Source organism: Arenibacter certesii DSM 19833, from assembly GCF_000429545.1.
Classification (GTDB): Bacteria; Bacteroidota; Bacteroidia; order Flavobacteriales; family Flavobacteriaceae; genus Arenibacter; species Arenibacter certesii.
On record NZ_AUCB01000007.1, the window covers coordinates 57,672 to 115,342 of the forward strand.

A 57,671-nucleotide genomic window follows, 5' to 3' on the forward strand; every position below is an offset into this window, starting at 1 on the left:
ATTTCTAAATACGTATTTCTTTTGGTTGGCATTATACCCTTGATCATTATCCACCTTATAGGTACCGCCTCCAAGCAGATCAAACAAAAATTCACCAAACGGCTCTACTTTTGTAAAGATGATGTTACCCGTTTGGGTGTCTATGGTTATTCCGGGAACAAAGTCAAAAAATCCATCTCCACCAGGTTGAATATCATTGTAATTATTTAACCGGTCTAGATTGAAAACATCTAGCAATATTCGCTCTTCCAGCGCCTTAGGCGTGGCAGGCCAACCACTTCCAGGGCCCGACTCTACAGGAGTAATATAATTCCTAGGTGTTGTTTCGTTATAAAGAATATTAAATTTAAAGTCATCCTGACTCAATTGATATGCACCAGTGGCATAAATATTTTTCATCATAAGGTCCCAGATAGGGTCTACCACATTGGTAATGTTACTTTTCAGCAACTTTAGGATCAGGGTGTTATTATTCACAGGGATTTCCGCCCCTGGGGACACTGTAGTAGCATCTAATCCACCATTGGCAAATTCACCTACCTGATATACTTCCCCGTTATAGGTATACTGAAAAGCCACCCCCAGCACTTCATCATTACTTAAACGTTGATTTAGGGAAATATATCCCAACTGCGCATTATAATTAAAATCCCTTCCCGGCTCTAGCTTTCTTGCATTTTCCAAAATAGCGTAATCAAAACCCTGATTTACCGAATATCCAGGAACAACAAATCCACTCTTTACGGTAGCAATGTCCCTAATATTACTATTTAATGCCCCACCATTCCCAATGAGTGCTGGATTATAATCGTTTGCAGCATTCCTTGGCAGATTGCCTGCAGCTGAAGGATTGAAAAAACCGGCAGGAGCACCATTATTTTGTCCGATCCTTGTTCTATCGTTTACTGCCTCCCCTAAATCCTGAATGGCCACTACATTCCTAATGTTTAAGGTCTGCTGACTTCTATTGGTTACCCAAACTTCTAATCTTGTTATTTGGACCTGACTACGGATATATGGATAATTTTCCAGGGCCTCATCATAATTATCCCTGAAATAATGTGCTAGAAAAAAGTGTTTATCGGCATCGTAATCTTGAGCTCTGAGCTCAAAATCATTAACTGCACCACCACCTTGCGCAACTACTGTATTACTTTGTGAACGTTGTTCGGAAAACACTCCGGTAACAGTGGTTTTTCCAAATTGTAGTTGGGTCTTTACCCCGAACAAACTCTGTGCCCCAGAAATTAAGGAGCTGTTTAGGGGCATACTCACATTCCCCACCTCGATCTTCTGAAGTATATCATCCTCAGAAGGGGTATAGTCCAACTTTACAAGATTTTGAAAATCAAAAGTGGCCTCTGTATCGTAATTAGCGGTCACCTGCAATCTTTCTCCGATCTTGCCCAACATACTTAGGCTAATCCGTTGATCAAAATCAAAGGATAGATTGGTACGGTTTCGTGGAGAAAGGGAGGGGTTGTCATTTTTCTGCCAAATTACACCCAGATCCATAGCTACGGAACCCTGAGGGATTACTTCAATAGTATTGCCCCCAAAAACACTTTCAAAAAAATTGTTGTTAACGTAAAAATTGGGAAGTAAATTTTTCCTTGCTGCTTCACTACCCTCCTTTTTTCCGGAATAGGCATCAATTTTCTCCTTGAAATAGGCCTTCATTCCTTCTCTACGGGCCAATTCCATATACTCCTCTGGAGTTAGAATAATGGGGTAACTAATATCAAAATCACCTACAGTTACCGAATAAATATAACGGTCCATTTGAGGATCATAGGTATATTTTGAAACGATGCTTTCGGGATTCTCCATTACCATCTTCCCCAAGGCAAACCCGGTCTTTACCGAGTCTATCTCTTGGGAAGTATTTTCTTCATCGTCTATATCTTGCGCCAAGACATTGAAGCCCGCTCCCAAAAAAAACACGAATAGAAAAAAACCCTTAAGTAAGGATGTAAGATTAAATTTAGCCCCCTTTTTCAAATTTGTTATAAATTTTTAAGCGCAAATTTTATGATATCTTCAACGCTTAGTCCGGAATCTTGTGCAATAGCCTTGTCCACCACTTTTTCAGCTTGCTTGCGAACAAATCCAAGAACCTCTAATGCTGATAACGCTTCATCTTTATTTGTATTGCTTGGTGGTACGGAAAGTTCATCAATATCATAAATTTTCAGAATCTTGTCTTTTAAGTCTAAAATAACCCTTTGCGATGTTTTGGCACCAATCCCCTTTACTCCTTGTATTGTCTTGGCATCTCCAACAGCAATGGCATCTCTGATCTGAGACGGACTTAAAGAAGACAACATAGTTCTGGCCGTAGCGGCGCCAATACCCGAAACAGTCAATAGCAATCTAAAAATCTCACGTTCCGATTTTTCCCAAAAACCAAACAAGCTATGAGAATCTTCCTTCACTTGCAGATGGGTATACACCTGAACATTTTCAGAATCCCCAATCTTGGAAAACGTATGTAGTGAAATATTAACAAAATAGCCTACTCCTCCACAATCTATAACGATATAGGTCGGATTTTTTTCTACTAATTTTCCTCGTAAATGGGTAATCATTGATCAGTTATTGGTTTAATATTAATTTTTAAACAAGATGCCATTATCAATAAGGCTCTTTAAAAAAATGTACCAAAAAGAGGCTGTTCCCTTTTAGATACATTTATTTTAGAATAGGAAGTTGCGATCAATCAAATTGAAATTATCTTTTGGCTCCCCTTGCAATTCTTCTTTTCTCCCTTTCTTGTGCGTCTATTACCGCTACTGCGGTCATATTCACCATCTCCTCTACACTTGCACCTAATTGCAGAATGTGTATAGACCGTCTTAGGCCAACCATAATTGGTCCTATGGAATCTGCCTGATTTAATTCTTTCAACAGTTTATACGTAATATTCGCCGATTCCAAATTAGGGAATATTAGCGTATTTACCTTTTTACCGGATATTTTGGAGAATGGAAATTTCTCTTGATGTAATTCCTTGTTCAAGGCAAAATCTGTTTGAATTTCTCCATCTACTTGTAGTTCTGGATATTTTTCGTGCAATATTTTTACAGCTTCCCTAACTTTTAAGGCATGTGGATGCGAAGAAGACCCAAAATTAGCATAGGACAACAAGGCCATAACGGGGGTAAAACCAAAAGTACTGGCCACATTAGCCGTCATCTTCGCAATTTCTGCAATTTCTTCGGCATTGGGATCTATATTAATAGAGGTATCTGCCAAGAACATAGGCCCTCTTTCGGTAATCATAATATTTACCGTGGATACCTTCTTCACATTTGCCGCCCTTCCTATCACTTCAAAAACCGGCTTTACTACAGTGGGATAGGCACGGGAATATCCAGAAATCATACCGTCTCCATCACCCTCCAGCACCATCATGGAACCGAAATAATTTCGCTCCCTCATTTTCCTTTTAGCGCCATAGAGGCTCACCCCACTACGTTTTCTATTTTCAAAAAATCTTTCAGCATAGCGATTTCTTTGTTCAGCGGTCTCATCGGACTGCGTATCAATAATTTCTATTTCAGCATCAAATTCAAGCTCCTTCATCAGTTCCTCAATCACCTTTCTATTCCCTAATAATATCGGGATCGCTATTCCATCATCATAAGCGATTTGGGCAGCTTTTAGAACATCTATATGGTCTGCTTCCGCAAAGACAATTTTCTTGGGATCCATTTTGGCGCGATCGTGCAGCAATCGGACCACTTTATTATCATTCCCTGAGCGTTGCCATAATTCTTCCCTATACTTGTCCCAATCTTCAATAGGCACCTTTGCTACCCCGCTATCCATAGCAGCTTTTGCCACTGCTGGCGGAATTTCCAAAATCAGTCTAGGATCAAAGGGTTTTGGAATTATGTAATCCCTACCAAATGTAAGTCGGGTTAAACCGTAGGTAATATTCACCTGCTCTGGCACCGTTTCTTCGGTGAGTTCGGCCAAGGCTTTTACTGCTGCCATTTTCATGGCTTCATTTATCTTTGTCGCCCTCACATCCAAAGCACCCCTAAATATAAATGGGAATCCTAGAACATTGTTTACTTGGTTGGGATGGTCAGATCTACCAGTAGCCATAATAATATCTTTCCTAGTATTTATGGCCAGGTTATAATCAATTTCCGGATTTGGATTAGACATGGCAAACACAATAGGATCCTTCGCCATGGATAATAGCATTTCCGGGCTAAGTATATCTGCTTTGGAGAGCCCAATAAACACTTCTGCATCTATCATAGCCTCTTCCAAAGTATCTATTTGTCTGTCTGTAGCAAATTCTAATTTTTCACCACTAAGGTCAGGTCTATCTCTACGGATAACCCCCTTACTATCTAACATAACTATATTTTCATCTCTTGCACCAAACGCTTTGTACAATCGGGTACATGAAACTGCAGCTGCTCCGGCACCACTCACTACAATACGCACCTCTTCCATCTTTTTGCCGGTGAGCTTTAGCGCATTTAGCAAGGCCGCTGCAGAGATAATTGCGGTTCCGTGCTGATCGTCATGCATTACGGGAATATCCAATTCTTCTTTTAGCCGTCTCTCTATTTCGAATGCTTCTGGGGCTTTAATATCCTCTAAGTTTATTCCACCAAAGGTTGGTGATATAATTTTCACTGTTTCTATAAATTTCTCTACATCCGTAGTATCCATTTCAATATCGATACTATCTATATCCGCGAAAATTTTGAACAATAGGCTCTTCCCTTCCATTACGGGCTTGGAAGCCTCAGGGCCAATATCACCTAGGCCCAATACGGCAGTTCCGTTAGATATTACCGCTACAAGGTTTCCCTTAGCGGTATACTTATATACATTGTCCTTGTCTTTTGCAATTTCCAAACAGGGTTCCGCAACCCCGGGAGAATATGCGAGACCTAGATCACGCTGTGTAGAATAGGGCTTTGTAGGGACTATTTTAATTTTTCCTGGTTGGGGTTTTGCATGATAAACTAAAGCTTCACGCCTGGTCCTTTGCTTACTCATAAGGTTTTGTTTTGAAAAACAAAGTTAACAGTATTCTTTAAACTATAAAGATTAAAAAATGATAAGCTATCGGATCCGTGTACTAATTTAAGAAAGAAGCATGGTAAGCAGTATTGAATTTATATATGCCCAAGCTTATACAAGAAGCAATTCGTGCCCCCTAAATTTATAGTGATCCAAACTGATGTTAGCTTAAGTTCTGTTCTCGGGCCTCACCGCGGGAGGGACACACTACGCTATACTTTTCTTATTTTACTTCTTAAGAAAGTCAATATTCCTGGTAAGTCCAGAAAATTTGGTTCGTTTTACGGCAGACTTTTGGAATACTTTTCTAAAAACCTCCTCTGTAATTTCTTCCCAATCCTTTTTTGTCATGGAGAGCAATTCCGGTTTAGGGTCAAATAAAGGTTCTTGATGGGGTTTGGAGAAGCGGTTCCACGGGCATACGTCTTGGCATACATCACAACCAAACATCCAATCATCAAATTTTCCATGAAATTCTGCTGGAAGCTCATTTTTTAATTCGATGGTAAAATAGGAAATACATTTACTACCGTCCACCACATATGGGGCTACAATAGCCTTGGTTGGACAGGCATCCAAACAAGCAGTACAGGTACCGCAGTGATCTGTAACCCGGGAATCGTACTCCAGTTCCAGATCTATAATCAATTCGGCAATAAAATAAAACGAACCCACTTGTTGGGTCAATAAATTACTGTGCTTTCCAATCCACCCTAGGCCGCTTTTAGCTGCCCAGGCTTTATCCAATACTGGAGCGGAATCTACAAAAGCCCTTCCGTTAACCTCGCCTATTTCTTCAGAAATAAATTCTTGCAGCTGCTTGAGTTTCGTTTTTATTACATAGTGATAATCCTGCCCATAAGCGTATTTGGAAATCTTATAAGTACCATCCAACTGTTTTTCCTCAGGGTAATAATTGAGCAATAAAGAGATGACAGATTTTGACCCTTCAACTAGTTTAGTAGGATCTAAACGTTTGTCAAAATTATTTTCCATATACTGCATTTCCCCATTCATATTGTTTCGAAGCCATTTTTCCAATCTAGGAGCTTCCTCCTCCAGAAATTCAGCTTTAGAAATTCCGCAGGACAAAAAACCGAGGCGTTTTGCTTCGGTTTTTATAAGTTCGGTATTCTTTTGATGGGCAGACATAGTACTATCGCTTTTCTATCCCCACTATATATAACTTTTTAAAAGCGGGAAAAAAGATTGGGTTGCTAAGGTACAATTCTCATTTGAAATTCTATATTACCACCCCACACTTCTTATTAAAACAAAGGTCTTCTAATTATATTTCTACAGGGATAATTTTAACTTTTTACGAATATCGTTCTTGGCCAAACTTACCTTATAAAACTTTTTCACGCCTTTACGTTTTGCATAATTCACAATATACTTGGTTTCGTATGGCACCCACCCTGAGTGATTTCGATAAATTTCGGACATCATTTTAGATGGCATCCTTACATTTTTATAAAATTCGAAAGCATACAAAATATTCCCTTCGTGATCAAAAGTAGCAACTATCCTTCCTTTCTTATCAATAAATCTTACAACGTAGGAATGTAATCCCCCATCATAAAAATCAGATTTCCTAACATCGTATCTAGCAACCTCCTCTTCTAGAACTTGAATACGAACAGGCGTAAACTCGTCCCTAACCTCATCTAGATATACAGAATTTATAATAGGCGACACTGTAACTCCAGTTAGCTCTACTTCTTTCACCTCTTCACCTATTTCTTGGGAGAACCCTAGGCTGGCAAGTCCTAGAAACATAATGCCTACAATTAGCTTTTTCATGATGCTATAATTTTATGGATTTATACTTAAGGAAGATGCTTTAAAATACCGCAGGGTACATAGCAACAATGTTGTAATTTCATTCAATTATATTTTAAAGACTTAAGAACATAATTGAAAGCTAACAAACCCGGTATCAAATAAGAAAAAGTAATTTTTAATGAGCGTTGATGTGATGAAAACGACGCTCTTAATGGACATTATATCCTAAAGTTAATAGATTGAATTTTGAGGACCATAAGTAGCACTTAAATTCATTTTCTTTAGTAGCGCTAAAAATCTGGGTTCAGTGTGGAGATTTCTAAAATAGATATTATGTTTTATTCTGATAATATGTGGAATCCTTAGTTCTAAACTATTCTCTAATAGCTCTAGCGCCTTATCTTTTTCTCCTAAAAATGAATACTTCTGAGCCATAAAAAAGGGAACGTTTACTTCATTTAGGGTTTCATCAAAGTCTATGAGCCATTTAAAGATTTCATCTATCCCATTTTCCTTATACAATTTTGCAATCACCGGACTGTATTGACTTGTTTTAGGATCTAACTCCAGAATACATTGCAAATCCTTATTAGCTAAGTCATAATTTCCCTGAACCATATGTAAATCAAAATTAATCCAATAAGCCGTTATATAACCTTTATTAATTTCTAATGCTTTATTAGTATCCTCACTAGCCTCGGCATAATTCCCCATTTGCACTTTATAAATAGCACTGAAGCTATATACATAATAACACAAAGGGTTTAGCAATTGCGCATGAGAAAGCTGCTCCATAGCTTCTTCAAAACGTTCGGTAACAAATAAAATTCGAGCATATTGCATTCTAGTAAGGTAGTTCCCTGGGTCTAAGCCTATAGCTATCACTAACTCTTTCTCAGCTTCCTTCCAATTATAATTAAACACCCCCTCCAAAGAACCTAAAATACTGTGAGGTTCTGCCAGACCTTCATCTAAAGCGGTCGCAATAAGGGCTAACTGCCTTATATTATTTAGTTTATCTAGAATGGTCCCTTCCGAAAGCCCAGTAAAAAGATGCATAAAATGTAAATCCGCCAAACCCGAATACGCTAAAGCAAATTCTGGGTCTTTATCGATCGCTTCTTGGTAATACTTGTTGCTGTTTTCAAAACTATGTTCCCCTCCATGATCCTTAAAATATTTTCCTTTGAGATATAGGCTATAGGCTTCCAGATCATCGGTAGGCATACGCTCCACTTGTTTTAACTCCTCCAAAGAAAGGTTAGCATTTAATTTTTTTGCTATTTGCTCAGAAATCTCTGTTTGCATTGCAAAAATATCTTTAAGACTTCTATCATAAGTTTCGGACCAAATTTGATGATCCTTTTTGGCTTCTATTAGCCTAACTATAATCCGAATCTTGTCTTCATACTGCTGCACACTTGCTTCTAAAAGGTAAGAAACCCCTAGGTCTTCAGCAATCTCAGAAGCCGTTTTAACGGTTTCCCTGTATTGCTCCATACTAGTACTGGAAATCACTTTAATTCCGGACATTTTATTCAAATTACTTTGAATAGACGCCATAATGCCATCGGCATAATATTGATTCTCTATTTCTTCACTGAGATTTTTAAAAGGGATAATAGCGATGGTCTTGGCCTCTTCCTTTATTGTACCATTTAATAAATTATTTCGATTACTATTAAGATGGTAGAAAAAAAATAAGATTCCAATTGCCACTACAGTTAAGATGCTAATAATCGTAAGCCGAAATCTATACACATTGGAACCTATAAAAGCTGCCCAAGGTTTAATGGCTGTAGTTGCCCCTTCTTCTAAATCCTTCTCTTGTAGACTAATGAAGCTTTTATCTTTAACCTTCCCTGGGGAATACCCGAAATAATCATTAAAACAGGTGTTAAAGTAAGTAGGACTTGCAAAACCCACCTTATAAGCAACTTCGGCTACTGTATAAATGTTTGATTTTAATAATTTGAGAGCTTTTTGCAGTCTATATTCTCTAATAAACTGACTTGCAGATTCCCCCTTAATAGCATGTAGTTTTCTGTGTAGTTGGGAGCGACTTAAACCAATTGAGCTGGCTAATTCTCGCACACCAAAATTTTCATTCTCCAAATTAGCCGAAAGAATATCAGTTAGCTTAGCAATAAACCCATCGTCCTGCGAATGTGATAAAGTCGTCATAACCAAAATTTTCTTTCACTTATGGTTTCTAATTTTGTGAACAGTTTTTATTATCCCCTTATTTTAAGGATAAGTTTTTAGTACTTCTACATTTGAGAAATACCACCTGCAGTCACTGTACTGGAAAACACAAATACAATTATGGTTGACTTACTTAAATTTAATCTTTTTCTATTGAAAAGGATGTTACAAATCGTTCAAATAATAATAAAAGTAATTCAAAACAAATACCTCTTATTTAATCGCTATTTGGGTGATAGATGTTATAATTTTCGCAAGCATGGGGAGCAATGTTATATACTATAGCTCAAAAACCTTGAGAAAATTTAATAAAATGAGGAATTGCTAATTAGCGTAGAATGTTACATGACATAAAAACAAGGCGTTTTGCTTTGCCTTTTACAATTTGGTATTTTGATGATTTTCATCCAAGACAACTTACCTGGCTTTAAATGTTAAAGTTACCTTCTTAGGTTTTAGCGAAATTAGGGGATCTATTTCTACGGTATCCATAGAGGTAGTTATTTTATATTTCCTAATAATCTCTGTTATGGTAATCATCATTTCTACCATAGCAAAATTATTACCCACACACATTCTTGGTCCGGCTCCAAATGGATAATAGAAATCACCATACTCCGACTTATCTAAAGCTTTGAAACGGTATGGATTAAATTGTTCGGGATTTTCCCAAAAACCAGCATATCGGTGCAACTCGTATAAAGACATCAACACTAGAGTATCTTTAGGGATGGATATCCCTTCGTATTTTTCATCCTCTATAGCCACCCTATCAATAACATAGGCTGGCGGATATAATCTAAGTGTTTCCTCCAAACAATATTTTACTAGGGGAAATTTCCTTTCCCATTGTGTAAACTCCAATTGACCAAGAGCTGTTTTTTCTACGGACACCTCTTTATATACCTGCTCCTGAATATCTTGATGTTTTGCCAATAAGTATAGCGCAAAACTCAACGCATTTGCCGTTGTTTCGTGTCCGGCCGTAAAAAGAATCAGTACTTCATCTATCAATTGGGCATCAGACATGAGCGACCCATCTTCATAACGAGCCTTCAATAACATATCTAAAAGATCGTCTACTTCTTGTCCCGCATTGCGTCTTTCTTCAATAATCTCTAAAAGAAGTAATTTGGACTCATCGGAAAGAGATAGGTGTTTTTTGATTTCACCATTTATCTTAAACCACCACTTAAGATAGGGCTGTCTCATTTCCTTAATTAGCATACGCTGATTGGCCTCAGTAATATATTTTAGACGCTGCATTTTATCACGGATATCCGTACTACTAAAAAGCGATTTTGCAACTACCTGGAAAGCTAAATCCCCCATTAACGGAAATATATCTTCTTCAGTTTCCGTAGGAATACGTTCCAATTCATAAAGCACGGCTTGATGCATTACCCTTACTAAATTTTGCAATTTCTTTTTATGAAAAGCAGGCTGCACCATTCTTCGATGAGTCCTCCAATGTTCTCCATTGGAAGTTAAAATCCCATGCCCTACATACTTTGCCAAATCAACGGTTTGTAAGGATGATTTTTGAAATTTTTTGTGTTGTTTTTGTAGAATGTATTTAACAAGCCCCGGATTCCTGGTGAAAAGAACCGGCTTCTTAGTAGTTAAACGAATATTGAAATAATCTCCATAGGCTTCAAAGTTCTTATGATGAAAAGGCAATGGGTTTTTAAGAATAGCCCTCGCATTTTTAATAACCTGAAGTCTGGAAACCAATTTCAAATTGTTCATTAGCTAAGAAAATTCGGTTATAAAAACAGCCTTATATAAATCCTGTAGATTAAAACAATCCCTGTTGGGCATTGCCTTTTATTCTTCCCAAATGCTTGTAGGCTAGTTCTGTTACTTCCCTTCCCCTTGGGGTACGCATAATAAATCCTTGTTGTATTAAGAAGGGTTCGTACACCTCTTCTATTGTTTCGGCACTTTCAGAAACGGCGGTAGCCAAAGTAGTAATACCTACTGGTCCTCCCTTAAACTTATCAATTATGGTAGTCAGAATTTTATTATCCATTTCGTCCAATCCATGGGCATCAACATGTAATGCCTTTAGGCCAAACCTAGCAATTTCGATATCTATGCGTCCATTTCCTTTTATCTGCGCAAAATCCCTCACCCTTCTTAATAAGGCGTTACAAATTCTAGGGGTTCCCCTACTTCTGCCCGCAATTTCTATAGCGGCCTCAATACTTATAGGGACATTTAAAATTTCTGCACTTCGCTCCACAATAGTAGACAACAATTCCGTGGAATAGTATTGTAACCTACTTTGGATTCCAAATCTGGCCCTCATGGGAGACGTCAATAATCCGGATCGGGTGGTGGCACCTATGAGGGTAAACGGGTTTAGGTTAATCTGTACGGACCTAGCATTTGGTCCAGATTCAATCATAATATCTATTTTATAATCCTCCATAGCAGAATATAAATATTCTTCCACAATAGGGCTCAATCTGTGGATCTCATCAATAAAGAGTACATCCCGCTCATTAAGATTGGTCAATAATCCTGCTAGATCTCCAGGTTTATCCAATACTGGTCCAGATGTAATTTTAATTCCCACTCCCAGCTCATTTGCCAAAATATGGGCAAGTGTTGTTTTACCTAGTCCAGGAGGGCCGTGAAACAGCGTGTGATCCAAGGCTTCGTCACGTTGGTTGGCTGCCTCAACAAACACCTTTAAATTCTCCAATACTTGCTCCTGGCCCGTAAAGTCATCAAAAGTTATAGGCCGCAAAGCTCTATCAATATCCAATTCCTCAGGGCTAAATCCTTCCGTTGTGGGATCCAAATTCTCATTCATACTTCAAAGATAATGGAAATCGTGTTTCAATTACTTTAATATAGATCAATTCTCTTGCTTCCTTAAAAAATCCATATTTAATGAGATTATTTTTGGCAGCTAAAGAATATAATATTGACTCAGAATAGCGCTAGAGATTATAAAACAAAAATAATTGGTAAATTCAGAGTATGGAAAGAATTAATTATACTGCGAACATCATTCAATACATCCCCTTCTTTTTTGTTATTTGGTCAGATGATTTGCTCTCTGTCTCCGAAGTAACGGTGGTGAGACGTATTATTGAAAGTGATCCCACCCTTTCGGAGGAGGAAAAGAAATTGCTTTATTCATGGCTCAACAAGGAGCAGCCACCAAAAACGAAGGTCATTAAAAGTTGGGCCGAACTGATTTCACTCTCTGGCATCAAGTTAATTGAAAGCGACACCTACCCCCTAAGCTCATTCAGCAGAAAACTAGCCGCCATAAACAATGGAAATAGTCCTATAAATGAGAATTTAGCGGAAATTGAAATCAACCTCGGGATTCAGCCAAATCATTATCATCATTTATTTGAGGTAGAAGTGGTAACAGAAAAAACATCTGACTATTACATCGCCAACGAAATAAGTAACTTACTTAGGGGAGAACATGCACAACAATTAGAAGAATTAGGAGAGCTCCTTTCTCATCCGCTCTTCAATTGGGAGGTTAATAGGGATTTAGATGATTTTAGGATAAACGTACTTAACCAGGTTCAATTTTTGGGAAAGAAAGGAATTGGGGCAATAGCATATCCCAAGGCATATGGCGGAAGAGACAATATGGAATTATATGCTAGTATCTTTGAACAACTGATGTTTGTAGACGGTAGCCTTACCATAAAATTTGGGGTACAATTTGGTCTATTTGGTGGTAGCGTTCAAAAATTAGGCACTAAAAAACACCACGACCGGTATTTGAAAGACATTGGGAATGCTCGTTTATTGGGATGTTTTGCTATGACGGAAACCGGACATGGATCTAACGTAAGAGGGATTAAAACCACAGCAACTTACAACCCGGAGAATGATACGATTACCATTCACACTCCAGGCAAGAATGATAATAAGGAATACATTGGAAATGCCCTCCATGGCACTATGGCTACCGTCTTCGCTCAATTGATCGTTAATGGAAAGAATCGCGGGGTGCATGCCATCCTAGTACCCTTAAGGGATAATAAAAACAACACACTTCCTGGAATTACAATAGTAGATAGTGGCTATAAACTAGGTTTAAATGGAGTGGACAATGGAAAGATATGGTTTAACCAAGTGGAGGTACCGCGAGAAAATCTCTTAAATAAGTATGGAGACATACAAGCTGATGGAAGTTATCACTCCGACATTAAGAATCCGAACAAACGTTTTTTTACTATGTTAGGCACCTTGGTTGGCGGTAGGATATGCGTTGCAAAAGGCGCTTTGGGTGGTGCTAAAATGGCCCTTGCCATTGCTGTGAAATATGCATTAAATAGGCGACAGTTTAATGACAATATAAAAATCCAAGAAGATCTCATCATGGATTATCCGTCACATCAATTAAGGCTTACCCCTGCCATTGCAAAATGCTATGTTTACCATGCCACTTTGGAAGAAGTAATGCGGCAGTATAGTGACGATACGATATCGGACAAACGAAAAATAGAATCACAAGTCGCGGCTCTAAAATCAACCATTACCTGGTTTTCCAATGAGACCATACAAGAGTGTAGGGAAGCCTGTGGCGGCAAAGGTTACCTTCTAGAAAATAGAATTCCGGATCTAAAAAACGATGTAGACATTTTCACCACCTTTGAAGGTGACAATACCGTATTACTACAATTGGCAGCAAAAGGGATACTGTCCGACTTTAATAGCGAACTTAACAGTGGCGGTTTTACAGCCGTATTAAAGTTAATAAGCGCCCAAATTAAAGATAAAATGGTAGCAATAAATCCCGCCTATTCCAATAAAGTAGATAAAGATCATCTTTACAATCCAAAGTTCCACCAACATGCCTTTAAATTCAGAACGAGAAGACTCACATATTCCCTAGCCATGCGGATAAAGGATTATATTAAAAAGGGAGTACCAAGTTATCAAGCATTTTTAAAGGTACAGACCCATTTACTAGCATTGGGAAAAGCATACAGTTGCGAGCTGGCATACAGCACTTTTGTCAATTCTACAGATAGTATAGAAGATCTAAAATACCAGGAACTATTTAGAAAGCTCGGGATTTTGTTTGCACTTCATGAAATAAGGGAAGATGCTTCTTGGTTTCTAGAGCAAGGATATATAGGGGGCACAAAATCTAAAGCCATTCGTCAAAGGGTTGAACGATTAAGTACTGAATTACGACCACACATTGAGGTGTTAGTGGATGGATTTGGTATTCCAGACCATTGTATGACAGCAACGATTGCTAGTTAATCTATAATTTAGGAATGGTAAGAAAAACCATTTTAAAAGTATAACCCCATCTATAAATTGTTGTTATTATTTACGTCTATATAACTCTGAGGTATCTAGAAACTCTTGAAGATCTATTTTACCGTCCCCATACACATGGGTTTTAGATGAACCAGAAGCAAAAAGCTCTAAAACATTGGTCACATTTACCTCGGCAGAAGCATTGCCATCCAAAGAAGCTACAATATGATCTACTTCTAGTTTATTGGCTTTTAGGCTAGCATTGTCCATCAAATTAAATTGAACTTGAGCCGATGCGCCCTCAAGAAAAGCACTAGCATTTTTCACCAACTCAATATTTGTGGCGCGGGCTACGGCATAGAGCTTTAATTTAGCTTTATCCTTAAGGTTTATATTTAAAGTATCACCCTCCATTCTAAAGTCTCCACTACTCTTCTCGTCCATATGTATATCTAAATACGCTGTATTTACAGATAAATCTGCTTTTGCATTAGCATTCATATCTACCCTAAGCGCATCCGTAAAGAAGGTGTCTTTGGTTAAAATCTTCCCATTGTTAATGGTTATATGGTGTAACTGGTCAAAAATCACCGTTATGTTAAGTTTTTTCTTCCTTGTAATATTGTAGAAAGAGCTTATTCTGAGGGTTTCATTCTCCACAGTGAATCTCAACACATCTACTAAATTATCATCAGCTTCTATTTCATAGCCATGAATTTGACCAGATTTAAGATTTACGTCTAAATCATCCTCCAGAATAATAGCATTAAAGAAAGGCAGGTCTTCCTTAACTTCAATAACATTTCTATTGCCTTTAATTTTGGGCTGTCTCTGGCCGTAGGCTGCAACATTTACAAGTAACAGCAGTACGATAACAATTTTCTTCAATACGTTGGATTTAAAATGATGAAATTCTATTCTATGCATTGTCAACTTTTTTTATCCTTCCTAAAATGCTTATCACCTCCTAGGACGTGCTATCTCAACATCTAGATTACTTACACTTAAGATTACAAAAGTGTAGCAGGGATGATCTTATTTAGGCTAGCACGACACTTAGTGATAGCGCTGATTTAAGAACCATTACTTTGAAGATACAAAAAAAGTCCATCATAGGATGGACTTTTTTATCACTTAAAGTTATTTATTTAATGCTGCAGTTCATCTTCATCCTCGAATAGAGGCACATCTTGTGGCACAAAATCCTGAGTTGGTATTATATATTCACCATTCTCATGGGTTTTACTATAATCGTAGGGCCATCTGTGAACTACTGGTAGTGCTCCAGGCCAGTTTCCGTGAACGTGCTTTACCGGAGTAGTCCACTCCAAGGTAGTGGCTTTCCATGGATTCTGGCTTGCCTTAACACCATAGAATATACTTTTAATAAAATTATAAACGAAGACTAATTGTACCAAGGCAGCAACAATAGCGAACACCGTCATTAATACTTGTACATCAGCTAAGTCATCGAACATTGGGAATGCTGTATTCTCATAGTACCTACGTGGCACGCCTGCCATACCCACAAAGTGCATTGGGAAGAATACCCCATAGGAACAAACCGCGGTAACCCAAAAATGGACATATCCCATATTTTTATTCATCATCCTTCCGAACATTTTCGGGAACCAGTGATAAATACCGGCAAACATACCATACAGTGCAGATATACCCATTACCAAGTGGAAGTGAGCAATAACAAAATAGGTATCGTGTACGTTAATATCCAAAGTACTATCCCCTAATATAATTCCAGTAAGTCCACCAGATATAAAAGTAGAAACCATACCAATAGAGAACAGCATAGCAGGGTTAAACTGAATATTACCTTTCCATAGAGTGGTAATCCAGTTAAATGCTTTTACTGCGGAAGGAATCGCAATTAATAAAGTAGTAAAGGTAAATACCGATCCTAGGAATGGGTTCATCCCTGAAACGAACATATGGTGACCCCATACAATGGTAGACAAGAATGCAATTGCCAAAATGGAAGCAATCATCGCACGGTAACCGAAAATAGGTTTACGAGCGTTTACCGCCATCACTTCTGATACAATGCCCATTGCTGGTAGAATTACAATATAAACCTCTGGATGTCCTAAAAACCAGAACAAGTGTTCATATAATACTGGAGATCCTCCTTGGTAGTGTAGCACTTCGCCTTGGATAAAAATATCCGACAAAAAGAAAGAAGTACCAAAACTTCTATCCATAATCAGCAACAAGGCAGCAGATAAAAGAACTGGGAAAGAAACTACTCCAATAATAGCAGTAACAAAAAATGCCCAGATAGTCAATGGTAATCTAGTCATAGACATACCCTCGGTCCTTAGATTGATTACGGTAACAATATAATTTAGTGATCCCAATAGTGATTGTACAATAAAGAAGAACATAGATACCAACCAAAGGGTCATACCTAGACCAGAACCTGGTTGCGCCATAGGCAGAGCACTTAATGGAGGATATACAGTCCAACCGGCTGCTGCAGGCCCTGCCTCCAAGAACAGAGAAGCCAACATTATAATACAGGCAACAAAGAATATCCAAAAGGACAACATATTCAAGAAACCAGAAGCCATATCTCTGGCACCAATTTGCAATGGAATTAGTAAGTTACTAAAGGTCCCACTAAGTCCGGCTGTTAGCAGGAAGAAAACCATTAGCGTACCATGGATGGTCACCAATGCAAGATAAACATCGGCATCCATTACACCTCCCGGGGCCCACTTTCCCAATATAGCTTCAAAAATAGCAAAAGACTCCCCTGGCCATGCCAACTGCATCCTAAACAATACTGACATAAGGATACCTAAAGCACCCATGATCAACCCAGTAATAAGATATTGCTTTGCAATCATCTTATGATCCTGACTAAAAATATATTTGGTCACAAAGGTTTCCTTGTGATGGTGTCCGTGATCACCTGAATGATCTTCTACATGTGCGTTAGCTGTTACAGACATAGTTGTAAGTTTATATTTTTTTAATGTTATTAATTAAATTCGAATTATTGTTGAGCGGCAATTGACTTTCCGAAAGTCTGCTGACTTTCAATCCACTTGTTATACTCCTCCTCAGTTTCAACAATAATTTTCATCTGCATATTATAGTGTGATTTTCCACAAATCTTATTACATAACAACACATAGTCAAATTCCCATGGGTCACTATTATCCTCTCCATTGGCTGCCCTTTCTGCACGGAGCTTGTTGATCCCATTTACTTTATCGATAACATCAGGCTTTTGCCTCATCTCAGCAGTAGTAATTGTAGGGGTAAAGGAGAATTGAGTAACCATTCCAGGCACACAGTTCATTTGCATTCTAAAGTGTGGCATATATGCGGAGTGAAGAACATCTTGCGATCTAATTTTAAAATTCACCTTTCTACCCACTGGCAAGTGAACTTCTTTCACAACAATGTCATCCATTGCGTTAGGGTCAGAGTTATCAATACCAAGCACGTTAGCCTTATCAATATCGATCATTCTTACGTTAGCATCCCCAAGCACGTTATCATCACCTGCATATCTAGCTGTCCAACTAAACTGCTGTGCATACAGCTCTATAGTTAATGGATCGTCTTCATCATTGATATCCATAATATTGGTCCATGCATAAAGACCCCATAAGATAAGTCCAGACAATACTATAACCGGTATAATGGTCCAAATAAACTCTAACCGATCATTATCTGCATAGAACAATGCTTTTTTACCTTTTTCACCCCTGTACTTATATGCGAAAAAATGCAATAGAAATTGGGTAATAGTTTGTACAAAAAAGATAACCAACATAGAAGCTAGCATCAACGCATCATATTCACTTCCGTGCTCAGATGCCGCCTCAGGCAATAGTGTTTTGGTGTATTTAACAAAACTAAAAATGGTAATTCCATATAGAAAGATCAAAAACGCCACCATTAAATACCCATTGTACTTATTATCGGAGTCGTTAGCAATTTGTGTATTGCTAGTTCCGATCTGGGACAATTCGAATATCTTGGTCATTTGCCATATGGCAATTCCAACTAATATTATAACAATTATGGTTAATAATGCAGTCATCGTATGATTTGAAATTATACTTTAATTAAAAACTAATAGTGAAAATGTTTACTTTCCTCAATAAAAGGATTGCGTTTTGGCTGTAGAGGTGCTTTTGTAAGCGACCTAAACACCACAAATATAAACAAGCCTGAAAAGAATAATACTGAAGAAATTTCTGGAATACCTATAGACCATTGATCACCAACCGTAGCAGGCATAATAGCCACATAAACATTCATATAATGTCCTACTAAAATAACGATACCTGTCATTATAACGAACCAGTTGATTCTTTTAAAATCGCTGTTCATCAACAATAGAAGAGGGAAAACAAAGTTTAATACTAACATTCCTAAAAATGGAACTTTATAATCTGCAATCCTAGTAACGAAATAAGTTACTTCTTCTGGAATATTCGCATACCAAATCAGCATAAATTGAGAGAACCAGAGATACGCCCAAAAAATACTAATACCGAACATAAATTTAGCCAAATCATGAATATGGCTATTATTCACATCCTTTAAATACCCTTTAGACTTCAAATAAATGGTAACCATGGCTATTACAGTAATTCCTGTAACAAACATACCAGCAAAAATATACCATCCAAAAAGGGTACTAAACCAGTGTGGGTCAACACTCATAATCCAATCCCAAGACATTATGGATTCAGTAATAAGATAGAATACCAAGAAACCGGCTGAAATTCTAAAGTTTAACTTAAAGTTACTATCGTCATTGGATTCATCTTGTGCAAGGGATAATTTTCTTGAATATTCCCTATATAGGATCCAACCCGCTAAGAAAATAGCTGCTCTAATTAAGAAGAAAGGCCCATTAAGATAACCCGATTTTGCTTGTATCAATGCATCATTCGCAACTACTTCAGGATCCATCCAAACAAATAGGTGGTTAAGGTGCGCAACGGATAATACTAAAATTATAAACACTATTATTCCTCCAGGAACCAGGTAGGCGGAAATCCCTTCCATTACTCTAAATAACAAGGGAGACCAACCTGCTTGCGCTGCACGTTGTATGGCATAAAATGCTAATGTCCCAAGTGCAATCATCATAAAGAAAAGTGCAGCTACGTATAATGCGGCCCAGGGCTTGTTCTGTAATTGATGTAACAAATGCTCATAATGGGAAGCATCATGATCTTGGGCTACCACATGCGCATCTCCGTGCCCATCGTTATGGGATGCAACCATTGCTTTTGCATCTTCCACTGTACTTGGTGCAGTCATGAAACCGATGCCAATTCCCAAAACGCCTACAGCCATTAGGATGAAGGAAGCAATTTTTAATCTATTTGAAAAAGTATACATATTGCTAATATCTAGATCTTATTTTGTTAAATCTTCTTTCAAGGTCATTACGTATTCCGCTACTTGCCAGCGCTCTTTGGTATCTAATTGCCCAGCATAGGAACCCATGGAGTTTAACCCATAATAAATAACATGATAGGTAGATCCTACCGTTATATTCCTAGCTACATCGGCATAACTTGGTACTCCAAGAATTTTTTCCCTTTTCACTAAATTACCTTGTCCATCACCTTTATCTCCATGACAAAGGGAACAATAGATAGCATAAAGCTCTTTACCTATCTTTAAGTTCTCTTCCTTGTTTAGGGAATCCAATGGACTTGGGTTTAGCCTTGCCTGCTCTTTGCCTTCAATGCTGTTTTCTATCCCATAGGGAATCCAACCTCTTGCAATGGTATTATCTACAGGAAGCCCAGCAGATGTCCCATTTGGAAGAAAATCTACTTGTTGGTACGTTTCATATCCTACGGACTTGTACATATCGGGCATAAACTCGAAATTCCTACTACGCTTATCAGAGCATGAAGCAACTAATAAGACCAAACCAAGTACAATCCCTATTTTGCTAAAATTATTCATAATTTCTATGACTACTTTTCTGTAATATTAATTTCGACTGCTCCAGTATCTAATAACAAATCCATAAGATCCTGTTCATTTCCATGAATTTCTATTTCCATTAAGAAATGATCATCAGTTGTTCTTACATCTGGATTCTCAGCTTCTTTAAAAGGCCACAATCTACTTCTTAAGAAGAAAGTGATCACCATAAGGTGAGCTGCAAAGAAAACCGTTAGCTCAAACATAATAGGAATAAAAGCCGGCATGTTTTCTATAAAACTAAAACTAGGCTTACCTCCAATATCTTGAGGCCAATCTTCGATCATTATGTAATTCATCATTGCGATTGCGATCACCAGACCAACACATCCGTATAAAAAGGAGGTAATAGCCAATCTAGTTGGAGCCAATCCCATTGCCTTATCCAACCCGTGTACGGGAAATGGGCAATATATTTCTTCTATATGATGCTTGGCCGCTTTTACCTTTTTAACAGCATGCATTAGCACATCGTCATCATCATAAAACGCATGTATAACTTTAGACGCCATATACTTATTTCTTATTGATTAAAATCCTTGCTTGTCCTGCCCAATCATCTCTTTGTGCCCTGCCTGGGAACGATTCTGTAATCGCATCCAATAAATCATATTCTCTATCGGTCATACGTGCTACCTGTGCGAATGTAAAAATCCCAATTTGATTAAGGCTAGCTTCCATTTGAGGCCCTATACCTTTTATTTCTTTAAGGTTATCAGGTTGTTGCGTGACAGGATCATACGTCCCCACCGCATTCAGCAATTCAGAGATTCCAGTTTTATCATCCTTTACAGGAGCAACCTCACCCATTATTACGTCATCTGTAATCGGTTTTCTCTCCATTACTACTGGTCTAATAGTAGAAATTTGATACAATGGCTTTCCAGCATCCCTAAGTTTTTTATACTTATCACCGGAAGATTTTAAAATAGTCTTCACCTCCGCCTGTGCAATAACAGGGAACGTTCTAGCGTACAACAAGAATAATACAAAGAAGAATCCTATTGTCCCTACAAAGGTACCTATATCTACAAAAGTTGGCGAGAACATTGTCCAAGCAGATGGCATATAATCCCTGTGTAAAGACGTAGCAATAATCACGAATCTCTCAAACCACATCCCTATGTTCACCACAATAGATATAAAGAAAGAGAACATAATACTAGTTCTTAGTTTCTTAAACCACATAAACTGTGGAGAGAACACGTTACAGGTCATCATTGCCCAATAAGCCCACCAGTATGGTCCAGTTGCTCTGTTTAAGAATGCATACTGCTCATACTCTACTCCAGAATACCACGCTATGAACAACTCAGTAATATAAGCACAACCTACTATAGAACCAGTCAACATAATAACAATGTTCATCAATTCAATATGCTGTACCGTAATATAGTCTTCCAACCCACTAACTTTCCTCATGATGATCAATAAGGTATTCACCATGGCAAATCCTGAGAAGATCGCTCCAGCAACGAAGTAGGGAGGGAAGATTGTGGTATGCCATCCAGGAACGATCGAGGTAGCAAAGTCAAACGATACAATAGTGTGTACAGAAAGTACAAGAGGGGTGGCCAAACCTGCCAATACCAAGTGAACTTCCTCAAATCGCTGCCAGTCTTTTGCACGACCTGTCCAACCAAAGCTTAACAAGCTATAGATTTTCTTTTGGAAAGGCTTAACCGCACGGTCCCTGATCATCGCAAAATCTGGCAACAAACCTGTCCACCAGAACACCAAGGATACGGACAAGTAAGTAGAAATTGCGAATACGTCCCACAACAAAGGCGAGTTAAAGTTTACCCATAGGGATCCAAATTGGTTAGGTATGGGCAACACCCAATAAGCCAACCATGGTCTTCCCATATGGATTAGCGGGAATAAACCCGCCTGCATAACAGAGAAAATGGTCATCGCTTCCGCAGAACGGTTAATAGCCATTCTCCATTTCTGTCTAAATAACAATAAAACTGCTGAGATCAGCGTACCGGCATGCCCGATACCAACCCACCAAACAAAGTTGGTAATATCCCAGGCCCAGCCAATTGTTTTATTTAATCCCCAGGTACCGATACCAGTAGATATCGTGTAGATAATACAACCAACCCCCCAGAGAAATGCCGCCAAGGCAATGGAAAATACAATCCACCAATGCTTATTGGCCTTTCCCTCTACCGGAGCTGCGATATCCACAGTTACATCGTGGTAACTCTTATCTCCAAGTACTAAGGGTTTTCGTATAGGTGCTTCGTAATGCGACGCCATAATTTAATATATAGTTACGTTCCTTTTTATTTTGATTAAGCTTCTTCTGTATTCCTCACTTTGGTGTGATAAAAAACATTTGGTCTTGTTCCGATGTACTCAAGAAGATGATACATACGATCACTTTCTTTCAACTCAGCAACCTTACTCTCCTTATCATTAATATCTCCAAATACCATTGCTCCGTTACCACAAGCAGCTGAACAAGCAGTCTGGAACTCTCCATCCTTCACCTCACGACCGTCACGTTTAGCATCTAAAATGGTCTTTTGTGTTTTCTGGATACACATGGAACATTTCTCCATAACCCCTCTAGACCTTACGGTTACATCCGGGTTAATTACCATTTTACCTAAATCGTTGTTCATGTGGTAATCAAACTCATCGTTATCACTGTACAAGAACCAGTTAAACCTTCTCACTTTATACGGACAGTTGTTCGCACAATATCTTGTACCCACACATCTGTTATAAGCCATATGGTTTTGTCCCTGACGCCCGTGCGACGTTGCCGCAACAGGACAAACCGTTTCACAGGGAGCATGGTTACAATGCTGACACATAACTGGTTGGAAAACCACTTGTGGGTTTGCAGCCGGATCTTCCAACTCACCAAAACCACCCAACGAACCATTATCTCCAAACAGTCCATCAAACTCTTCCTTCTTAGTAATGTCTGCAGCAAAAGTATCTTCAGAAGAGTAGTACCTATCTATACGCAACCAGTGCATATCCCTAGATTTCCTAACCTCTGCTTTCCCAACTACAGGTACGTTATTTTCGGCGTGACAAGCAATAACACAAGCCCCACATCCCGTACAAGCATTTAAGTCTATAGACAAATTAAAGTGATGCCCTATTGAACGATCAAAACTATCCCAAAGATCCACACTAGTTGCAGGAACCTCTTGGTGATCCAAAGACACCACAGGCTTAGCATTCCACTCTTTAGCATCTTTAGTATTGAAAATTTCTAAGGTAGTCTCTTTTATAATATCTCCTCTACCCATTAGAGTCCTATGCAACTGCACACTTGCAAATTGATGCATTCCAGAGGTCTTCTCTATACTTACATTTTGAGTATTGGATAAGTTCTTATACAGAACATAGGCATTAACCCCAGTCTGCATCTCACTCTTCATCCCCACCGTTTTCCCGTATCCAAAGGCAAGCCCTATTGAACCAGGAGCCTGACCGGGCTGAATAATTACCGGAACTCCCTCAAGAGTAGCGCCGTCTACGGTAAGAGTAACATAACTTCCATTTAAACCACCATCTGCGGAATGGTCATTAACCAAACCTAGACTAGCAGCATCTGCCTTGGAAACAGTAACATAGTTATCCCATGAAACTCTAGTTAGAGGATCTGGGAATTCTTGCAACCATGGGTTCCCTGCCTGCTGGCCATCTCCCATTCCAATTTTAGGATATAGGGTTAGCTCCATGCCATCAGCAGTAGCACTGGACAAACTAGACAGTGCCGATGAAATTGAAACTGACCCAACTTGCTCCTCTTCCGAATTTTCACCAACTACTTCATCAGCCACAGCTCCGTTCCCAGCTACAAACACACCATCGTGCAAAGCTTGGTTCCAGTCGCCACCAGCTAAAATCCCATTATTCCATGTTTCCCTTATGTAATCATAATAAGAAACATCCTTATCCATCCAATTAAGCAAAGCGGTCTGAAACTGTCTTGTATCAAACAATTGCTTAATGGTAGGTTGCATTAAACTATAATATCCTTTTTTAATTTGAACATCTCCCCAAGACTCCAAATAGTGATTGGAAGCCCCAACGTACTGCACCGCTTCTGAGGTGTCCGTTACATTAGTAGAGAAAGCCAATGTTAAATCTACATTTTGCAAAGCCTCCACAAATTCACCGGCATTTGGCAACGTATATGCAGGGTTAACCCCATCCATTAACAACGCACCTACTTTACCAGACTTCATGTTTGCGATAAGTGCATTAAGAGCAGCTTTATTTCCTTGCCTTATATATTTTGGAGCAGAAGGATCGAATGCCTTACTTCCCAACATTTCATTAATAGCCAGTACCACAGCCTGGGCATTAACATCCTCGATACCCGATATCACTACCGAGTTAACTTTATTCTTCTTCACTTGGGCTGCAACAGCATCCAAAGCAATTTTTGCGCTTTCAGGAAGATTTCCACTCCCAACCGATGCACCGCTCAACTTACCATAAAAGTAAGCCAAAGCCACTTTCTGCTGCGCTGGAGTTAGAGGAACCCTCTTATCGGCATTAGCTCCTGACAAAGACATATTCGCCTCGAACTGCACATGCCTAGACATTTTACCATTTTTAGGCACACGACCTTTAGAGTAACCACTATCATATCCACCACCTTGCCAATCCCCAAGGAAGTCAGCCCCAAAAGAGACTATAAGTTCTGCTTTTTCAAAATCGTAATCTGCCAATGCCCTTTCACCATACTTGGCTTCAAAAGCTGTTAGAGCAGCATCTTCAGAAATCGCATCGTATATCACATGATCTACATTACCGTACACCTCTTTAAATTCAGCAATCAATCTAGAAGTAGATGGACTTGCGTAGGTTTGGGTTAGTAGTGTTATTTTTTTCGCTGAACCTTTCAAGGAATTCAGCTTGGATTTTACCGCTCCATCTACATCGCTCCAGTCTACTGGTTCCCCGTTAAAAGAAGGACCTTGCAAACGGGTACTATCATACATGGTTAATACCGAAGCATTAACACGCGCATTAGCGGTCCCAGCCACCTTTGCATCCACGTTATTCTCTATTTTGATCGGTCGACCTTCACGTGTTTTTACCAAAACACTTGCAAAGTCATACCCATCAGCTATAGTAGTCGCATAAAAATTGGCTACCCCAGGGATGATATGATCAGGCTTCACCACATAGGGAATTGATTTTATCACCGGACCTTCACACGCGGCCAAGGATGCAGCTGCGGTACTAAACCCTACATACTTAAGAAAATCCCTCCTGTTGGTAGACGTAGCAGCCAAAGTCTCCTTATCTCCTAAAAATTCATCTACCGGAATATCCTGAGTAAACTCATTCTGCCTTAGCGTCTCAACAATGGAATCGTTCGGATTTAACTCCGCCTCACTTTTCCAATATTTTTTATTTGATGACATATTGATATATCTGAAATTATCTTGTAAATAGTTTGCTTAATAGTGACACTTACCACATTCTAATCCACCCATCTGGGCAGCAGTAAGCTTCTCAACTCCATACTTCTCAGAAAGTTCTGCATGAATCTTTTCATAATACGCATTCCCCTCTACCTTAACATCTGTTTGCCTGTGACAATCTATACACCAACCCATGGTTAGAGGAGCATGCTGCTCCATAATTTCCATTTCCTCAACAGGACCATGACAAGTTTGACATTCTACACCTGCAACAGAAACGTGCTGAGAGTGATTAAAGTAAGCAAAGTCAGGCAAATTATGAACTCTCACCCATTCCACAGGCTTGGTTTCCCCTGTGTATCGTTGGTTCTCCTCATCCCATCCTACCGCTTCATATAATTTCTTAATTTCCCCAGTATAAAACTCATTGGTATAGCCATTAGCAAGATCTTCTTGACTAGGCCCATCAGGTCCACCTGTATATTCATAAATAGACTCATGACAGTTCATACAGAGATTTAAAGAAGGAATCCCCGCTGATTTAGAAACTCTAGCTGAAGAGTGACAATACTTACACTCAATTTCATTATCTCCGGCATGTATTTTATGAGAATAGTGTATAGGCTGTATTGGCGCATATCCCTGATCAACACCCAACTGCATCATCCACCCATAAGCATGATAAGCACCTGCCAATAAAAGAACGATAGTAAACACCAACACTAAAAACTGATTTTTAGCAAAGGCCTTCCATAGCGGCAATCTTTTTTTAGCTTTTTCTTTTTCCAACGAGACACCACTAGCTTCCGCAATCCTTCTTAAGGTTGTATTCACTAAAACCAACATCAAGACCAACAGCCCTAGAATAGCGATCAATCCACCAAGAACCACTTCGTTGGATATACCCGAACCAGCACCGGCACCGGCATCACCTCCTGCAGTAGCAGTAGCTGCACCTGCGGCAGGCTCAGCTGGCGGAGCATCAGTATAGGCTAAAATATTATCGATATCAGCATCGGACAACATTGGGAACGGCGTCATCGCTGCTTGATTGTACTCATTGTAGATCTTCACAGCATGAGGATCTCCTGCCTTAATCAAAGCAGAACTATTCCTAATCCACTTATACAACCAATCCCTATCGTACTTTTCACCAACTCCTGCCAACGGCGGACCAGTCATCTTTCTTGTTAAAGAGTGACAAGCCGCACAATCTTGATTAAACAATTGCCTACCCTTAGCTGCATCAGCACTACCTGAAGAAGCCTCCGCAGCCTCTTGCGCAACAAGTGAATTTGAAATCAGCAGTAAACCTATCAGACTGACACCTAAAACCTTAGAAATTAGATTGCGGTATGGAACCTTTTTCATATTAATAAATATTTCTATCGAAAGTTTGGCACGGTATTTACTCCATTATAATCTGGAGTTTCTAACCCTCGCTCAATTTGGAAGCAAAAATACACAATACACTTTATTTGAGAAATGTTAAAGACACCATAACACCTAATTTATACCCGTTCTAAATAATAATAAAATCTTTTGATTGATTCTTAATAAATTACCTTTGCAAAGCATTAATTATGTAATTTAAAAACATATGAAAAATACCTTTTTATTTACGATTTTGGCATGCTCTGCCATTTTCTGCTCTGCCCAACAGGGCAATGTCACTATTCAGCAGGACAGTAAAATCACGCAACTACTGAAAATCTATAAAAATGTAAACGAAAACACTAATTATTACCGTATTCAAGTTGGCTTTGGCTCTCACCAAGAAGCCCAGAACTTAAAAGCAAAGGTGGATGTAGATTTTCCCGATTGGCCCACAAAAATCGACTTTGAATCTCCAAGCTACCGTGTACGCATCGGCAACTTTAGAACCTTACTTGAAGGGGAGAAAAAACTTATAGAGGTAAGACAAAAATATCCCAGTGCAATGCTTCTAAAACCAGAAAAAACGACCAACTAGGTCGTTTTTTTATGTACACACTATCCACAATCAAGACTCCTACTTAAACCCGTCATTTCCTTGACGAACCAGAATACAATCTATTCAACCTATCCTTGCATCAATTCCCAATGCAACACCCCTTTAAATTACATTATAATCATTTCTAATCCACCAACAAAATTAACGTTACCAAAGTCGTAGTCCCTATATTCCATTTGATAGGAGCGCTCCTCCCAAACCTCACAATAGATTTTTAGTCACTATCACTGCACACAACTAACAAAAGAAGCTCCTAATTTAAATAAATCATCAGAAACTCACATTCAATTCCCCGTTAAGAACCAGTAAACTATTGCAATAAAAATTCTTGTAAAAATTATAAAGCAGAACGACAGGAATGCTCAGCATCCCATTTTTTTGAAATAATAAGAAGCGAACTATACGGGAAATCAATTGAATTCGTATTCTTAGCAATCGTCTAGAAAACTCCAGTTTTTACACAAGACTATAAACCAAATAAAATCAGAAAAATCAGAAAATAAAAAACCCCGAACATCTCAAATTAATGAGAGTCGGGGTTTAATTTGCTTTAAGCAATTCTGTCTATTTCAGCTTCTTTTTAACTGCAACTTCTTGGAATGCTTCTACTATATCCAATTCTAGGATATCATTGTAATTCTTAATCTGCAATCCACAGTCGTATCCTTTAGCGACTTCTTTAACATCATCCTTAAACCTCTTAAGAGAAGATAGCTCACCAGTAAAGACAACCACACCATCCCTAATCAATCTGATATTAGAGTTTCTAAAGATCTTACCGCTAGTCACCATACAACCCGCAATAGTTCCAATTTTAGAAATCTTAAAGGTTTCCCTTATTTCAGCCGTACCAGTTATCTCTTCCTTCATTACTGGAGAAAGCATACCTTCCATAGCATCTTTAAGGTCATCTATAGCATCGTAAATAATGGAATACATCCGGATATCTATCTCTTCCTTATCCGCTAACATTCTCGCGTTACCCATTGGCCTTACATTAAACCCAATGATAACTGCATCTGAAGCTGAAGCTAATAGCACGTCGGACTCTGTAATAGCACCAACTGCTTTATAAATAATATTCACTTGAATCTCATCGGTAGAAAGTTTCTGGAACGAATCCGTTAACGCCTCTACAGAACCGTCCACATCTCCCTTAAGGATAATATTAAGCTCCTTAAAGTCTCCAAGCGCAATTCGTCTTCCAATCTCATCCAACGTTATATGGCGCTGCGTCCTAACTGACTGCTCCCTTTGCAACTGAGATCGCTTAGTTGCAATTTGCTTTGCCTCGCGCTCATCCTCAAAAACGTTAAATTTATCTCCTGCCTGTGGCGCCCCATCCAATCCTAAGATTGAAATTGGCCTAGACGGACCTACTTCTTTCACTAAATTACCTCGCTCATCCTGCATGGCCTTAATTTTACCACTACAAGTACCAGCAAGTACATAATCACCAATTTTCAAGGTACCTGTCTGAACAAGGACGGTAGACACATATCCCCTACCCTTATCCAAGAACGCCTCTACAACCGTACCAGATGCCAACCTGCTTGGATTGGCAGTAAGCTCTAAAAGCTCTGCTTCCAACAGCACCTTTTCCAACAATTCTTTTACTCCAGCACCTGTTTTAGCCGAAATATCTTGAGACTGAATCTTACCTCCCCAATCTTCCACCAACAAATTCATCTGGGCAAGTCCGTCTTTTATTTTCTCCGGATTAGCCGTTGGCTTATCCACCTTATTTATCGCAAATACTATAGGAACCCCTGCAGCTTGGGCATGACTAATAGCCTCTTTTGTCTGTGGCATAATAGCATCATCCGCGGCAATCACAATAATAGCGATATCCGTTACCTGAGCACCACGCGCACGCATCGCCGTAAAGGCCTCGTGACCGGGTGTATCTAAAAACGAAATCTTTTGATCGTTATCTAGGGTTACTGCGTAGGCTCCAATGTGCTGGGTAATACCTCCACTTTCACCTGCAATAACGTTTTCCTTTCTAATATAATCTAGCAAAGAGGTTTTACCGTGGTCAACATGCCCCATCACCGTAACAATTGGCGCTCTAGGCTTAAGGTCTTCTGGAGAATCTACTTGTTCAACAATAGCTTCCTCTAGGTCAGCAGTTACAAATTCTACCTCATATCCAAATTCATCCGCTACGATCGACAATGTTTCTGCATCTAGTCGTTGGTTCATGGTAACCATGATACCCAAAGACATACAAGCAGAAATAATCTTAGTAGTAGGCACGTTCATCATAGTAGCCATTTCACTAGCGGTCACAAATTCCGTAACCTTAATCGTTTTGCTTTCCAATTCTTGCTGCTCCAGATCTTTCTCTGTCTGCTGACGGTGCTGATCCCTCTTATCTCTTCTATATCTTGCGGCAGTTCTACCTTTTCTGGATTTACCTTGAAGTTTCTCCAGGGTTTCGCGCACTTGTTTTTGCACATCTTCCTCGGTAGGCTCTACCTTAGCAACTGCTACACGTTGTCCAGGAGCTCTTCTCGTTACCGGTCCTCTACCTCTAGCGGCAGGTGGACGTTTGGTATCGGTCCCTGGTTTAGCAACAATTCTTTTACGTCTTTTTCTTTTATCTGCCGCATCACCCGCTTTCGCTGGCTCTTTCTTCTTCTTTGGTCTTTCAAATTTGGTAAGATCAATCTTATCCCCCATTATCTTAGGACCGGTAAGTTTTTGATATTGCGTCCGAAGCACTTCTCCTTCTGGCGCTGCTTCACCTTCTGCAGATTTCTCTTCCTGTTTTTCGGAAGCCGCCTCTTTTTTAGGTTTTTCAGCTTCAGCTACGGGCTCTTCCTTTTTAACGGACACTTCCTTTTTAGCAGGCTTGTCTTCCACCTTGGAAGCACCTACCGTTTTAGGAGCTTCCACTTTCTTAAGGGTCTCCTCCTTTTTAGGAGCTTCTTCTTTTTTAGGCGCCTCTTCTTTTTTAGGGGCTTCTTCCTTCTTAGGCTCTTCCACCTTTTTAGGAGCTTCTTCTTTTTTGGCGGCCTCTACTTTTGGTTCTTCAACCACTTTTTCATCGGCTTTCTCAGCTGGTTTTTCAGCCACTACTTCTGGCGTTTTCTCAGGTGTGTTTTCAACTGGTTTTTCAGCATCCTTTTTCCCCGAATCCAAATCGATCTTACCCACGGTCTTTAACCCGGGAAGGTCTGCCTTCGCCTTAATAACATTCTCTCTTTCCGCCCTTTTCTCCCTAGCGAGTCTTTTCTCTTCTTGCTCTTTCTCTAACTGTAATCGCAAGGCTTCCTTTTCTTTTCGCTTCTCTTCCCCAACTTCTTTGGACGCAACTTTCTTGCTCATATCCGTTTGGAATTCATCCAGAAGAACTCGATATACCTCGTTGGATATCTTGGTAGTAGGCCTAGCATCAATATTATGCCCTTTGGAACCGAGATAATCTACCGCACGGTCCAATGAAATATTAAGTTCTCTTAGGACTTTATTAAGCCTTATAGTTGCATTCTCTGCCATAAATAATTAATTCCTATTCTTGTAATTTATTGCTAATATATAGTTTAATCTTCTAATTCCTCTTTTAGAATACGGACAACTTCCAAAATTGTCTCCTCTTCTAAATCGGTCCTTTTAATCAAATCACCAACTTCCTGCTCTAAAACACTTCTTGCAGTATCCATTCCAATTCTCTTGAACTCTTCTATTACCCACGCTTCAATTTCATCTGAAAACTCGGTAAGCTCCACATCTTCCTCCACCCCTTCTCGGAATACATCTATCTCGTAGCCAGTCAATTGCCCAGCCAATCTAATATTATGACCTCCTCTACCAATAGCCTTAGAAACTTCTTCTGGTCTAAGGTATACCTGAGCCGTCATTTTCTCGTCATTCAATTTTACAGAAGAAACCCTTGCCGGACTTAATGCCCTTGTAACTAAAAGTTGTGGGTTACTGGTCCAATTGATAACATCTATATTTTCATTTCCAAGTTCACGTACAATTCCATGAATCCTAGAACCTTTCATACCAACACAAGCTCCTACAGGATCAATACGATCATCATAAGAGTCTACGGCTACTTTTGCTTTTTCACCAGGAATCCTAACTGCTTTCTTAATTGTAATCAACCCATCATACACTTCAGGGATTTCCTGGAAAAACAACTGCTCCAAAAATAAAGGAGAAGTTCTAGACATAATAATCGTTGGCTTGTTTCCCTTAAGCTCTACACTCTCAATGATTCCTCTTACATTATCCCCTTTTCTGAAAAAATCCGACGGTATTTGCTTGTCTTTCGGCAAGATAACCTCATTCCCTTCATCATCCAAAAGTATAATGGCCTTATGTCTAATATGGTGTACTTCAGCAGTATAAATTTCACCTTCAAGTTCTTTAAATTGCTTATAGATGGTTGTATTATCATGCTCGTGAATCTTAGATATTAGATTTTGCCTTAACGCCAAAATTGCTCTTCTCCCTAAGTTTATCAATTTCACTTCTTCGGACACATCTTCCCCAACCTCAAAATCGGGTTCAATTTTACGAGCCTCAGAAAGGGAAATCTCCTCATTAGGGTCTTCAACCTCACCATCAAGAACTACTACCCTATTTCTCCATATCTCTAAATCTCCCTTGTCCGGATTTATAATAATATCAAAATTATCATCAGAACCAAATTTTTTCTTCAATGCATTCCTAAACACATCTTCTAAAATCGCCATTAGCGTTACCCTGTCTATGAATTTATCATCTTTAAATTCCGAGAAAGATTCGATTAGCGCAATATTTTCCATTTTGACCTACAATTAGAATTTTAATACAACTTTAGCTTCTTTTATATCAGAAATTGCGATTTGTCGCTTTTTCTGAATGGTAATTTTCCCCTTCCCAACGGGTTTGGGCTCCCTATCCTTCCACTCCAAGGTAATACTGTCTTCCGTGGCTTCCGTCAACTTACCCTCCAACTCCTCATCTTGGGTTTTCACCTCCAATTTCCTTCCAATATTTTTCTTAAACTGTCTGGGAATTTTTATGGGCGATGCTGCTCCGGCTGATGCCACTTCCAAGGAAAAGTCCTCCTCTTCCCTATCTAGGTTGTGCTCTATAGCCCTGCTAACGTTTATACAATCTTGTAGCGTTACTCCATTATCACCATCTAAGGTGATCTTAATCTTATTATCTGTACCTATGGAAAAATCCAACAAAAAAAGTGATTCATTTTCCTCTAAGGCCGACTCTAAAAGTGTAGTTACTTTTTCCTTCAACATAATTTCTCTCTTAGCGATAGCTTCTATCAATCTAGGCCATGCAATTTTAGGCATATCCGCCATAATTGAAAACAGCTAAAACTTATTTAAAACGGTCCAAAAAACCATACTGTCAAAATATTAGTAATAAAAGAGGGGACAAATTGTCCCCTCATGAATATGAAATATTCTTTCAGCTCTGCAAATATACAATTTTTTTAGATTCCGCAACAACCTAAATCATTTATTCTAAAAAAGATACCTGAATTCCAACTCGTGTTCAGCCCAAAATCTGCCTTAGTAGATATCCAAATTTTACGCATCTGAAAAAGTGAAAACTTTAATTTCCAAAATGCAGCGACAACTTAGTGTATAACGAAAACCACATCCACAATTTTTGAAAGAATTAAGACTTATTGGACACCTATTCATTTAACGCTATTAACATCAATCCAAAATAGGACCATTGAAAGCCTCGGGCTGTTTAATTTTTCGCTGCTCTAAACTTAGTTGAGGAATTCTATAATTAATACCCTCATTCTCATAACGCTTATATTGCTTAATCAGCCTTTCTTGAAACAACTCCCAATCTAAATTATCCTCATATGTCCAGGCTTTTTCAGCTACTGCGGAAAGCCTCGGATACGTCATATACTCTAATCTGGATTTATCTGAAATAAATTCAGTCCAAATCCCTGCTTCCACACCAAGAACCTGGGAAGCCATAGCATCGGTAAAAGTTTCCGGGATTGGATTCCAGTGATAAATTGCCTCCATAGAATTGGCTCCATTATGCAAGCCTTCCCAAATTGCTCCTGCTTCTTTTAAATTACTTGTATAATCCAAATAAAGATAATCTACCGGAGAAAGGATAATATCATAACCACTTTCCGCTGCATCATAAAGAATGTCTGGGTATTCTCCTCGCCACCACTGCAGAATAGTATTTTTATTAACTCCCAAGCTAGATGCCTCGTCCCATGCTATGGGCTTAAGTCCGGATTCTAACAAAAAATCGGCCATATTGCGATCAAACCAACCCTCAAACTCACGCTGATCTTTAAGCCCCAACTCCTTCATTTTTGCAAGCATATCTGGCCTGGACTCCCAATTATGATGCCTCACCTCATCACTCCCAAAATGCACATAGGAGGTATTAAAAAGAGATGCCACCCGGTGCATCACAGCCTGAATCATTGCAACCGCATCTTCATTGGCAATATTTAAGGTATTATTCCCTCCACTAAAGGCAGGGTAAGCTTTTTCTATAGCACCGGAATGCCCGGGAACATCTACTTCAGGAATTATAACGATCTGCCTTTCGTTGGCATAGGCGGTAATCTCTTTAGCTTCTTCCTCCGTAAGATACATTGGCGGACCATCTGGATTGGTCCTATCGCCACGCGAACCAATTTCGTGCAGCTTCGGATATTCTTTAATTTCTATTCTCCAGCCAGTATCATCTGTGAGGTGAAGATGCAAACGATTCATTTTGTGGGCTGCCATTTGATCTATCAGCTGCTTTATCACTTTAGGACCAAAAAAATGGCGAGATATATCCAACATAGCTCCTCTCCATTTAAACCTAGGCTCATCTACTATGGAAACTTGATCGATTTCCAATATGGACAATTCAGATTTCCCCTCCAAAACAGGAGCCATTTGCAAAAGCGTTTGAAACGCATAAAAATAACCCGCTTCCGATGAGGCATTTATTGTTATTGCCGCATCATCAACCTCCAACTCATAAGCTTCTGGAGCTAAGACATCTGACTGCACCAACACTAACTTATTTATCTCTCCCGCAACACCACCAACTTGAGGAGAAAATCCATATTGTTTCTGCAACTCCCTCACGAAATAATCCGCCACTCTATGTTGCTCCTCAGAATGGAACACTAATTGCGTACTTGCACTTAAACCAAAACTACCTTCATAAACCTTTATTTCTTTTGGTTGAGGAATAATTGACAAGACCACTTCGGTTTTTACCCTTCTCTCTTTTAGAGCACAAGAAACAAACCCCACTAATAACAACCCGTGCACTATAACAATGGCAACAATTTTGTTTTTCATTAAATTATGCAAATTATGTGATGGGGAGATTTCAGCGACTTCAACTTAATATTTTTTTACAATAAAAGTAATAAATCATTTTATTATACAAGAGCAACTTACCTTTAAATGAAACACGCCCATTATTTCCCCAACACTGAATTTCCACTCATGCATTTTGGATATATGCACTCCCATCATCACCAATTCAAATGAAACATCTAAGATTTAAAGACCATCTACATTTATTTTAAAGAGTTCCGCTGCATTTTTCCAAAAAATCAACTCCTTCTTATCGTCTGCCAGCTCCAATTGATCCATAAACTTCAAATACGATTTCATATTGCATAATGGCCAGTCAGTACCGTATAACAGGTACTTAGGGTCACCAGCATAGGTTATCATTTCTTCGATTTCTTTTTTCATATACCGCTCAAACTTTTCCGAAAAATCCCCTAATACGAGTCCAGAAATATCCGCATACACATTATCATTCTTATACACCACCTCCATACAATCCTTTATCCATGGATTACCAACATGGCAGATTACTATTTTAAGCTCCGGATAGTCTACCGCCAAATCGTCTAAATGCAAAGGATGGGAATACTTCACCTTACCCGTAGGAGAATAGGTATCCCCAGAATGAAACATAACTGGCACATCAAACTCAATCGCCATTTCGTACCATACCTTAAGCCTAGTGTCATTAGGGTAAAACGGTTCGTAACCAGGATAAAATTTCAAGCCTTTGATATGCCCTTGCTCCAAGTATTTGCCAATTTCACAGATATCCCTATGGTTATAATGCAAGTAACTTATTCCAGAAATAACCCCAAGGCTCTTATATCCCTTAATGGCTTCTACCACCTGTTTGGTACTGGGCCTATGTTCATTAACCTTATAAGAAGTCAGCACCAAGGAATAATCCACGTTATTGGCTTTCATATTCTCCTTTAAAAGATCAAGACTAGCCTCTAAGGAAGTTACCCTATCTTCATGGTAGTTATTAATATGGGTATGGACATCTATAATCATACTTAGTTACTGCTTTTAGAATTGGAATCTAGATTTTAATAATAACAAAGGCCACTGTAGCAGCCATATTTTGAATAAAAGTAGGCGATTTGATTTAATTTCCAAGAATGCCCTTGGATTTTTAAAACACCACAACTGGTCATGATCCAATCTGACTCTAACAAAACTTTCCGAAAAATAAAAACCCCCTGACTTCAATGAAATCAGGGGGTTTACTTGTTGGCCTACTAGGACTCGAACCTAGAACGACTGGACCAAAACCAGCTGTGTTGCCAATTACACCATAGGCCAGTGCCTTAATTGAGCGTGCAAATTTAGAACAAAGTTTTACATCCACAAATAATTTTGCGTCAATTTCGCAAAAAAGTTTAAAATTCTTATTTTTCATAGAAAATCACCCGGAACAATTACACCTAAACTCCCATTTAAACGCCCTAAGCCCTTCCACTCCATTTAACGCGTACATCCAATGCATATGCCAGTAGTATAGCACTATATACTTGTTAAAGGTTTTAGAATTTATACCCATATATCTTATTTAATTCTTAAATTCGCCCTTTTCTCAAACAGCAAACCAAATGTTTTCAACAAACTTTAAAAAATGGGATACCATCACAGGATGGTTTGTTTTTTTTATAGCCCTTACAGTTTACACACTTACCTTAGAACCCACTGCTAGCTATTGGGATGCAGGAGAGTATATATCCACCTCGGCAAAATTACAGGTAGGGCATCCACCGGGAGCTCCACTCTACCAAATTATTGGAGCTTTTTTTGCTATGTTCGCTTTGGAAGCAGAGCAAGTAGCAAGAATGGTAAATATGATGTCGGCCGTATCCAGTGCCTTCACTATTCTCCTTATGTTTTGGACTATTACCAACCTCACCAAAAAGCTTATCGCCAAGAAGGAAGAACTCACCAATAGTAAAGCCATTGCCATATTAGGAAGTGGACTGGTAGGTTCCTTGGCCTTTACCTTTTCAGACAGTTTTTGGTTTAATGCTGTAGAGACGGAAGTATACGCTATGGCCAGTTTAATTATGGCTCTACTTCTTTGGCTGGGCCTTAAATGGGTAGATGACCTACACCACCCTAGAGGAAATAAATGGATTGTTTTGATCTCTTTTGTAGTGGGACTAACTTTCGGGATACAGTTTATGGGATTTTTAGCCATTCCATCCATTGCACTCCTTTACTATTTTAAAACATACAAGACTACCACCATAAAAAACTTTCTTTTAGCCAATATTGTAGCTGTTGTTATATTATTGCTGGTCTACAAGTTCTCACTCACCTATGTATTACAACTTTTTGGATGGAGCGAGGTATTTTTTATCAACACCATTGGCCTACCATTTAATTCGGGAACCATAATTATGGGCCTTATATTCATAGCTATCTTCTACTTTGGCTTACGATACACTAGAAAGAACCAGTACACTATCGCAAATACAGTAGTGCTTTGCTTAATGTTTTTATTTCTAGGTTTCTCTTCATGGCTAATGCTACCTATAAGAGCCAATGCCCACGTAGTAATCAATGAAAACGACCCCTCCGATGCTAGATCACTTTTAGCATATTACAACAGGGAACAATACCCAGGTGTAGATAGCCCAATTTATGGTGCCTACTACTCCAATGGTTTTGCTTCCCCAGGTGAGGAGATAGACGAAAAACCCAAATACGAGAAAGACCTTGCCACGGGAAAGTATATTATTGTAAATAATTACAAGAACGCACTACAGGGTCCTAACCCCGATCACGTTGGATTCTTACCCCGTTTGTGGAGCGATCAAAATGCTGAAAATTATATGAAGTATTTTGACCCGTTAGATTTTAGAATTAAATCCAGCTACTTAGGAAACAGCGAATTAAAGGAAGCTGTAGATCAATTTAGAGAGGGATATGCAAGGGGTGAAATAGATACTGCGCAGTACATACGTTTTTTAAGAGAGTTTAGCGAATACATAGAGGTATTGCCCCCTACATTGATGCAAAACCTCAGTTATATGTTCCAGTTCCAGTTCAATTATATGTACTGGCGTTACTTTATGTGGAACTTTACCGGAAAACAAGACGACATTCAAGGACGTTATGACAATCACGGTAACTGGCTTAGCGGAATAAACTTTGTAGACAGTGTTAGACTAGGAGATCAAAATAATCTACCGAGCGACATAAAAAACAACAAGGGAAGGAACACCTACTTCTTTCTACCCCTGCTTTTAGGAATAATTGGTCTGGTATTTCAGATCAGTAAAAATCCAAAGCAGTTTTGGGCACTGTTCGTGTTCTTTATGTTTACTGGCCTTGCTATTCAATTCTACACCAACCCAGGCATCTTTCAACCAAGAGAGCGTGACTATTCCCTAGTGGGGTCGTTCTATATATTTGGGATATGGATAGGATTAGGGGTCTATGGCCTTTTTGATGAATTTAGAAAATTATTGAGCCCAAAAATATTGGCGCCCGCGGTCACTTTAATATGCTTATTGGCGGTACCCACCGTCATGGCAGTCCAAAACTGGGATGATCATGACAGATCTAACCGATATACCGCTAGAACTACCGCCATGGCTTACTTATCCTCTACACAGGAAGATGCCGGTGCAATTCTGTTTACTATTGGGGATAATGACACCTTCCCACTGTGGTACGTACAGGAAATAGAAGGTTTCCGAACAGATGTGCGCGTGGTAAATACTAGCCTTTTTGCAACGGATTGGTATATAGACCAAATGAAAATGAAAGCTTATGAGAGCGAACCCATTCCGTCCCAGCTCACACATGAGAAGTATAGATTTGGAACTAGAGATGCCATCTACTACCACGGCTTATCAGAAAACAGATGGAACATTAAGGACTTTATGAATTATATTGCTAGCGATAGAGATGAAACGAAGTTCAAAAGCATTCTCCAGCGGCAAGGGGCCGACCTTAGTCAGTATTCCCAAAGCAATTTAGATGTGGTATTTTATCCTACTAACAAGATTAGGATTCCAGTGAACAAGAAAAACGTGCTAGAAAGCGGTCTTGTAAAGGCGAAGGATTCTGCCCTTATAGTTGATTATATAGATATAGACCTTCCAAAAAGTGCCCTGCCAAAAAACAGGATACTAATGTTAGATATTATCGCTAACAACGATTGGAAGCGCCCTATATATTTCTCCGGCGGAAGTTTTGATCCCGCCGAGTACATCTGGATGAAGGATTACTTACAGCTTGATGGATTAGTGTATAAATTGGTGCCTATAAAAACCCAGAATAGAAATAGCTACGAAATGGGAAGAATAGATTCTGACCTAATGTACGATATTGTAAAGAAATGGGAATGGGGCAATTCGGGCAGCTCAGCTATTTATCACGATGTCCAAACCCGCACCCAATCCTTGTCTTTCCGTGGTAATTTAGCTCGATTAACAGAGACCTTAATACAGGAAAATAAAATAGATAAAGCCAAGGATATTATTACTATCGCCATGGAAAATATGCCGGTGGAGTACTTTGGATATTATGCTTTTGTAGAACCTTTTGTGGACGGCTATTATAAAGTAGGCGAAACCGAAAAAGCCCGAGAACTTTACAATAAACTAAAAACGATTTATCAAGAGCGGTTAGATTATTATGCCGGACTACCATTTGAGCAGCAACGTTTGTTTTTAGACGAGATTATTCCTGACCTAGAGGGCTACAGTAGAAATATAGATATACTAATCACTAACAGGGACAAGGATATAGCGGAAAAGGAGACTACCATCTTCAATGAATACATTGCCAAATTTGAACGTTTTTACAGGGACGATTCTGTAGAAGACCTACTTCCACCCACCGATGGTGCAGAAGATATAGACTCTACTTCTATGGATGTAATTCCTGAACAGGAACTAGATAGCATTCCTGTTTTTGAATAAAAAACAAAATAACAGCACAAAAAAAAACCGGGAACTGAGTTCTCGGTTTTTTTTATACGTTAGATAGCCATCAGATATATTCGTTTAGGATCCCAATTAGCGTATTAGCATCCTGCTCACCACTCTGTCGCCATACCATTTCTCCTTTTTTATAGATCATCAAAGTTGGCAGCCCCTTCACCCTAAGAGCTTGAGACAGCTCCCTATTCTTGTCTACATCTATTTTTATCACCTTGCCTTTATTGCCCAGTGCTGCAGCTACATCCCTCAATATCGGTTGCATTGAGGCAGATTGCTCATTCCATTCGGCGTAAAACTCCAGCAAGACCGGTCCGCTAACATCAATTAATTCTCCAAACTTAGACATATAGTATTCATTGAGTTCTGATTCAAAAATAAGAAAATTTGTCAAATTACCACCAGTACCGCTATAATTGTATCAATACAGGCAGGCATTTTTAAGATATCGACTTCTTTTTCAAGGTAATCACAGTAATTTCGGGCCAAATACCAACTCTCCCTGGGTATCCTAAAAATCCAAATCCACGATTTACATTGATCATTTGCCCTAATTCCTCATAGACTCCAGCCCAATATTTATATCGCCATTTTGCAGGACTCCACTTCACCCATCCTGGAATTTCTATTCCAAATTGCATCCCATGGGTATGCCCACTTAAAGTAAGATGGTAATGATAGGGATGCTTCAAAACTTCATCCTCCCAATGCGAGGGATCATGGCTCATTAAAATTTTAAAATCCTTCTCTTTAATTTTAGCCGTAGCTTTTGTAAGGTCACCCGCTTTCTTAAAACCGCCCCTACCCCAATTCTCAACCCCTACTAGGGCAATCTTATCCTCTCCCTTAGTTAAGTATCTACTTTCATTTAATAAAAGATTAAACCCTATTTCTCGCTGCAACTCTTTAAGCTCTTCCAGGTTATTACTTTTTAATTCCTCGGAATCCCATTCTACATAATCCCCATAATCATGGTTCCCCAAAACAGAATACTTCCCGTCTTTTGCATGCAGCGTAGCTAAAAGATCTTTCCAAGGCAGCATTTCTTCTGACTTGTTGTTTACCATATCTCCAGTAAATAATAGCAGATCACTGTTTTGCTTATTAATAAGATCTATACCATATTCTATTTTCTTCCTATTATCAAAACTTCCACAATGTATATCGGAAATCTGCGTAATCTGATAGCCGTCGAAACTATCGGGCAAATCCTCAAATTCCAGTTGATATTTGAGTACTTTAAAATTATATTTACCTTTATACATCCCATAGAGAAGGGAAGAAAAAGGCAGTGCAGCAATCCCTAGCGCTATCATACTTAAAAAACGTCTTCGCTCCGGAAAATTAAAAACTTTTGGAGTCCCGTTTATTTTCAAATAAAGTCCGGAAAGGAATCGAAAAATATCTTCCGAAAATAGAAATAGGATGGTAATAGCCTTAAAAGAAAGCATGGCCAACAAAAAGCCAAAGGCATAACTTTTAGGAACATTTAAAACCCTCCCTGAGTTATCACCAACTGTAAATTGATAAATAAAATTCCCCAGCACCAAAAGCGACAGGGCCATATAGCCATAATAGACCAACGGAAACCTGGTGACTGTTCTAAGTGCCTGAAGGGTATAAATTCCGAGTGTGATATATAAAATAACAAATACAATCCATCTAAGCATAGGGTGATTTTTACTCAAAGATATTGGTTTCCAACCACTAGACCTTTTATTTACCTATTCTTTAACTACGCGCACTACATTTTGCAACACCTCAAAATTACTCACTCCCACCTCGTCATCTCTTAAAAAGCTAGGGGTACTCATTTGAATTTCTGGTGTGTGCCCCAAAGTTTTATGAAACCGGATGCCAGATAAATGCACTGCACCAAATCCTTTTTCCTTAAATTGATGCACATTGGTATCCGCTATTCCTCCGCCTGGCATAATAACAATGTTCTCCGTATTATTATGAAACTCCAACAATTGATTCATACCTTCAACGGATGATTTCTGCTGCCCACTACTAAGGATAGCATCTACCCCCAGCAACTCTAACTGCTTTAAAGTGGCCATAGGGTTTTTCACCCAATCAATCGCCCTGTGAAAGGTAAAGTAGAGCGGTTTAGAAATCTCTACTAGCTCTTTGGTCCGCTCAACATCCAAAGAAAAATCAGACATCAACGCTCCGGATACGATACCATTGAACCCTAATTCCTTACATATTTCAATATCGTGCTTCATTATTTCAAATTCCCTGTCCGTATAGGTAAAATCACCACTTCTGGGTCTAATCAGTACATTTACTGGGATTGTTATATACTTCTTTATCACTTTTAATAGGCCATAAGAAGGAGTTACCCCTCCCACCCCAAGCTCCGAACACAATTCAATACGGTCTGCGCCAGCTTTTTGGGCGTTTAAAGCAGATTCTAAGGAATTGGCGCATACTTCTACAATCATATTTATTATATTTAGGACCTTAAAAATAAGCAACAGAATCCAATGAAAAGAAGAAACTTCCTCAAAAATTCCACCCTTACCACAGCGGGTATGATTTCCGTTCCCTTTCTAGCCTCTTGCCAGGACAATCCACAACAAAAAATTGCGGATAACAATAGTTCCAAAACGATTAGGCCTATTGCCATTTGCACATGGAATTTTATGAATGCCACTGCAAAGGCATGGGAGGTTCTTGAAAAAGGCGGATCTTCATTGGATGCTGTGGAACAAGGAGTAATGGTAGAGGAGGCCGACCTTAATAATGAAACCGTAGGAAATGGCGGCAGACCAGATAGAGATGGCCGCGTTACCCTAGACGCTTGCATCATGGACAAAGACGCCAATTGCGGTGCAGTACTATGCATGGAAAACATAGCGCATCCTATAAGTGTAGCTAGAAAAGTGATGGAAGAAACACCTCACGTAATGTTGGCAGGAAAAGGAGCAGAACAATTTGCGTACGAACAAGGTTTTCCAAAAACCAATCTGCTTACGGAAAAAGCAAAAAAAGAATGGATGGCGTGGAAGAAAGACTCCCAATACGAAACCATTATAAATATAGAAAACCACGACACTATTGGAATGCTTGCCATTGACAAGGATGGCGATATTGCTGGCGCCTGTACCACTAGTGGAATGGCTTACAAAATGGCAGGTCGCGTAGGAGACTCCCCCATTATTGGCGCCGGTCTTTTTGTAGACAATGAAGTAGGTGGCGCTACTGCTACCGGAGTTGGGGAAGAGGTGGTTAGAACCGTGGGAAGCTTTTTAATCGTAGAATTAATGCGTCAAGGAAAATCGCCACAAGAGGCTTGCGAGGAAGGTGTAAAACGTATAATGGAAAAGAATAAGGATCGTAAGGATTTTCAGATCGGCTTTATTGCGATCAATAAAAAAGGGGAAACCGGTGGATATTGCATCCATCCAGGATTTAGTTATCGCACCTACTCCGAAGATGGGCATATCAACAACCCCGCAGATTCCTTTTTAAAGGACTAATCATTAATCATTTTAATTATACTTCGGAAACAAACCAATAAAATGGCAGAACAAAAAAGACTTTTTCTATTAGATGCTTACGCACTAATTTTTAGGGGATACTATGCCCTGATCAAAAACCCACGAATAAACTCTAAGGGAATGGACACCTCTGCAATCATGGGGTTCATGAATTCTCTACTAGACGTTATAAGAAGGGAAAAACCAGATCACCTTGCAGTGTGTTTTGACAAAGGCGGAAGCGTAGAGCGTTCAGAGCTATTCCCAGAATACAAAGCCAATAGGGACGCAACCCCCGATGCTATAAAAATTGCCGTTCCCTATATTCAGGAAATCCTAAAAGCCATGCATATCCCTGTGGTAGAATTAGAAGGATGGGAGGCCGATGATATTATAGGCACCTTGGCAAAACAAGCCGAAAAGGAAGACTATAAAGTGTATATGGTTACTCCAGATAAAGATTTTGGACAGTTGGTCTCCGAAAACATATTTATGTATCGGCCCGCCCGGATGGGGAATGGAATAGAAATATGGGGCATCCCGGAGATACAAAAAAGATTTGGCGTAGAACACCCAGAGCAGGTCATTGATTACCTGGGAATGATGGGCGATGCCAGTGACAATATCCCCGGACTCCCGGGGGTAGGCGACAAAACCGCGAAAAAGTTTATTGCAGAATTTGGATCCATCGAAAACCTTTTGGCCAATACTGATAAGCTTAAAGGAAAAATGAAGGAAAGAATCATAGAGAATGCCGAATTAGGGCTACTTTCTAAAAAGCTGGCCACCATTCATGTTGATTGCGACGTTACTTTTAACGCTGCCGATTACGAACTTACTATGCCCGATGGGGATAAGGTTCAGGAACTGTTTGAAGAACTAGAATTTAGAAGACTTAAGGACCAATTTATAAAACTATTCTCCACCGAACCAGCCGAAGAAAATGCAACCCAGAAAAGCGAGAATAAAGACAGTACTACAAAAAACGAGACAGCTGTAGCGGGTAGTGGTCAATTCTCTTTATTTGGAGGGGGAGGCGATACTACAGGGGGCACTATTGAAGAATTCTCTAGTAGAACAACCTTAGATAAAACACCCCATGTTTACCAAAGCGTAAACCCTGGCATGGCCATGAAGCTCTTTCTGCAAAATTTAATGAAACAGACCTCGGTTTGTTTTGATACGGAGACTACTGGCTTAAATCCGCTTACCGCAGAATTGGTTGGAATTGCCTTTAGCTGGGAAGCTGGTAAGGGCTTTTACATCCCGTTCCCAGAAGATAGATCCGAAGCACAGGAATTAATTGAACAATTAAAACCTTTTTTTGAAGCGGAACAGATCGAAAAAATTGGCCAGAATCTTAAATATGATATCAAAGTACTGCACAAATACGGAATCATTATAAAAGGAAAATGTTTTGACACTATGTTGGCCCACTATCTGATAAATCCAGATATGCGGCACAATATGGATGTCTTGGCAGAAACCTATTTAAACTACACCCCTGTCTCCATTACCGAGCTTATCGGAAAAAAGGGGAAAAACCAACTATCCATGAGAGAGGTGCCGGTGGAGAAACAGACCGAATACGCTGTGGAGGATGCCGATATCACCTTTCAATTAGCACAACATTTTAGACCAGAGCTAAAAGACGCGAAAACAGAGGAGCTTTTTAACGATATTGAAATCCCGCTCCTAAAGGTGTTGGCCGATATGGAATTGGAAGGCATTAAACTTGACAAAGTTTTTTTAAATTCCCTAGCCAAGGATCTAGATAATGATATAAAGCAATTAGAGACTAAGATATTCAAGGAAGCTGGGGAGGAGTTCAATATTGCCTCCCCAAAGCAGTTAGGAGAGATCTTGTTCGACAAGCTCAAGCTAGTTGCAAAACCCAAAAAGACGAAAACGGGCCAGTATTCCACCGCAGAAGAAGTCCTTTCTTATTTAGCAGAGGATCACGAAATTATCCAAAGCGTACTGGATTATAGGGGCCTTAGCAAGCTTAAAAGCACCTATATAGACGCACTTCCCCTACAAATTGAAGAGAGTACTGGTAGGGTGCATACAGATTATATGCAGACGGTAGCGGCAACAGGTCGATTAAGCAGCAACAACCCCAACCTGCAAAATATTCCCATCCGTACGGAACGGGGTAGACAGGTGCGCAAGGCATTTATCCCGAGGAATGAAGAGTATATTTTATTGGCGGCAGATTATTCCCAGATAGAATTGCGCATTATTGCAGCGCTTAGTCAAGAGACTACCATGATAGAAGCCTTTAAAAACGGAGAAGATATTCACGCCTCTACTGCTTCCAAAGTTTTTAACATTCCAATAGAGGATGTAACTAGAGAACAAAGAAGCAATGCCAAAACCGTGAATTTCGGAATCATATACGGTGTATCTGCATTTGGACTTAGCAATCAGACCGATCTTTCCCGTTCCGAAGCAAAAGACCTTATAGATACCTATTATAAGACTTACCCTAAACTGCGAAATTATATCAGTGAGCAGATAAATTTTGCCCGTGAAAATGGATATGTTCAAACGGTACTTGGAAGGCGCAGATACTTAAAAGACATCAATGGCAGTAATGCTGTAGTGCGAGGAGCCGCAGAAAGAAATGCAGTAAACGCCCCCATACAGGGAAGCGCTGCAGATATCATTAAAATAGCCATGATCAATATTCACAAAAAACTGGTGGAGGAAAATTATAAAAGTAAAATGCTCCTCCAAGTACATGATGAATTGGTGTTTGATGTCTACAAACCTGAATTGAATGCCATAAAATTGATGATCAAAACTGAAATGGAAAATGCCCATAAATTATCCGTTCCCCTAGTCGTTGAGCTTGGGGTAGGAAAAGATTGGTTAGAGGCACATTAGTATTTGGAAAGAAATTACCCATATATAAAACAGAGCAATAAAGTGTAGCAAGGATATAAATAAGGATTGATGCAGAGCCCCTCAAGATATTAATTCCTTGATGGGCTCTCTTTAAGCGAGGCTAGCCTAATTTAATTGGATAATTACTAACGTCAAATAATAGATAATTTTAAATAACTTTTTTTTCAGCTTAATGTTCTTTATCGATATAAGAGGCCTTTGTGTTATTGCTCCTAATATGAAACCGGAAACTACAATTAAAGCTTATTACGTTTAACCACAATTTCACTAGGAGTTTGCGCTAAGGATTCGCAGATCCGATTCAAAAACTGCCAACACAATACCACACCCTCAACATCATCATCACAGCTTAGTTTAATATTGGCGCAACAGTAAACCCTTGTCCTTATAATTTTGTCAGTTGGAGAACGAGCATTATTACAATTCCCTCTTTATCTGCAATTACCGCTACATTATTTATTAGCAATTTGGATAACTAAAATCGCATTCTTCTTAAAGGCAAACTGAGAATCCTACATGCATTAGCAAATAAGATAGCATGAAAAGTATATACTTTTCTCATCATGCCCCGTAATGGGAATTTGCGCAGCAACTCCATTTTTAATAAAAGTAGAAACTTCTAGGTTATTTTAAGTCGCTTTAGGGAAGTTTGGTATACCCTATTTATGGAGTCTAAAGAGCAAGTAAATAAATAAGAGGAGAGAATAAGTACACCTACTTATGTAACAATGTTTCTGTTGCGACCATTAATCATATTAATTTACATCGTTAAATAATTTTTATACCATATATATTAAGGACAAAATTTTTGTATTAAATTGCCTTCTCCGTTCAGATAGAAGCCATTCAATAATAAAAAAGAATCCGCTTCGCATAGTTTAAAAAAAGAAAAATAAGAAAATCTGCAAAATAATAATAAGCAAGCATTTGTAATTCAAGTTAATAATTGTACATTTGCAGCCCGTTAAACGGGATTTTAGTGTTTAATAAATAAATATATTAGTGTGGATACATTAAGCTACAAGACGATTTCGGCCAATAAGGCAACCGTTGACAAAGAATGGTTACTAGTTGATGCTGAAGGAGAAACATTGGGCCGTCTTGCTTCTAAGGTAGCGATGTTACTTAGAGGGAAGTACAAGCCTAGTTTTACGCCACATGTTGATTGCGGGGATAATGTTGTTATTATCAATGCCGAAAAAATCAACTTGTCTGGCAAGAAGTGGGATTCAAAAACCTACATTCGCTACACCGGCTACCCAGGAGGTCAAAGGTTTACATCAGCTAAAGAGATGTTGTCTAAAGACCCAGCGCGTATTATCGAGAAATCCGTAAAAGGGATGTTACCTAAAAACAAATTAGGTGCTACGCTTTTCAGAAATCTGAAGGTATATGCTGGAGCAGACCACAATCAGGAAGCGCAAAAACCAAAAGCAATTAACTTAAACGACCTAAGGTAATGGAAATAATTCATAAAATCGGTAGAAGGAAAACGGCGGTTGCTAGAGTATATCTTTCTCAGGGAAGTGGTAACATCACTATCAATGACAAAGAACTGAGCACCTACTTTCCTACTGCAACATTACAGTACAAAGTAAATCAGCCATTTACTTTAACCAACAACGTAGACAGCTTTGATGTAAACGTAAACGTATTTGGTGGTGGAACAACAGGACAGGCAGAAGCAATTCGTTTGGCCTTATCCAGAGCATTGTGTGAATTGGATGAAGAGCACAGATCTGCACTTAAACCAGAAGGTCTTTTAACTAGAGATCCAAGAATGGTTGAGCGTAAGAAATACGGTCAGAAGAAAGCTCGTAAGAAATTCCAGTTCTCTAAACGTTAAGATTACATTATCAAAGTCGATACTGGCAACAGTTCGGAATTATTACAAATTGTTCATTGGAAGCCTTCTTAAAGAGGGCAATTAAAAAATACCGATCCAATTTAATTGGAAGCTTGGTCCAGGCAGCCCCTGATCCAAGTAACGGGAAATTAGTTTAGCATCTAAATATTAAAGGCTCCCATTGGGTACCACTTTAATATTGCTAATTCAAAGGAACGTAAACTAAGAAAATAAATGGCAAATAAAATTGAAGTAAAAGACCTTTTAGAGGCAGGTGTACATTTTGGACACCTTACCAGAAAATGGAATCCTAACATGGCGCCCTACATCTACATGGAGCGTAATGGAATTCACGTTATCAACCTTTACAAAACTGTTGCAAAATTAGAAGAGACCAATGATGCTCTTAGAAAGATTGCAGCTTCCGGTAGAAAAGTACTTTTTGTAGCTACCAAAAAACAAGCTAAAGATATAGTTGCTGAAAAAGCAACAAATGTTAATATGCCCTACATCACTGAAAGATGGCCAGGTGGTATGTTGACCAACTTCGTTACTATCCGTAAAGCAGTCAAGAAAATGGCTACGATTGATAGAATGAAGAAGGACGGTACTTTTAACACTCTTTCCAAAAAAGAGCGTTTACAAGTAGATCGTTTACGTGCTAAATTAGAAAAGAACTTAGGTTCTATTTCTGAAATGACACGTCTACCTGCAGCAATCTTTGTTGTAGATACTATGCGTGAGCACATTGCAGTGAAAGAAGCTATAAAGCTGAACATTCCAATTTTTGCAATGGTAGATACTAATTCAGATCCAAGAGAGATCGATTATATCGTTCCATCCAATGATGATGCCTCTAAATCTATTGACATCATTATGCAATCTGTTACTTCCGCAATTGCCGAAGGTTTAGCAGAACGTAAATCTGAAAAGCAATCTGAAAAAGAAGGCAAAGAAGATGCTAAGCCAAAAGCAAAAAAAGCAACTAAAGCAAAAGAAACTACTGAAGCTCCTAAGGAGGCTGTAGAAAAATCTGCTGACGACCTTACCAAAGTAGAAGGTATCGGTCCTAAAATAGCTGAGATATTCCAAGAGGCTGGTATTAATACTTTTGCGGATCTAGCTGCTAAATCTGAGGAAGACCTAACGGCTATCCTTACAGAAGCAGGACCAGCATTTGCTTCCAAAAACCCTGGGTCATGGTCTAAGCAAGCTAAAATGGCTGCCGATGGTAAATGGGATGAGCTTAAGGAATGGCAAGACAGCGTTAAAGGAGGAATAGAATAGTCCCCCTTTAATTTAAAACCGAAAATAAATTTAACCCTACCCTAAACAGGATCTAATTTAGATCCCGTTTAGGGAGATTTAATACAAAAATAAAATGGCAAAAATTACCGCCGCAGAGGTAAATAAGTTACGAAAAGCAACAGGTGCAGGCATGATGGATTGCAAAAATGCATTGGTTGAAGCTGAAGGAGATTTTGACAAAGCAATTGAAGTTCTTCGTAAAAAAGGACAGAAAGTAGCTGCAAAAAGAGCCGACAGGGATTCTTCCGAAGGTGCTGCTATTGCAAAAGTGAATGCAGACAATACTTCAGGGGTTATTATTTCCTTGAACTGTGAGACTGATTTTGTTGCCAAGAACGATACTTTCGTAAACCTTGCTAACGAATTAGCAGACCTAGCATTGAACTTTGATTCTAAAGAAGCTTTCTTAAATGCCGATTTCAACGGTGTTACGGTACAGGATAAACTTACCGAGCAAACAGGGGTAATAGGTGAGAAAATAGAAATAGGCGGATTTAGCAGACTTTCTGCTCCTTTTGTTGGTTCTTATATCCATGCAGGTAACAAAATAGCCACTTTAGTTGGCCTTTCAGCTGCTGTTGACGGTGCTGATGTTGTTGCTAAAGACGTTGCTATGCAAGCTGCTGCCATGAATCCAGTAGCCCTTAACGAAGATGGTGTTGACCAATCTATTATTGACAAAGAAGTTGAAATAGCTAAAGATCAATTGCGCCAAGAAGGAAAGCCAGAAGCTATGTTAGACAATATCGCTCAAGGTAAAATAAAGCGTTTCTTTAAAGACAATACCCTAGTAAATCAAGATTTTATTAAAGACAGCAAACAAAGTGTTGCAGAGTACGTAAAATCTATTGATTCTAATTTAGAGGTTACTGGTTTTGAAAGAGTTGCCTTAGGGTAATTTCAAACAACCAATATTATACGACCCGCTTTTTTTAAAAGCGGGTTTTTTTGTGCCCATACTTTCAGATTCCTGATACGACAATTTCTAAGTTACACAATCTAAAGACCGTAAACATGTAGTAAAAACACAGTCAACTCGTAGGACACTTCCAAGGAACAGATACAGCCCACATAGCAGTAAACCCTCCCCTACACGACCAAGAAGTATAAAAGCAGCAGACGGACCCTAATTGTCTTAGCTTTCACCATATACAAAGAACCAATACCTTAACTTACAGAAACAAAAAAAAGCGCTAAGTTTATCAGCGCCTTTTAGATAAATAATCAAAAATCGCTACCCCTTTAGCCAGGAAATCCTAAGCTCTTGCTGCTCATTGGCAACTCCTTCTATAGGCACCAGCTTTTTAACTTCCAAAGTTGGCCTACCCACCTTTCCCTTTATTTCAATTACCTCACCATCCCTTACCACCACCAATTTAATATCTTTCTCCGGCGTCCATCCAAAACTTTCACCAATAATGGGCCTAATGGTTTCTAAAGTGATCTTTGTACCGTCAATATTCTTTAAAATATCACCTCCTTGAATTCCAAGATCTTTGAAGAATGAACTCAGTGTAATTCCTTGTCTTACAAACACCTCATTGAGATTTTTAGGATCTACATCTATAAACGGGATTTCCCCATCAAAGAAATACCCAGTTGCCACACTTTCAGAGATCACATGCAAACCTACTTTACTCCATAACTCGCCATAATCCACCGGAGTATCCCCTACCACATGATCATCAAAAAATACTTGGATTTCAGGATAGCTCATCCCAACTATTTCACCTATTAGCTCCTCATCCTTAAAAGGAATATTCTCACCATATTTCTTAGAGAGTTCTTTCATCAGCAAAAGCACTCCCTTTTCACCATTACTCAATTCTCTAAGTCTAATATCCAGTGCCATATTTACCAAGGCCCCTTTTTCGTAAATATTCACGAAATTACTCTTATAAGGTTCAGTTAACACGTTTTTGCTAAGTTCTGTCAATGACATTTCATCGTCATATGCACTGGAATTAGCCACTTTATCCATTAAACGCCCATAAAATTCTTCCTCGGATATTAGCCCCTGCTGAATTTGAAAAAGATTAGCAAAATACTCCGTAGTCCCCTCATACATCCACAAATGTTTGGACATTTTTGGATCGTTAAAATTAAAATTCCTTATTTCCTCCGAATGTACGCTCAAAGGAGTAACTATATGAAAAAATTCATGGGAGACTATATCAATAAGCGACTCCTCTAAACGATCTTTAGGCATTCCCTCCGGTAACACCACTACCGTGGAAGTATGATGCTCCAAGGCGCCATATCCACTGGCGTCCGTATCTTCCATAGTGGACAGGTATAATAAAATAGCGTAATGCTTAGTACTATTAATATCACCCAGAAATTTTTTTTGACCTGCCATCATTTTCTCCATACTTCCTCTAAGGCCGGCAGCAGTATATACTCCATTCGGAGAATACACGCTAAGAGTTACCTTAATGTCATTAACCATAAAAGTTTCCGTATTGGGTTTTCCATATAATATGGGATTGTCAACTACTTCAAAATAGCGACGTGCCACAAAGGTATCTACTCCTGGTTTTTCAGCGTTTACATCCTCCTTAACCAAGGTAGTTACCGGCACCAGTCCATTTGGGGCGGTAATGTGTAAGTGATAGGGCACCTCTTCCAGATCATTAAAATACCCTATAAATCCATGCAGGTTCAACATAAAATTTTCTCCTTCTAAAATATTAGTCCCAGCAGGTGAGAATATCTTATCCTCAACCTCTGATTCCGTATCATAGGTATCATTCACCCAATAAGACACCCTATCTAATTCCTTGGCATTGGCAATATGCCAACTATTATCATCTAGCCGCTCAATCTTCAGCTCCTTACCCTTATAATCCAACGCCTTAAACTGTTCAATATACTTACCGTAATTATCCACACTATAGGTGCCAGGGACTATTTTTGGTATATAGAAAGTAACATTATCAGAAGAAAATGGCCCCGGATCTACCGTTACCATAACTTTATCATCCACTATATTCACCAAATCCATATCAACAACTACAGGGGCAACATCTGAGGGTTGAGCTATTTTTGTGGTACCACAACTGTAAATTAATACTGCTACCAATCCCAATAACCAGCATTTCCTTAAATTCTTTAGATTTCGATACATATTACAAATTATTACAGATAATTAAATTTAGCACTACACCTAGCCCAAGGGCCAAGAAAAAAAAATGATATTCCATTTAAAAACCAAGATTAAAAAAATAAATTGAGCTACAACTATTCATTGTGAAATAATTAGGAGGCACGAATCATAGTTTCCAGTCTGCTTCATAAATATTTTTGATTATTTTTGCTTTGAATTAATTAAAGCAAGATGCAATACAAGAGAATACTATTAAAACTCAGTGGGGAAGCCTTAATGGGAGAGAATAAATACGGCATTGACCCAAAACGCCTATCTGAATATGCCGAAGAGATTAAAGAAGTGGTAGAGAAGGGCACTGAGGTTGCAATTGTAATTGGGGGCGGCAATATTTTTAGAGGCCTTGCAGGTGCAAGTCAGGGAATGGATCGAGTGCAGGCAGACCATATGGGTATGTTGGCTACGGTAATAAATGGACTAGCTCTACAAAGCGCCTTAGAATTAAAAGGTGTACAAACAAGACTGCAATCTGCCATACAGATCAATGAGGTAGCAGAGCCTTTTATTAGAAGACGCGCTATGCGCCATTTAGAAAAAGGCAGAGTAGTAATATTTGGAGGTGGTACCGGGAATCCATATTTCACTACCGATTCCGCAGCTGTTTTACGAGCAATAGAAATAGAGGCCAATGTAATCCTTAAGGGAACTCGCGTTGATGGTATATATACCTCCGATCCAGAAAAGGACAAAACAGCCACCAAGTTTGACTCCATAACCTTTAAAGATGTTCTTACAAAGGGATTAAAAGTAATGGATACAACTGCCTTTACGCTTAGTCAAGAGAACGAATTACCTATTGTGGTTTTTGATATGAACAAAAAAGGAAACCTAGTTAAATTGGTTTCAGGAGAAAACATAGGAACTGTGGTAAACCTATAGTTCTAAAAAATATTGAATTACATTTAACTAACATTTAGCATATGAACGAGGATATTAAATTTATACTGGACACCGCCAAAGAGGGAATGGATAGCGCTATGGATCACTTAGAACGAATGTTCATAAAGATCAGGGCCGGAAGAGCTAGCCCCATAATGCTTTCTAGTGTGATGGTAGAATACTATGGCTCCCCTACCCCTTTATCACAGGTCGCCAATGTAAGCACTCCCGATGCTAGGACTATATCTGTTCAACCTTGGGAGAAAAATATGCTCCACGAGATTGAAAAGGCCATTATGAACGCTAACTTGGGATTCAATCCCATGAATAACGGAGATTTTGTAATCATTAATGTCCCTCCCCTGACCGAAGAGCGCAGGAAGGATTTGGTAAAACAAGCTAAGGCTGAAGCCGAGGAAGCCAAAATAGGTGTCCGTAATGCTAGACAAGAAGCAAACAAAGAAATCAGAAATTTGGACGTTTCAGAAGACCTATTAAAAACTGCCGAAAACGACGTTCAGACCCTTACCGACAAATACATCAAGAAAATTGATGCCGTATTGGAGGTCAAAGAAGCAGAAGTAATGAAGGTATAATCGCTGTAAACAATAAATTGAAAGAGCGACTTTAAAGGTCGCTCTTTTTATTTTACAGAGTAAACCTACCTTAATAAAGTACCCACCTACCCCGCACACTTCCCCATTACCCGTACTAACCTTCTTCTACTTGTTTTTTGACTCCCCATCCTAGGAACAAAAGCAATCATTCTCTACCTTTGCCCGCATATAATTTTAAATCTCCGCAAAGAACTATTTCTTCTTACCGGATTTTGATTTATAAAGAATTTTGCCCTATAGGGCTAAGTGATAAACGAAGTATCTACTAAATGGTTGCAAAGCTAACACAAGGTTTTTGGGCAAAAACCGCAAGAATTATTCTTAGAAACAGAATCCTTATCCTTTTGCTATTAGCTGCAGTAACCATTTTTATGGGACTGCAGTGGGATAAGATGCAATTTTCCAACTCGCAGGCCAATCTTTTGCCAGACCAACATCCGGTTAATTTAGAATATCTTGAATTTTTAAGGCAGTTTGGAGAAGAAGGCAATGTAATGGTCCTTGCCATTAAAGATAGCTCCCTCTTCACCCCAGAAAAGTTTAATAGATGGAATAAATTAAGCAAGCAAATAGAAGCCTTCCCAGAAATAGATTTTGTACTATCTACGGACAACTTACAAGAACTGGTAAAGGATACGGTTGAGCAAACATTTGTAATGCAGTCACTTGTTAAAGGTACTCCCGAAACCAAAGCGGAGATAGACAGTATTACCAACCACCTCTTTAATGAGCTGCCATTTTACGAGAATTTAATCTACAATAAAGAAACACGGACTATTCGCACCGTTGTATACATGGACAAGGACATTGTAAACACCTCGGTACGGAAAGATTTTATACTTGGAGATTTCACCACGTTGATCAATAATTTTGAGAAAGAAACAGGAATGGATGTAAGGGTATCTGGGATGCCATATATCCGGACAATGAACTCCCAAAATATAATAGATGAAATTGGAAAATTTATATTGGCAGCACTGGGAGTAACTTCCCTAATTTTCTTTTTCTTCTTTAGAAGTGTTAGGGCTACGGTTATCTCTATGCTTGTAGTGATCATAGGCGTAATGTGGGCCTTTGGCATTTTAGGCCTCTTACAATATGAGATAACAGTACTAACAGCCCTTATTCCACCCCTGATCATTGTAATAGGGATACCTAACTGTATTTTCTTGATCAACAAATACCAGCAGGAAGTTAAAAAGCATGGGAACCAGGCCCTCTCTCTACAACGGGTAATTTCTAAAATAGGAAATGCTACCTTAATGACCAATGTCACTACTGCTTCTGGCTTTGCTACCTTTATTATTACTGACAGTAAATTACTAAAGGAATTTGGTATTGTGGCTTCTATAAATATTCTGGGGATCTTTGTGCTCTCCCTTCTTATTATCCCGATTATTTACAGTTTTATGCCCCTTCCAAAAAACAAACACCTAAAACATCTAAACACCAAATGGATAGAGACCTTTGTTAATTGGATGGTAACCATTGTAAGGGAGCGAAGAATAGCAGTATATATCATATCCATTTTACTACTGGTCACCAGCATCATTGGCATTTATCAAATTGACATTTCGGGAAGCCCCATTGAGGATATGCCTAAAAAAGCGCAGTTCTTTAAAGATATCCGGTTTTTTGAGCAGGAATTTGACGGTATTATGCCCGTAGAAATTGTAGTTGATACTAAAAGACCGAGGGGAGTTTTACGACCTAACAACCTCAAGAAAATGGACGAGCTAGGGAATCATATTATTGAAATCCCTGAGTTATCCAAGCCTATTTCTGTGGTTGATCTCGTAAAATACTCCAAACAAGCTTTTTATAACGGGATTCCAAAATACTATCAACTACCCACCTCCCAAGAGAATACATTTATTATGGAGGTTGCCCGTAATTCTGCGAACAATGGAAACCTTCTTAACAGCTTTGTGGACAGCACTGGCCAAGTAGCAAGGATAACCACATATATGCAGGATGTAGATACAGAAAGAATGGAGGAGATTGAAGGTACACTTCAGAAACATATCGATAAAATTTTCCCATCAGACAGGTACAAAGTAAACATGACCGGGAGCGCCCTATTATTCCTTAAGGGCACCAAATATCTGGTGAAAAACCTGATACTATCACTTAGCTTAGCAATTGGACTTATCGCACTTTTTATGGCTTATCTGTTTCGTTCATTTAGAATGGTCGTTATCTCGCTAATACCCAATCTACTTCCGCTAATAGTTACCGCTGGGGTAATGGGTTTTGCGGGTGTTCCAATTAAACCGTCTACTATCTTGGTATTTAGTATAGCCTTCGGTATCTCTGTGGATGATACAATACATTTTTTAGCAAAATACCGTCAAGAACTGATCGCCAATCAATGGAAAATTAAAAAATCGGTTTATGCCGCACTAAGGGAAACTGGTGTAAGTATGTTCTACACCTCTATAGTTTTATTCTTTGGATTCTCTGTTTTTGTTATTTCCAGTTTTGGAGGAACGGTTGCCTTAGGATCTTTGGTTTCTGCCACCCTATTATTCGCCATGTTGGCCAACCTTATTCTTTTACCTTCCCTACTGCTTTCCCTAGAAAGAAGTATTGCCAATAAAGAGGTACTAAAAGAACCACAAATAGACATACTCCCCATAGAGGATTTAAATGCAACCCAAGAAGAAGAAAAAGAAGATTTAAAATAAAATTTATGGTCCCCTAGGACCAATTCATAATATGCAAAATGGCTATCTTTGCCACTTAAATCACAAGCAACTAGTATGAACACATATAGCGTAAAAGAAGTACTATCAACAGACCTCCTTCATAAGGACGTTATTGTTAATGGCTGGGTAAGATCATATAGAAGTAACAGATTTATTGCCCTTAACGATGGGTCTACAATAAACAACATACAGTGCGTAGTAAATTTCGAGGAATTTGACGACGAATTGCTAAAGCAAATAAATACCGGTGCTGCATTAAAAATATCGGGAACCTTGGTAGAAAGTCAGGGTAAAGGACAGCAAGTAGAAATACAAGTAAAAGAAATTTTTGTACACGGTGGTGCAGATCCGGACACCTATCCTATACAGCCTAAGAAACATTCACTTGAGTTTTTACGCTCAAAGGCACATCTTAGAGTTCGCACCAATACTTTTGCGGCAATCATGCGGGTACGTTCTGCCTTGTCTTTTGCGATACACCTGTACTTTCAAAAGAATGGCTTTCATTACGTTCACACGCCAGTAATTACAGGATCCGATGCCGAAGGAGCTGGAGAAATGTTCCGTGTCTCCACTTTAGATATGAAAAACACCCCGCTAACCGAAGACGGTGAGGTAGATTATAGTGAGGATTTCTTTGGCAAGGAGACCCATTTAACCGTTTCCGGACAGTTGGAAGGTGAGGCATACGCCATGGGATTAGGCAAAATATACACTTTTGGCCCTACATTTAGAGCGGAGAATTCTAATACCTCCAGACATCTATCTGAATTCTGGATGATTGAGCCCGAAGTAGCTTTTAA

At 39.0% G+C, this 57,671-nt stretch carries 39 protein-coding genes and 1 tRNA gene (2 of these 40 cut by a window edge); 13 read left to right on the forward strand and 27 right to left on the reverse strand.

The annotated features are described in order from the left end of the window. The 8 genes from sov to ruvB all read right to left on the reverse strand — a co-directional run. Positions 1 to 2,001: the 5' end (the start) of a T9SS outer membrane translocon Sov/SprA gene (gene sov / locus G466_RS0104035; RefSeq protein WP_026812495.1), read on the reverse strand. The gene continues 5,178 nt to the left of window position 1, outside the view; the window shows 2,001 of its 7,179 coding nt (coding positions 1–2,001); its start codon is at positions 1,999 to 2,001; its stop codon lies beyond the left edge, outside the window. Positions 2,002 to 2,006: 5 nt separating this feature from the next. Then, a complete protein-coding gene (ruvA, locus tag G466_RS0104040) occupies positions 2,007 to 2,588 on the reverse strand; it encodes a Holliday junction branch migration protein RuvA (protein ID WP_026812496.1) in 582 nt (193 codons plus the stop codon). 142 nt (positions 2,589 to 2,730) lie between these two features. Next, positions 2,731 to 5,028 (reverse strand): NADP-dependent malic enzyme, encoded by a 2,298-nt coding sequence (locus tag G466_RS0104045; protein ID WP_026812497.1) that lies wholly within the window; start codon positions 5,026 to 5,028, stop codon positions 2,731 to 2,733. A 252-nt stretch (positions 5,029 to 5,280) separates the two neighbouring features. Beyond that, a complete protein-coding gene (queG, locus tag G466_RS0104050; RefSeq protein ID WP_026812498.1) occupies positions 5,281 to 6,204 on the reverse strand; it encodes a tRNA epoxyqueuosine(34) reductase QueG in 924 nt (307 codons plus the stop codon). Between the two features lie 144 nt (positions 6,205 to 6,348). Further along, entirely contained in the window at positions 6,349 to 6,855 is a 507-nt protein-coding gene (locus tag G466_RS0104055) for a hypothetical protein (RefSeq protein ID WP_026812499.1), read from the reverse strand. 213 nt (positions 6,856 to 7,068) lie between these two features. Further along, on the reverse strand, positions 7,069 to 9,021 hold the full coding sequence (locus G466_RS0104060) for a helix-turn-helix domain-containing protein (protein WP_026812500.1): 1,953 nt from the start codon (positions 9,019 to 9,021) through the stop codon (positions 7,069 to 7,071). Positions 9,022 to 9,459: 438 nt separating this feature from the next. Next, a complete protein-coding gene (locus tag G466_RS0104065; protein ID WP_026812501.1) occupies positions 9,460 to 10,791 on the reverse strand; it encodes a cytochrome P450 in 1,332 nt (443 codons plus the stop codon). Between the two features lie 49 nt (positions 10,792 to 10,840). Beyond that, on the reverse strand, positions 10,841 to 11,863 hold the full coding sequence (gene ruvB, locus G466_RS0104070; RefSeq protein ID WP_026812502.1) for a Holliday junction branch migration DNA helicase RuvB: 1,023 nt from the start codon (positions 11,861 to 11,863) through the stop codon (positions 10,841 to 10,843). Between the two features lie 170 nt (positions 11,864 to 12,033). Between ruvB and G466_RS0104075 the strand changes: the two genes are divergently transcribed. Beyond that, positions 12,034 to 14,298, forward strand: a complete 2,265-nt coding sequence (locus tag G466_RS0104075) for an acyl-CoA dehydrogenase family protein (protein ID WP_026812503.1) — start codon at positions 12,034 to 12,036, stop codon at positions 14,296 to 14,298. Between the two features lie 66 nt (positions 14,299 to 14,364). Here G466_RS0104075 and G466_RS0104080 read toward each other — a convergent pair whose 3' ends face one another. The 9 genes from G466_RS0104080 to G466_RS0104120 form a co-directional block, all read right to left on the reverse strand. Continuing rightward, a complete protein-coding gene (locus G466_RS0104080) occupies positions 14,365 to 15,225 on the reverse strand; it encodes a GIN domain-containing protein (RefSeq protein WP_051315518.1) in 861 nt (286 codons plus the stop codon). Positions 15,226 to 15,446: 221 nt separating this feature from the next. Further along, entirely contained in the window at positions 15,447 to 17,267 is a 1,821-nt protein-coding gene (locus G466_RS0104085; RefSeq protein ID WP_026812505.1) for a cytochrome c oxidase subunit I, read from the reverse strand. 44 nt (positions 17,268 to 17,311) lie between these two features. Then, positions 17,312 to 18,370, reverse strand: coding sequence for a cytochrome c oxidase subunit II (locus G466_RS0104090; protein ID WP_026812506.1), 1,059 nt, complete (start codon positions 18,368 to 18,370; stop codon positions 17,312 to 17,314). A 32-nt stretch (positions 18,371 to 18,402) separates the two neighbouring features. Beyond that, positions 18,403 to 19,686 (reverse strand): hypothetical protein, encoded by a 1,284-nt coding sequence (locus G466_RS0104095; protein ID WP_026812507.1) that lies wholly within the window; start codon positions 19,684 to 19,686, stop codon positions 18,403 to 18,405. Positions 19,687 to 19,704: 18 nt separating this feature from the next. Beyond that, complete coding sequence (locus G466_RS0104100; RefSeq protein ID WP_026812508.1) at positions 19,705 to 20,265, reverse strand: c-type cytochrome; 561 nt, start codon at positions 20,263 to 20,265, stop codon at positions 19,705 to 19,707. A gap of 11 nt (positions 20,266 to 20,276) precedes the next feature. Further along, on the reverse strand, positions 20,277 to 20,798 hold the full coding sequence (locus tag G466_RS0104105; RefSeq protein WP_026812509.1) for a DUF3341 domain-containing protein: 522 nt from the start codon (positions 20,796 to 20,798) through the stop codon (positions 20,277 to 20,279). Positions 20,799 to 20,802: 4 nt separating this feature from the next. Continuing rightward, complete coding sequence (gene nrfD, locus G466_RS21415; RefSeq protein ID WP_084418725.1) at positions 20,803 to 22,551, reverse strand: NrfD/PsrC family molybdoenzyme membrane anchor subunit; 1,749 nt, start codon at positions 22,549 to 22,551, stop codon at positions 20,803 to 20,805. A 35-nt stretch (positions 22,552 to 22,586) separates the two neighbouring features. Next, positions 22,587 to 25,697, reverse strand: coding sequence for a TAT-variant-translocated molybdopterin oxidoreductase (locus tag G466_RS0104115; protein WP_026812510.1), 3,111 nt, complete (start codon positions 25,695 to 25,697; stop codon positions 22,587 to 22,589). A gap of 36 nt (positions 25,698 to 25,733) precedes the next feature. Beyond that, positions 25,734 to 27,068 carry a c-type cytochrome gene (locus G466_RS0104120; protein ID WP_026812511.1) on the reverse strand — a complete coding sequence of 445 codons (1,335 nt, stop codon included), beginning with the start codon at positions 27,066 to 27,068 and terminating at the stop codon, positions 25,734 to 25,736. 229 nt (positions 27,069 to 27,297) lie between these two features. Between G466_RS0104120 and G466_RS0104125 the strand changes: the two genes are divergently transcribed. Next, positions 27,298 to 27,669 carry an SPOR domain-containing protein gene (locus G466_RS0104125; protein ID WP_026812512.1) on the forward strand — a complete coding sequence of 124 codons (372 nt, stop codon included), beginning with the start codon at positions 27,298 to 27,300 and terminating at the stop codon, positions 27,667 to 27,669. A 585-nt stretch (positions 27,670 to 28,254) separates the two neighbouring features. Here the strand turns inward: G466_RS0104125 and infB are convergent. From infB to G466_RS0104155, 6 genes are all read right to left on the reverse strand, one after another. Continuing rightward, positions 28,255 to 31,194: a translation initiation factor IF-2 gene (gene infB / locus G466_RS0104130; RefSeq protein ID WP_026812513.1), complete on the reverse strand. Its 2,940-nt coding sequence runs from the start codon at positions 31,192 to 31,194 to the stop codon at positions 28,255 to 28,257. A 44-nt stretch (positions 31,195 to 31,238) separates the two neighbouring features. After that, positions 31,239 to 32,471: a transcription termination factor NusA gene (gene nusA / locus G466_RS0104135; protein ID WP_026812514.1), complete on the reverse strand. Its 1,233-nt coding sequence runs from the start codon at positions 32,469 to 32,471 to the stop codon at positions 31,239 to 31,241. A 12-nt stretch (positions 32,472 to 32,483) separates the two neighbouring features. Then, positions 32,484 to 32,945: a ribosome assembly cofactor RimP gene (gene rimP, locus G466_RS0104140; RefSeq protein ID WP_026812515.1), complete on the reverse strand. Its 462-nt coding sequence runs from the start codon at positions 32,943 to 32,945 to the stop codon at positions 32,484 to 32,486. Positions 32,946 to 33,371: 426 nt separating this feature from the next. After that, positions 33,372 to 35,000, reverse strand: a complete 1,629-nt coding sequence (locus G466_RS0104145; protein WP_026812516.1) for a beta-N-acetylhexosaminidase — start codon at positions 34,998 to 35,000, stop codon at positions 33,372 to 33,374. A 207-nt stretch (positions 35,001 to 35,207) separates the two neighbouring features. Beyond that, on the reverse strand, positions 35,208 to 36,017 hold the full coding sequence (locus G466_RS0104150) for an amidohydrolase family protein (RefSeq protein ID WP_026812517.1): 810 nt from the start codon (positions 36,015 to 36,017) through the stop codon (positions 35,208 to 35,210). A gap of 219 nt (positions 36,018 to 36,236) precedes the next feature. Next, positions 36,237 to 36,308 (reverse strand) — tRNA-Gln (locus tag G466_RS0104155). 287 nt (positions 36,309 to 36,595) lie between these two features. On the opposite strand from G466_RS0104155, the gene G466_RS0104160 reads away from it, so the two are divergent. Continuing rightward, positions 36,596 to 39,928, forward strand: a complete 3,333-nt coding sequence (locus tag G466_RS0104160) for a DUF2723 domain-containing protein (protein WP_026812518.1) — start codon at positions 36,596 to 36,598, stop codon at positions 39,926 to 39,928. A gap of 70 nt (positions 39,929 to 39,998) precedes the next feature. On the opposite strand, the gene G466_RS0104165 is transcribed toward G466_RS0104160, so the two are convergent. From G466_RS0104165 to G466_RS0104175, 3 genes are all read right to left on the reverse strand, one after another. Continuing rightward, positions 39,999 to 40,295: a thioredoxin family protein gene (locus tag G466_RS0104165; protein ID WP_026812519.1), complete on the reverse strand. Its 297-nt coding sequence runs from the start codon at positions 40,293 to 40,295 to the stop codon at positions 39,999 to 40,001. Positions 40,296 to 40,386: 91 nt separating this feature from the next. Continuing rightward, a complete protein-coding gene (locus G466_RS0104170) occupies positions 40,387 to 41,616 on the reverse strand; it encodes a metallophosphoesterase (protein ID WP_026812520.1) in 1,230 nt (409 codons plus the stop codon). Between the two features lie 54 nt (positions 41,617 to 41,670). Then, complete coding sequence (locus tag G466_RS0104175) at positions 41,671 to 42,396, reverse strand: copper homeostasis protein CutC (RefSeq protein ID WP_026812521.1); 726 nt, start codon at positions 42,394 to 42,396, stop codon at positions 41,671 to 41,673. Positions 42,397 to 42,438: 42 nt separating this feature from the next. On the opposite strand from G466_RS0104175, the gene G466_RS0104180 reads away from it, so the two are divergent. The 6 genes from G466_RS0104180 (at position 42,439) to tsf (ending at position 50,396) form a co-directional block, all read left to right on the forward strand. Beyond that, positions 42,439 to 43,434 (forward strand): isoaspartyl peptidase/L-asparaginase family protein, encoded by a 996-nt coding sequence (locus G466_RS0104180; protein ID WP_026812522.1) that lies wholly within the window; start codon positions 42,439 to 42,441, stop codon positions 43,432 to 43,434. Positions 43,435 to 43,476: 42 nt separating this feature from the next. Further along, on the forward strand, positions 43,477 to 46,323 hold the full coding sequence (gene polA / locus G466_RS0104185) for a DNA polymerase I (RefSeq protein ID WP_026812523.1): 2,847 nt from the start codon (positions 43,477 to 43,479) through the stop codon (positions 46,321 to 46,323). Between the two features lie 1,025 nt (positions 46,324 to 47,348). Further along, positions 47,349 to 47,804, forward strand: a complete 456-nt coding sequence (gene rplM / locus G466_RS0104190; protein WP_026812524.1) for a 50S ribosomal protein L13 — start codon at positions 47,349 to 47,351, stop codon at positions 47,802 to 47,804. Then, positions 47,804 to 48,190, forward strand: a complete 387-nt coding sequence (rpsI, locus tag G466_RS0104195; RefSeq protein ID WP_026812525.1) for a 30S ribosomal protein S9 — start codon at positions 47,804 to 47,806, stop codon at positions 48,188 to 48,190. Before rplM ends, rpsI begins: the two co-directional genes overlap by 1 nt. A gap of 234 nt (positions 48,191 to 48,424) precedes the next feature. Continuing rightward, positions 48,425 to 49,477 (forward strand): 30S ribosomal protein S2, encoded by a 1,053-nt coding sequence (rpsB, locus tag G466_RS0104200; protein ID WP_026812526.1) that lies wholly within the window; start codon positions 48,425 to 48,427, stop codon positions 49,475 to 49,477. A gap of 94 nt (positions 49,478 to 49,571) precedes the next feature. Continuing rightward, the gene (tsf, locus tag G466_RS0104205; RefSeq protein WP_026812527.1) at positions 49,572 to 50,396 is read left to right on the forward strand and encodes a translation elongation factor Ts; all 825 of its coding nucleotides are present in this window, start codon (positions 49,572 to 49,574) and stop codon (positions 50,394 to 50,396) included. A gap of 336 nt (positions 50,397 to 50,732) precedes the next feature. Here the strand turns inward: tsf and G466_RS0104210 are convergent, their stop codons facing one another. Next, positions 50,733 to 52,625 (reverse strand): M61 family metallopeptidase, encoded by a 1,893-nt coding sequence (locus G466_RS0104210; protein ID WP_051315519.1) that lies wholly within the window; start codon positions 52,623 to 52,625, stop codon positions 50,733 to 50,735. Positions 52,626 to 52,835: 210 nt separating this feature from the next. On the opposite strand from G466_RS0104210, the gene pyrH reads away from it, so the two are divergent. The 4 genes from pyrH to asnS all read left to right on the forward strand — a co-directional run. Continuing rightward, the gene (gene pyrH / locus G466_RS0104215) at positions 52,836 to 53,543 is read left to right on the forward strand and encodes a UMP kinase (protein ID WP_026812529.1); all 708 of its coding nucleotides are present in this window, start codon (positions 52,836 to 52,838) and stop codon (positions 53,541 to 53,543) included. Positions 53,544 to 53,584: 41 nt separating this feature from the next. After that, positions 53,585 to 54,139 carry a ribosome recycling factor gene (gene frr, locus G466_RS0104220; protein ID WP_026812530.1) on the forward strand — a complete coding sequence of 185 codons (555 nt, stop codon included), beginning with the start codon at positions 53,585 to 53,587 and terminating at the stop codon, positions 54,137 to 54,139. A 290-nt stretch (positions 54,140 to 54,429) separates the two neighbouring features. Beyond that, positions 54,430 to 56,847: an efflux RND transporter permease subunit gene (locus tag G466_RS0104225; protein WP_026812531.1), complete on the forward strand. Its 2,418-nt coding sequence runs from the start codon at positions 54,430 to 54,432 to the stop codon at positions 56,845 to 56,847. Between the two features lie 75 nt (positions 56,848 to 56,922). After that, positions 56,923 to 57,671, forward strand: partial view of an asparagine--tRNA ligase gene (gene asnS, locus G466_RS0104230; protein WP_026812532.1) — the 5' portion only. 685 nt of this gene lie beyond the right edge of the window; only the first 749 of its 1,434 coding nucleotides appear in the window; its start codon is at positions 56,923 to 56,925; its stop codon lies off the right edge, out of view.

Excerpts from the sequence above, each read along its gene's own strand:
- G466_RS0104120 (WP_026812511.1), bottom strand. The coding sequence starts at position 27,068 with ATGAAAAAGGTTCCATACCGCAATCTAATTTCTAAGGTTTTAGGTGTC.
- G466_RS0104060 (WP_026812500.1), bottom strand. The coding sequence starts at position 9,021 with ATGACGACTTTATCACATTCGCAGGACGATGGGTTTATTGCTAAGCTA.
- pyrH (WP_026812529.1), top strand. The coding sequence starts at position 52,836 with ATGCAATACAAGAGAATACTATTAAAACTCAGTGGGGAAGCCTTAATG.
- G466_RS0104175 (WP_026812521.1), bottom strand. The coding sequence starts at position 42,396 with ATGATTGTAGAAGTATGCGCCAATTCCTTAGAATCTGCTTTAAACGCC.
- G466_RS0104125 (WP_026812512.1), top strand. The coding sequence starts at position 27,298 with ATGAAAAATACCTTTTTATTTACGATTTTGGCATGCTCTGCCATTTTC.
- G466_RS0104165 (WP_026812519.1), bottom strand. The coding sequence starts at position 40,295 with ATGTCTAAGTTTGGAGAATTAATTGATGTTAGCGGACCGGTCTTGCTG.
- tsf (WP_026812527.1), top strand. The coding sequence starts at position 49,572 with ATGGCAAAAATTACCGCCGCAGAGGTAAATAAGTTACGAAAAGCAACA.
- G466_RS0104225 (WP_026812531.1), top strand. The coding sequence starts at position 54,430 with ATGGTTGCAAAGCTAACACAAGGTTTTTGGGCAAAAACCGCAAGAATT.
- G466_RS0104100 (WP_026812508.1), bottom strand. The coding sequence starts at position 20,265 with ATGAATAATTTTAGCAAAATAGGGATTGTACTTGGTTTGGTCTTATTA.
- nusA (WP_026812514.1), bottom strand. The coding sequence starts at position 32,471 with ATGGAAAATATTGCGCTAATCGAATCTTTCTCGGAATTTAAAGATGAT.
- rimP (WP_026812515.1), bottom strand. The coding sequence starts at position 32,945 with ATGTTGAAGGAAAAAGTAACTACACTTTTAGAGTCGGCCTTAGAGGAA.
- rpsI (WP_026812525.1), top strand. The coding sequence starts at position 47,804 with ATGGAAATAATTCATAAAATCGGTAGAAGGAAAACGGCGGTTGCTAGA.
- G466_RS0104055 (WP_026812499.1), bottom strand. The coding sequence starts at position 6,855 with ATGAAAAAGCTAATTGTAGGCATTATGTTTCTAGGACTTGCCAGCCTA.
- G466_RS0104145 (WP_026812516.1), bottom strand. The coding sequence starts at position 35,000 with ATGAAAAACAAAATTGTTGCCATTGTTATAGTGCACGGGTTGTTATTA.
- G466_RS0104075 (WP_026812503.1), top strand. The coding sequence starts at position 12,034 with ATGGAAAGAATTAATTATACTGCGAACATCATTCAATACATCCCCTTC.
- G466_RS0104085 (WP_026812505.1), bottom strand. The coding sequence starts at position 17,267 with ATGTCTGTAACAGCTAACGCACATGTAGAAGATCATTCAGGTGATCAC.
- rpsB (WP_026812526.1), top strand. The coding sequence starts at position 48,425 with ATGGCAAATAAAATTGAAGTAAAAGACCTTTTAGAGGCAGGTGTACAT.
- queG (WP_026812498.1), bottom strand. The coding sequence starts at position 6,204 with ATGTCTGCCCATCAAAAGAATACCGAACTTATAAAAACCGAAGCAAAA.
- polA (WP_026812523.1), top strand. The coding sequence starts at position 43,477 with ATGGCAGAACAAAAAAGACTTTTTCTATTAGATGCTTACGCACTAATT.
- G466_RS0104210 (WP_051315519.1), bottom strand. The coding sequence starts at position 52,625 with ATGTATCGAAATCTAAAGAATTTAAGGAAATGCTGGTTATTGGGATTG.
- G466_RS0104090 (WP_026812506.1), bottom strand. The coding sequence starts at position 18,370 with ATGACTGCATTATTAACCATAATTGTTATAATATTAGTTGGAATTGCC.
- G466_RS0104170 (WP_026812520.1), bottom strand. The coding sequence starts at position 41,616 with ATGCTTAGATGGATTGTATTTGTTATTTTATATATCACACTCGGAATT.
- nrfD (WP_084418725.1), bottom strand. The coding sequence starts at position 22,551 with ATGGCGTCGCATTACGAAGCACCTATACGAAAACCCTTAGTACTTGGA.
- ruvB (WP_026812502.1), bottom strand. The coding sequence starts at position 11,863 with ATGAATGAGAATTTGGATCCCACAACGGAAGGATTTAGCCCTGAGGAA.
- frr (WP_026812530.1), top strand. The coding sequence starts at position 53,585 with ATGAACGAGGATATTAAATTTATACTGGACACCGCCAAAGAGGGAATG.
- G466_RS0104045 (WP_026812497.1), bottom strand. The coding sequence starts at position 5,028 with ATGAGTAAGCAAAGGACCAGGCGTGAAGCTTTAGTTTATCATGCAAAA.
- G466_RS0104080 (WP_051315518.1), bottom strand. The coding sequence starts at position 15,225 with ATGCATAGAATAGAATTTCATCATTTTAAATCCAACGTATTGAAGAAA.
- G466_RS0104150 (WP_026812517.1), bottom strand. The coding sequence starts at position 36,017 with ATGATTATAGATGTCCATACCCATATTAATAACTACCATGAAGATAGG.
- infB (WP_026812513.1), bottom strand. The coding sequence starts at position 31,194 with ATGGCAGAGAATGCAACTATAAGGCTTAATAAAGTCCTAAGAGAACTT.
- G466_RS0104115 (WP_026812510.1), bottom strand. The coding sequence starts at position 25,697 with ATGTCATCAAATAAAAAATATTGGAAAAGTGAGGCGGAGTTAAATCCG.
- G466_RS0104180 (WP_026812522.1), top strand. The coding sequence starts at position 42,439 with ATGAAAAGAAGAAACTTCCTCAAAAATTCCACCCTTACCACAGCGGGT.
- ruvA (WP_026812496.1), bottom strand. The coding sequence starts at position 2,588 with ATGATTACCCATTTACGAGGAAAATTAGTAGAAAAAAATCCGACCTAT.
- G466_RS0104160 (WP_026812518.1), top strand. The coding sequence starts at position 36,596 with ATGTTTTCAACAAACTTTAAAAAATGGGATACCATCACAGGATGGTTT.
- G466_RS0104105 (WP_026812509.1), bottom strand. The coding sequence starts at position 20,798 with ATGGCGTCTAAAGTTATACATGCGTTTTATGATGATGACGATGTGCTA.
- G466_RS0104065 (WP_026812501.1), bottom strand. The coding sequence starts at position 10,791 with ATGAACAATTTGAAATTGGTTTCCAGACTTCAGGTTATTAAAAATGCG.
- G466_RS0104095 (WP_026812507.1), bottom strand. The coding sequence starts at position 19,686 with ATGTATACTTTTTCAAATAGATTAAAAATTGCTTCCTTCATCCTAATG.